General features: G+C 61.7%; 44 protein-coding genes (2 of these 44 cut by a window edge). 27 read left to right on the top strand and 17 right to left on the bottom strand.

Annotation, left to right across the window (positions count from 1 at the left end; genetic code table 11):
- The 6 genes from B0G80_RS09890 to B0G80_RS09865 all read left to right on the top strand — a co-directional run.
- Positions 1 to 2436 carry the end of a DUF3320 domain-containing protein gene (locus B0G80_RS09890; RefSeq protein WP_116119604.1) on the top strand. Its footprint begins 4191 nt before the window's first position, so the window shows 2436 of its 6627 coding nt (coding positions 4192-6627); its start codon lies off the left edge, out of view; it ends in the stop codon at positions 2434 to 2436.
- A gap of 111 nt (positions 2437 to 2547) precedes the next feature.
- Positions 2548 to 4299, top strand: coding sequence for a DUF4236 domain-containing protein (locus tag B0G80_RS09885; RefSeq protein WP_116117870.1), 1752 nt, complete (start codon positions 2548 to 2550; stop codon positions 4297 to 4299).
- Between the two features lie 170 nt (positions 4300 to 4469).
- Positions 4470 to 9323, top strand: coding sequence for an AAA domain-containing protein (locus B0G80_RS09880; protein WP_116117869.1), 4854 nt, complete (start codon positions 4470 to 4472; stop codon positions 9321 to 9323).
- Positions 9313 to 10872, top strand: coding sequence for a hypothetical protein (locus tag B0G80_RS09875; protein WP_258878869.1), 1560 nt, complete (start codon positions 9313 to 9315; stop codon positions 10870 to 10872). The genes B0G80_RS09880 and B0G80_RS09875 overlap by 11 nt, the downstream gene beginning before the upstream one ends.
- Complete coding sequence (locus tag B0G80_RS09870) at positions 10869 to 11885, top strand: CBASS cGAMP-activated phospholipase (RefSeq protein WP_116117868.1); 1017 nt, start codon at positions 10869 to 10871, stop codon at positions 11883 to 11885. Before B0G80_RS09875 ends, B0G80_RS09870 begins: the two co-directional genes overlap by 4 nt.
- Complete coding sequence (locus tag B0G80_RS09865; RefSeq protein ID WP_116117867.1) at positions 11885 to 13294, top strand: CBASS cGAMP synthase; 1410 nt, start codon at positions 11885 to 11887, stop codon at positions 13292 to 13294. The genes B0G80_RS09870 and B0G80_RS09865 overlap by 1 nt, the downstream gene beginning before the upstream one ends.
- Before the next feature lie 76 nt (positions 13295 to 13370).
- Here the strand turns inward: B0G80_RS09865 and B0G80_RS09860 are convergent, their stop codons facing one another.
- Positions 13371 to 14222: a DUF4238 domain-containing protein gene (locus B0G80_RS09860; protein ID WP_181919941.1), complete on the bottom strand. Its 852-nt coding sequence runs from the start codon at positions 14220 to 14222 to the stop codon at positions 13371 to 13373.
- A gap of 398 nt (positions 14223 to 14620) precedes the next feature.
- A complete protein-coding gene (locus B0G80_RS09855; protein WP_116117865.1) occupies positions 14621 to 15925 on the bottom strand; it encodes a hypothetical protein in 1305 nt (434 codons plus the stop codon).
- Between the two features lie 518 nt (positions 15926 to 16443).
- Here B0G80_RS09855 and B0G80_RS45210 point away from each other — a divergent pair.
- Together B0G80_RS45210 and B0G80_RS09850 are read left to right on the top strand one after the other, a co-directional pair.
- Complete coding sequence (locus B0G80_RS45210) at positions 16444 to 16800, top strand: hypothetical protein (protein WP_147309847.1); 357 nt, start codon at positions 16444 to 16446, stop codon at positions 16798 to 16800.
- A gap of 918 nt (positions 16801 to 17718) precedes the next feature.
- A complete protein-coding gene (locus tag B0G80_RS09850) occupies positions 17719 to 18222 on the top strand; it encodes a universal stress protein (protein WP_258878868.1) in 504 nt (167 codons plus the stop codon).
- A gap of 55 nt (positions 18223 to 18277) precedes the next feature.
- On the opposite strand, the gene B0G80_RS09845 is transcribed toward B0G80_RS09850, so the two are convergent.
- Together B0G80_RS09845 and B0G80_RS09840 are read right to left on the bottom strand one after the other, a co-directional pair.
- The gene (locus tag B0G80_RS09845; protein ID WP_116117864.1) at positions 18278 to 18661 is read right to left on the bottom strand and encodes a DUF427 domain-containing protein; all 384 of its coding nucleotides are present in this window, start codon (positions 18659 to 18661) and stop codon (positions 18278 to 18280) included.
- A 247-nt stretch (positions 18662 to 18908) separates the two neighbouring features.
- A complete protein-coding gene (locus B0G80_RS09840; RefSeq protein WP_106283687.1) occupies positions 18909 to 20486 on the bottom strand; it encodes an acid phosphatase in 1578 nt (525 codons plus the stop codon).
- A 248-nt stretch (positions 20487 to 20734) separates the two neighbouring features.
- Between B0G80_RS09840 and B0G80_RS09835 the strand changes: the two genes are divergently transcribed.
- The gene (locus tag B0G80_RS09835) at positions 20735 to 22117 is read left to right on the top strand and encodes a cytochrome-c peroxidase (protein WP_181919940.1); all 1383 of its coding nucleotides are present in this window, start codon (positions 20735 to 20737) and stop codon (positions 22115 to 22117) included.
- 48 nt (positions 22118 to 22165) lie between these two features.
- Here the strand turns inward: B0G80_RS09835 and B0G80_RS09830 are convergent, their stop codons facing one another.
- Complete coding sequence (locus tag B0G80_RS09830) at positions 22166 to 22405, bottom strand: hypothetical protein (RefSeq protein ID WP_116117863.1); 240 nt, start codon at positions 22403 to 22405, stop codon at positions 22166 to 22168.
- Positions 22406 to 22688: 283 nt separating this feature from the next.
- Between B0G80_RS09830 and B0G80_RS09825 the strand changes: the two genes are divergently transcribed.
- On the top strand, positions 22689 to 23078 hold the full coding sequence (locus B0G80_RS09825; RefSeq protein ID WP_116117862.1) for an RT0821/Lpp0805 family surface protein: 390 nt from the start codon (positions 22689 to 22691) through the stop codon (positions 23076 to 23078).
- Positions 23079 to 23184: 106 nt separating this feature from the next.
- Positions 23185 to 23634, top strand: a complete 450-nt coding sequence (locus B0G80_RS09820; RefSeq protein ID WP_116117861.1) for an NUDIX hydrolase — start codon at positions 23185 to 23187, stop codon at positions 23632 to 23634.
- A 26-nt stretch (positions 23635 to 23660) separates the two neighbouring features.
- Here the strand turns inward: B0G80_RS09820 and B0G80_RS09815 are convergent, their stop codons facing one another.
- The 3 genes from B0G80_RS09815 to B0G80_RS46380 form a co-directional block, all read right to left on the bottom strand.
- On the bottom strand, positions 23661 to 24635 hold the full coding sequence (locus B0G80_RS09815) for a transporter substrate-binding domain-containing protein (protein ID WP_116119600.1): 975 nt from the start codon (positions 24633 to 24635) through the stop codon (positions 23661 to 23663).
- Between the two features lie 139 nt (positions 24636 to 24774).
- Positions 24775 to 26484, bottom strand: a complete 1710-nt coding sequence (locus B0G80_RS09810; RefSeq protein ID WP_116117860.1) for a glutamine--tRNA ligase/YqeY domain fusion protein — start codon at positions 26482 to 26484, stop codon at positions 24775 to 24777.
- 189 nt (positions 26485 to 26673) lie between these two features.
- Positions 26674 to 27009 (bottom strand): hypothetical protein, encoded by a 336-nt coding sequence (locus B0G80_RS46380; RefSeq protein WP_116117859.1) that lies wholly within the window; start codon positions 27007 to 27009, stop codon positions 26674 to 26676.
- Between the two features lie 28 nt (positions 27010 to 27037).
- Between B0G80_RS46380 and ggt the strand changes: the two genes are divergently transcribed.
- Positions 27038 to 28765, top strand: coding sequence for a gamma-glutamyltransferase (gene ggt / locus B0G80_RS09800; RefSeq protein WP_116117858.1), 1728 nt, complete (start codon positions 27038 to 27040; stop codon positions 28763 to 28765).
- A gap of 88 nt (positions 28766 to 28853) precedes the next feature.
- A complete protein-coding gene (locus tag B0G80_RS09795; protein ID WP_116117857.1) occupies positions 28854 to 29414 on the top strand; it encodes an alpha/beta hydrolase in 561 nt (186 codons plus the stop codon).
- Between the two features lie 109 nt (positions 29415 to 29523).
- Here the strand turns inward: B0G80_RS09795 and B0G80_RS09790 are convergent, their stop codons facing one another.
- The gene (locus B0G80_RS09790; RefSeq protein WP_116117856.1) at positions 29524 to 30744 is read right to left on the bottom strand and encodes a CaiB/BaiF CoA-transferase family protein; all 1221 of its coding nucleotides are present in this window, start codon (positions 30742 to 30744) and stop codon (positions 29524 to 29526) included.
- A gap of 310 nt (positions 30745 to 31054) precedes the next feature.
- On the opposite strand from B0G80_RS09790, the gene alaS reads away from it, so the two are divergent.
- Entirely contained in the window at positions 31055 to 33679 is a 2625-nt protein-coding gene (alaS, locus tag B0G80_RS09785) for an alanine--tRNA ligase (RefSeq protein WP_116117855.1), read from the top strand.
- A 163-nt stretch (positions 33680 to 33842) separates the two neighbouring features.
- Here the strand turns inward: alaS and B0G80_RS09780 are convergent, their stop codons facing one another.
- Complete coding sequence (locus B0G80_RS09780; RefSeq protein WP_116117854.1) at positions 33843 to 34760, bottom strand: LysR family transcriptional regulator; 918 nt, start codon at positions 34758 to 34760, stop codon at positions 33843 to 33845.
- 114 nt (positions 34761 to 34874) lie between these two features.
- On the opposite strand from B0G80_RS09780, the gene B0G80_RS09775 reads away from it, so the two are divergent.
- The 9 genes from B0G80_RS09775 (at position 34875) to B0G80_RS09735 (ending at position 45145) form a co-directional block, all read left to right on the top strand.
- On the top strand, positions 34875 to 36209 hold the full coding sequence (locus tag B0G80_RS09775; RefSeq protein ID WP_116117853.1) for a YbfB/YjiJ family MFS transporter: 1335 nt from the start codon (positions 34875 to 34877) through the stop codon (positions 36207 to 36209).
- Positions 36210 to 36333: 124 nt separating this feature from the next.
- A complete protein-coding gene (locus tag B0G80_RS09770) occupies positions 36334 to 37365 on the top strand; it encodes a low specificity L-threonine aldolase (protein WP_116117852.1) in 1032 nt (343 codons plus the stop codon).
- Positions 37366 to 37422: 57 nt separating this feature from the next.
- Positions 37423 to 37953, top strand: a complete 531-nt coding sequence (locus tag B0G80_RS09765; protein WP_116117851.1) for an NUDIX domain-containing protein — start codon at positions 37423 to 37425, stop codon at positions 37951 to 37953.
- 177 nt (positions 37954 to 38130) lie between these two features.
- Entirely contained in the window at positions 38131 to 38580 is a 450-nt protein-coding gene (locus tag B0G80_RS09760) for a thioesterase family protein (protein ID WP_106283674.1), read from the top strand.
- Between the two features lie 4 nt (positions 38581 to 38584).
- Positions 38585 to 39523, top strand: coding sequence for a branched-chain amino acid ABC transporter permease (locus B0G80_RS09755; RefSeq protein WP_116117850.1), 939 nt, complete (start codon positions 38585 to 38587; stop codon positions 39521 to 39523).
- Positions 39516 to 40808, top strand: coding sequence for a branched-chain amino acid ABC transporter permease (locus tag B0G80_RS09750; protein WP_116117849.1), 1293 nt, complete (start codon positions 39516 to 39518; stop codon positions 40806 to 40808). Before B0G80_RS09755 ends, B0G80_RS09750 begins: the two co-directional genes overlap by 8 nt.
- Positions 40805 to 41557: an ABC transporter ATP-binding protein gene (locus tag B0G80_RS09745; protein WP_116117848.1), complete on the top strand. Its 753-nt coding sequence runs from the start codon at positions 40805 to 40807 to the stop codon at positions 41555 to 41557. Before B0G80_RS09750 ends, B0G80_RS09745 begins: the two co-directional genes overlap by 4 nt.
- Positions 41554 to 42267: an ABC transporter ATP-binding protein gene (locus tag B0G80_RS09740; RefSeq protein ID WP_116117847.1), complete on the top strand. Its 714-nt coding sequence runs from the start codon at positions 41554 to 41556 to the stop codon at positions 42265 to 42267. The genes B0G80_RS09745 and B0G80_RS09740 overlap by 4 nt, the downstream gene beginning before the upstream one ends.
- 391 nt (positions 42268 to 42658) lie before the next feature.
- Positions 42659 to 45145 (top strand): hypothetical protein, encoded by a 2487-nt coding sequence (locus tag B0G80_RS09735; RefSeq protein ID WP_258878867.1) that lies wholly within the window; start codon positions 42659 to 42661, stop codon positions 45143 to 45145.
- Here B0G80_RS09735 and iolB read toward each other — a convergent pair.
- The 7 genes from iolB to B0G80_RS09700 all read right to left on the bottom strand — a co-directional run bounded on the left by iolB (position 45058) and on the right by B0G80_RS09700 (position 54100).
- Complete coding sequence (gene iolB / locus B0G80_RS09730) at positions 45058 to 45858, bottom strand: 5-deoxy-glucuronate isomerase (RefSeq protein ID WP_106283668.1); 801 nt, start codon at positions 45856 to 45858, stop codon at positions 45058 to 45060. The two genes, B0G80_RS09735 and iolB, sit on opposite strands and share 88 nt — an antisense overlap.
- Positions 45855 to 46772, bottom strand: coding sequence for a myo-inosose-2 dehydratase (gene iolE, locus B0G80_RS09725; protein WP_116117846.1), 918 nt, complete (start codon positions 46770 to 46772; stop codon positions 45855 to 45857). The genes iolB and iolE overlap by 4 nt, the downstream gene beginning before the upstream one ends.
- 10 nt (positions 46773 to 46782) lie before the next feature.
- Entirely contained in the window at positions 46783 to 48756 is a 1974-nt protein-coding gene (gene iolD, locus B0G80_RS09720; protein ID WP_116117845.1) for a 3D-(3,5/4)-trihydroxycyclohexane-1,2-dione acylhydrolase (decyclizing), read from the bottom strand.
- The gene (iolC, locus tag B0G80_RS09715; protein WP_181919939.1) at positions 48753 to 50810 is read right to left on the bottom strand and encodes a bifunctional 5-dehydro-2-deoxygluconokinase/5-dehydro-2-deoxyphosphogluconate aldolase; all 2058 of its coding nucleotides are present in this window, start codon (positions 50808 to 50810) and stop codon (positions 48753 to 48755) included. Before iolC ends, iolD begins: the two co-directional genes overlap by 4 nt.
- A 64-nt stretch (positions 50811 to 50874) precedes the next feature.
- Positions 50875 to 51735 (bottom strand): ATP-binding cassette domain-containing protein, encoded by an 861-nt coding sequence (locus B0G80_RS09710; protein ID WP_258878866.1) that lies wholly within the window; start codon positions 51733 to 51735, stop codon positions 50875 to 50877.
- Between the two features lie 13 nt (positions 51736 to 51748).
- Complete coding sequence (locus B0G80_RS09705) at positions 51749 to 52906, bottom strand: ABC transporter permease (protein WP_106283664.1); 1158 nt, start codon at positions 52904 to 52906, stop codon at positions 51749 to 51751.
- A 147-nt stretch (positions 52907 to 53053) separates the two neighbouring features.
- Positions 53054 to 54100, bottom strand: a complete 1047-nt coding sequence (locus B0G80_RS09700; protein WP_116117844.1) for a sugar ABC transporter substrate-binding protein — start codon at positions 54098 to 54100, stop codon at positions 53054 to 53056.
- 274 nt (positions 54101 to 54374) lie between these two features.
- On the opposite strand from B0G80_RS09700, the gene B0G80_RS09695 reads away from it, so the two are divergent.
- The 4 genes from B0G80_RS09695 to B0G80_RS09680 form a co-directional block, all read left to right on the top strand.
- Entirely contained in the window at positions 54375 to 55256 is an 882-nt protein-coding gene (locus B0G80_RS09695) for a MurR/RpiR family transcriptional regulator (RefSeq protein ID WP_106283662.1), read from the top strand.
- Positions 55249 to 56265 (top strand): inositol 2-dehydrogenase, encoded by a 1017-nt coding sequence (gene iolG / locus B0G80_RS09690; protein ID WP_116117843.1) that lies wholly within the window; start codon positions 55249 to 55251, stop codon positions 56263 to 56265. Before B0G80_RS09695 ends, iolG begins: the two co-directional genes overlap by 8 nt.
- Positions 56265 to 57308, top strand: a complete 1044-nt coding sequence (locus B0G80_RS09685) for a Gfo/Idh/MocA family oxidoreductase (RefSeq protein ID WP_116117842.1) — start codon at positions 56265 to 56267, stop codon at positions 57306 to 57308. The genes iolG and B0G80_RS09685 overlap by 1 nt, the downstream gene beginning before the upstream one ends.
- Before the next feature lie 104 nt (positions 57309 to 57412).
- Positions 57413 to 57671: the 5' portion of a hypothetical protein gene (locus B0G80_RS09680; protein ID WP_258878865.1), read on the top strand. Its footprint extends 35 nt past the window's final position; 259 of the gene's 294 nt are visible here — the first part of the coding sequence; its start codon is at positions 57413 to 57415; its stop codon lies off the right edge, out of view.

Below are 57671 nucleotides of genomic sequence, written 5' to 3'. Positions count from 1 at the left end.
CGCAAGACCCGCGCGGCGGCTCTTGCGTTGGGGCTTGCTCCCGTCGTCGCTGGCGTTGAACAGGGCGCAATCCAGCTCGGACGCGTAAAAGAAGCGTTCGAGACCGACTACTGTCGCTGGTGGTTGAATGCAGTTGTCGATGTGGACGACGTGTTGCGCACCTTTGTTTCCGCAGAGCACGAGAAACGCATTCGGGATTTCCGGGAGCTTGACGAACGGTTCATCGGCTTGACACAAGCCTGGGTACGCGCGCAGCTTTCGGCCGGGCATCCGTCGCCAGACCGTGTCTCACGAGGCTCTGAATGGGGCCTGCTGAGATACGAAATGCAAAAGAAGACTCGCCATCTGCCCCTTCGCGAGTTGATGTCTCAAGCTTCGGGCGCGGTGATGCGCCTGACGCCGTGCCTTCTAATGAGCCCGCTGTCGATTGCACAATATCTGCCGGCTGAGACGGCGAACTTTGATGTCGTCATCTTCGACGAGGCATCACAGATTCCAGTGTGGGACGCCATTGGCGCAATGGCGCGTGCGAAACAGGTTATCATGGTTGGTGACCCGAAACAGTTGCCACCGACAAGTTTCTTCGACCGCGCAGAATCGGACATTGATGACACTGATGTCGAGACTGAGCTCGAGAGCATTCTTGAGGAGTGTATCGGCGCCAACCTGCCGACAATGAAGCTGTCGTGGCACTATCGTAGCCGCCATGAAAGTCTGATTGCGTTCTCGAATCATCGTTACTACGACGGGAGCCTGGTGACGTTCCCAAGTCCGGTCACGAACGACCGTGCCGTCAGCTTTAATCATGTCGCGAATGGCCAATACGAGCGCGGCGGGGCGCGAACAAATAAGCCAGAAGCGAAAGCGCTGGTATCCGACTTGGTCGGCAAAATGAAAGCGCCCGGCTTCCGTGACAGTGGCTTGACCATCGGCGTGGTGACGTTCAACTCTGAACAGCAATCTCTCATCGAAGACTTGCTCGACGAGGAACGTCGTAAAGACCCATCCATTGAGCACTTCTTCCTGGAAACGCAGCTTGAGCCCGTGTTTGTAAAGAATCTAGAGAGCGTGCAGGGTGACGAGCGGGACATCATGTATTTTTCAACCACCTATGGCCCGGGGGTTGACGGCACCATGCCGATGAATTTCGGCCCGATGAACCAGCAGGGCGGAGAGCGTCGTCTGAATGTTGCCATTACCCGTGCAAGGCAGGAGCTTCTAGTCTTCGGTAGCTTCCGTCCAGAGCAGATGGACTTGGCGAGAACTCAGGCGCTTGGAGTGCGAGACTTGAAGCACTTCCTGGAGTTTGCGGACCGCGGTGCACGCGCGCTCGGCGAGGCGGTTACAGGGAGCGTCGGAGACTTCGACAGCCCGTTTGAAAAAGCCGTATCGAACGCGCTTACCGAGAGAGGCTGGACCTTGCATCCGCAGGTCGGTGTGTCGGCTTTCCGCATTGACCTCGGTGTAGTCGACCCGGACGCACCTGGACGTTACCTTGCCGGTGTTGAATGTGATGGTGCGACCTATCATCGTTCTGCAACAGCCCGCGACCGCGACAAGCTGCGTGAGCAGGTCTTGCGTGGCCTCGGCTGGGACATCTTGCGCATCTGGTCGACCGATTGGTGGATTGACATGCAGGGCACGGTTGAGAAGATTCATCGTCAGCTCGAGGAGTTGCTCGCCGAACAGCGGGCAAAGCGAGCGCAGACCGAGCAGGACGCGACAGTCCTCGCGGAGCAGATTATCGCCGACGTAATGGCGATGCCGGATGAGCAGATGGACCAGTCGGCAGATACGTCAACCGACGCGTCGAGCGAGGTGAGAATGGTGACGGACGCTACCACGCTGCCCGTTACCTACGCTCGGAACGCCGCCGTTGCTCATTCTGGCGACCAAGTCGAGGGACGTTTTGCGGAGGTCGATTTGACGTTTGAGGGATACGCGGTCGATGCCAACTCGTTTTTCGACGTCGTCTATAACCCAACGCTTCTTCGGTTGATTGAGCACGTCGTACGTGTGGAAGGACCGGTTCGGGACGAAGTGCTGGCGCGTCGTATCGCGCGGGCGCATGGCTGGGTTCGGACAGGCGCAAAAATCCAGGACCGGGTCGTACGGCTGGCGTCGCAACACTTCCGCGGCGACCCAGAGGATGTGGGGACGTTTTTCCGAGCTAAAGCTGAATCGGCTGATGTGCAGATTCAATTCCGGCGGCCCGTCGATGGCACCGCACGGTCAGTCGATGAAATCTCTCTTGCCGAACTCCGAGCACTCGCATTCGACATGATGCAGGCAGGGCATGACGAAGAGTCTGGCGTACCTGCGATGGCCCGAGAAGTGGGTCTTCGCAAACTTAACGCAGGCAGCAGAACACGTCTGGAAATGGCTTGGTCGGATGCGACGAAGACCACTTCTCGGAACGTTGACGCCCAAGACTAAAACAGCACGACGGTCGGCAAGACAGGTGTCCGGCCGTCTGCACAACTGGCAGCAATTTTCCTTGCCGTACAGGCGACATTAGTTCGCTGGCCAAGGCATTTGGGGGGCAACATGGGTTGGGGCTTCAGGAAAAGCATAAAAATTGCACCCGGTATCCGCATCAATCTCAGCAAGAGCGGAATTAGCACGTCTCTTGGTGGAAAGGGCTTCACGTACAACACCCGTGGCCGCATCACCACAAGTATTCCGGGAACCGGAATCAGATATACGACAAGTTTGAAGGGCGGGAAATCGGGCCGTCGGGATAGTCACGGCACGTCTGCGAGCACCGGTACTGAATATATGAATACTGAGAACCTATCAAAGAGAGAGCAGGCAACGCAGGACTTCGTCTACAAGGTGCAGTCACGCACAACGAATGCCCTACGACAGTATTTTATCTCCCATGGTGTTTATGTCGAAGATGATGACATCAGCGAAGCGGTCAAGCTCGAAGCGTTTCAACCGTTTCTCAATACGCTGACGCATGAGCTGGCGCTCACAACGAAAGCTATCAAGTTAGCCGTAGACATCGGTACGGTCTCACTCGCAGAAAAAGAAAAGGCGATGCTGGCGGTCTACGAGATGGAGCACAAGTGTGCTGCGGCGCAAGGACCTCGCGGTGAGCTGCAGACAGCCGCGAGCGCTCTGATGGCCAGGGTGCGGGCTTGGCCGAGTGCTCCTGGATTTACTGGTCCTCTGTTTGCTGTGCTGTTGGGTTGTTTCCTCATGGCTGTGCTTAGCGTGCCCGTGGGGCTGGGTTTAACTGGATTCGCACTTGCCTACGGTGGATACAAGACCTTCAGTTTCATGCGTAAGAAGGCCGTTTCCTCCCAAGCCATCAAGGAGGCGAACGAGTGGTTTCAGTCCAAACTAACTGTCGAGGTCACGCCGCGACCAGCCATCCGTTCGAGTAATGACTATGTTGCCCTCAAGGCGGCGGCATCCGCAACAGTCACTGCGGCGGCGGTCATCTACACCATCATCGTCTATCCTCACCACCCCGCGTCGAATGGCAATGGCGAACAGGCGACGCTTCAATCCGACACAACCGCAGTCGGTTCGAATGGCGTTGTGCCGGCTGCCGCTACTGCCACGACACTGAATACAGTTCATCCGGTTCCGGACTTTAGTTGGCTTGTGGGTAAGTACCCGTCTGATGTCGTGAATGACAAACGATTCCGTTCTGCTTTCAATGGCGTCTCGCGAGCCGACTGGAAAAAAATCTCGGAGCGGCTTGCTGTGACGAACTCTTCCGCGATTCAGCCCCAAGACGGTTATCTGGTCGCGCAAGGATGCAAAGAACATGAGTGCAGTACGGAGCAAGCCGCGTTTGCTATCAATGAAACAACGGGCAAAGGCGTGGTGCTCGTCAAGCAAACCTCAAACCCTTCGGGTAACGCATCGATAAAGACCTACCAGTGGCCTGACTTGCCCGTCGGTGTGACACCACTATCGAGCTGGGCGCAGGAGAATGGGTCAAACGTCGTTGGGGGCGAATCGGCAGCGACTGACACTGCGCCGTCGACTCAGGCGGATTCCTTCCAACAGACCAGCTTTGATTGTTCAAAGGCTCATTCCGATGCAGAGCACATCATTTGCAGCGATGCCGAGCTGGCTCGGGACGATGTTCAATTGGCGGCAATCTATGCCAAGGCAAAGGCCGCAGTGGATGACCCGGCTGCGTTCAAGGCACGGACCCGGGCCCAGTGGAATTATCGCGAACAGCAATGCCATGACCGAGAATGTCTCGTCCGGTGGTACACGGACCAGAAGGTAGCGCTTACGGAAATTGCTGCTACCGGTAGGGTAGCTGAACAGTAACGCCTTTATCGATGGAAAGCGGAGATTGGAATGCCTAGCGTAGCCACTCCAGAATTGTTGGGGGCGGGATGGCGCGCCTGTCTGCGCGAGTCCGATTGGTGGCACACGACGCTCGCAAAAAACAAAGCTCTACTTGAAGAACAGCAAGAGATATTTCGGAGAGGTTATTTGTGAAGGTCACGTATCTAAGTCCTGTTGGTGTTCTGGAGGTTGAGCAGGGAGCTTTGCGCGAGATTGAGGGCCGTCTGCCTGGGAACTGGATTGGATTTGCCGCATTCCAGCTAGTTCAGCGTGGCTCGTATGCGCCCCTTGACCTTGACCTAGTCGTGCTGACTGACAACCGGATTCTGGTGGTCGAGCTGAAAAACTGGAGCGGCGATATCGAGTACTCGAACCAGCAATGGTTCCATAAGTCAGGTGCCCACAGGTCACCGGTCATCGTTACGAACGCGAAGGCCCGTGTTCTTCGAGAGGTTCTAAAAGATAAGTATCCGTCGATGAAGCTTCCATTCATCGAGGCAGTAATTGTGCTTTGCCATCCGCAGTGCAGGCTTGTTAGCTTTCCGAGCGATGAGCGCCAGTTCGTACTGACTTTGAACGAATTCTGCACTCGCGTTACAAAACGCACCGGCCCTGACGTTCGTTTTCCGGATACACCACCAAAATGGAGCTATCGGTCAGCAGACCCGCTAAAAGACGCAAGTGCGTATGAGCGCTTTTTCTCGCTGGACAATCCGCATGTCAAACAACGACGTGCCCGCTTGCACGGGTTTCAGCAGACGTCAACGGCTCCCGACTATTCTCATCCGAAAGGAATCTGGGCGGAGTTCAATGCGGAGCATATGGAAATACCCAGTTCCAAAGCGTTGTTCCGAAAGTGGGACTTCTCGAAGCTAAGCGGGGGAGCCACCACGGCCGCCGAGCGCGAGACTATCGGACTTCGGGAAAATCGTATCAACGAATCGCTCCGTAGTCAGGCCCCGGAACTTCACATCGACCTGCTTGAACCGGTAGGGTCGGCAGTTCCCGATAACGTCACCACAAACTTCATTGAGGCCTACAGACTCCCTGACAGGGTTGAGCGATTGTCCGAACTCCTCGCACGTCGGTCAGACCTCTCGGACGCCGACCGGCTTGCTATCGCCCAGGCCGCGCTGGCGCGGTTTGCGAAGTTGCACTCCCTTGGCATTGCGCACCGCGACATCACGCCGAAAACGCTATGGATAGTCGAACCAGCGCGGGTGATTCTGTCGTCATTCGCAGCAGCGAGGGTTCCCGGCAGGCTCTCTGTTGGCGAGCATCGAATTGAGCTTGAGACAGGTTCAATTGTCCTCCCAGAAGATGCGGAAAATGATGATGCGGCAAAGCTGCATTCTGCCTTTGGACGTGACGTTTTTCTACTTGGAGCCCTTCTTTTCGAACTACTTGAAGGCGTGGCGCTCGAGCGGGTTAACGAGGTTCCACTGTTCGATGTGAAGCAAGATTTGAAGTTTGAAGCGTTGCGGAATTGGTTCGCGAGATGTCTTGAGTGGGATGCAGATAGCCGTTTCGACGCAGCATCCGATGCGCTTGACGCTTTCAACGCGGCGGTTTCCCGTGATTGGGAGCCAACCGTGACGGAAGAAGATATTGCGGCTTTCGCGACCGAAGCAAGCCCGCTGACATTGCCGGTGAAGGAAACTAGGCCGTCGGCCCCGGGGAAAAGCGTGTATGTAAGTGAAATCGAGGGTGTCAAAGTACTTGTCAAGTGCTGGCCTGCTCTTCGATACGACGTGAAGCATCCAACTCGGAACCGTCGGCTACTGGACTTTCTTCAGCAGGCTCGGGCACTTCGGCAGGCAGGCTTCGACGCAGCGCCTGACGTCGTGGATTTCGGCGTCGGCCCATACGGCCTAGTGCTGGTCACGCGTTGGGTCGAAGGCGTTACCTTGACCGAATGGTTGCTCTCCTCGCCGTCTGCCGAAAGTCGGGCGAGGGTCGCTTTGTCGTTAATCAACGCCGTACGTCGTCTGCATGCGCAGGGTCTGAGTCACGGCGACCTGAAGGAGGACAACATCATAGTTGTGGCGTCGCCTGCCAATGACGACGTTTCAGCGATGTTACTCGACGTTCCCGACCTCAGCGCCGACGGCACAAGCTGCATTACGGTCGGCGTTCTCCCAGAATATCTGGAGATTGCGTCTCCGCAGCAGCGGGACCTGTTCATCGCCACGAAGCTTGTTTTGTTTCTGCTTCCGCCGGAGGAATACGTCAAGTCCCGGCGGGAGGCGAAGCGAGCTTCCGAACTGCGCGATACCACTCCGCCAATTGACCTCTTGGCCGAAACGATACAGGCGGAGTTGAGCCCGCCAACGCAGTCTTCTCCATCGTTCACGGTCACCTTGCGTAACCGGCAGAATCTGCAGGAAGTCGCACGCGAGCTCGAGAGCGACAACGGCGCATTTCCCGTTGGGGTGGTGGAGAACGTCGACGCTCGCCGCAGCCTCTCGTTTTTTATAACGGGACTGATGCAGCAGATTATCATCAAGTATGACCCAGAGAGTCAGTCGATACTAGATGTGTCTTCCAGACAGGTTGGACACGACGCGTATGTATCCAGTGCCAGGCGCGCAAGATTCAGGATGCACGCGAAAATAGCAATAGGGTGGGGTAGTACCGCTGACGCGTCGTCGCTGGTAAGTGCGCTGCACGACCGATACCTCGCGACGGTCGTCGATACAGAGACAACAGGCGAGCCCGAGCCGCGCGCGGCCCAACGGGCGACGTCGTCGGATGTGGGTGGCAAGACCTGGTCAACGTTTGAACTTTGGGATGCGTTGTCGGAAACAGACGAACTTAACGCAACCCGCATTACTCTCAAAGGAGGAGCGCAGAAGATTCCAGGGAGGCAGGACTGGCTGTTGCCGTTCGAACTCGATGAGGGCGTGCTCGACTTCGGAGATGATGAGCGCATTGAGCTGATTGAGCGCGGTATTGACCCCCAGCTCGGGACCGACCGATGGTACACGGTAGGCGTTGTTGCGCAGGACGTTGGCAAGGATGTCATGCGCGTAACACCGCGAACGAGCCGGTTTAGTCCGACCGAGGATAGGACCTTCTATCTTCGTGGAACCCTTGAGCGCCATGCGTCCGAGCGCCGGGTTGCGGCAATGAAGAGGGTACTCGGAAAAGGTGCATTGATTACTCGATTGCCTGACTATTTTGACCCATTGCTATCCGTTGAGCCGATTGAGTATCCGATTCCGGAGTTTTCGGACCTCGACAGGTATGAATTGAATCACCAGCAACTAGATGCCCTTTTGAACTCCCTCCGATTCGGGCCAATATCCTTACTCCAAGGTCCGCCTGGTACAGGTAAGACGAAGTTTATTTCGTCGTTCGTTCATTTGATTCTCAGCAAGGGTCTTGGAAAAAACATTCTCCTCGTGAGTCAATCGCATGAAGCGGTGAACAATGCGCTTGAGAAGGTCACTGGCCTATCGATGGATGATGTTGCCCTGTCTATAGTTCGGATTGGCCAGCCCTCAATGGTTTCAACGTCGCTCCAACGGGTCCACGAAGATTCTCGACGGCAGCTATACAGGGAGGCGTTTGACGCGGAAATGAAAGAGCGTGCCAAGGCGGTGGGCTACAGCATGGGCCTGCCACGTCCTTACGTCGACAGCGCGGTCGACATGCATTCCAGCCTTGGACTGATGCTGCATCGGATAAAGGCCCTTGAGGAGAGTTCCGAAAGCGCCAATGATGCAACCGCGCTGGCGAGCAGGAGTCACGCAGAGCGCTTGAGAGACGCCTTTTGCGAAATAGCTAGGGCCCGGTTCCAGCTCGAGGTTAACTCAAACGCTGACCTGCAGAAAACTCTGGTCGAGTATCTTGAGCACCTTAGTTCTGAATACGGCTCGCCTAGCCCGGACAAATGTCATCGGCTCGGGCAGATTGTGACGCTTTCCGCGGAGTTCTCTGACGTGCTTCGAAATCCGCGGTCTAACTTTACGGCGTTTCTAGCGAGAACCGCTGGTATCGTTGCGGGCACCTGCGTCGGTGTCGGCAAACACGCCCTCGGAATTATCGACCACGCGTATGACTGGGTCATTGTCGATGAGGCCGCACGAGCGTCTCCTATGGAACTTGTCGTGGCAATGCAGGCGGGACGCCGGGTACTTCTCGTCGGGGACCACCTGCAATTGCCTCCGATATATCCCATGCCTGTGCAGGAGAAAATGTCTCAGATATTGGGCGTATCGAAGCTCGAATTTCGGCGTATAAACAATTTCAAGCGTGCGTTCTCATCGCAATATGGCAAAAGAGTCGGCAAAACCCTGAGGTTGCAGTACCGGATGGCAGCCGCCATCAATCGAGTGGTTTCGAAATGCTTCTATGGCGGTGAGCTGGAAGTTGCTCGAGAGGAGCCCAGTGCTGTGTACGCCGCGCTCCCGGCGTACCTCCAGCGACAAGTCGTCTGGATTGACACAGTAGACCAGGGGCGGAGTGCCCATCATTTGGAGAATGGAAACGATGGCGCCCTCACAAATGAGGTGGAGGCAAACCTTGTCGTCGCTGTCGTACGAGACATCGCAAAGTCTAGGGAATTTCTGCAGGCGATTCGCGCTGAGCTGAAGCCGGCAGAATTGGCCATAGGAGTTATCGCCATGTACGCAGCCCAGCGAGACCTGATTCGAAAAAAGCTTGACCAAGCCGACTGGGCTGCTCCGATTCGAGACCTTTATACAGTCGGAACGGTAGATAGCTATCAAGGAAAAGAGAATCGCATCATCGTGATGTCGGTTGTCAGGAACGACACGTCTGATTCAGTTGGATTTCTTTCCGAGTCCGAGAGAATAAATGTGGGTCTGTCCCGCGCGCAGGACCGCCTCGTCGTTGTCAGCTCCACTGCGATGTGGAAGGCGCGCGAAGGGCTTCCTTTGCACCGTGTCTTGCGGGAGATTAGTGAAATGGAAGCTGCTGGCGAGGACGCGGCCATTGTGTTGTCCGGGCGATTGCATGAGGGAAGTCATGATGCGTGAGCGCTTTAACACGGTTGCGGTTGGCCTGCCTGCGCAGCAGTTCCATATCCGATGTCACGTGACGCTCGAACGTCAAGTGCCGGTGATGACGGAGTTTGCCGTCCGTCTCCTGCATGTCGCCGGGCGGGTTGAAGTGGATGCCTTCAGAGCGTACTTCGGTTTGAGCGGGCATGAGTTCAATGAATTCCTTAAGATATTGCGAGCCGAAGACCTCGTTGATGAAACCGAGGGCGCGTTGACGCTCACTCAGTACGCAATGAAGCGGTTCGTCAGTATGGAGGACGGTCTTCCGCGATTCACGCGAATAGCTGAGCGTCAAAGCAACCCGGTTTTTGAATTGGTAACATTCTCGCCCCTGCCGAGGGCGCTGTCAGGCGCATACTGGGACAACACGCTTGACATAGATGTTGGCGCCGCCGTAGCTGTCTCGGGGCGCACCATCGAAAAAGCGCAGGACGCGTTCCAAAACCACTTTCACGACATTGAACGGTTCGAGCAAAGTGACGAAGAGAAGCGAGCATATGACGTCTACAAGGTGGATAGCATAGCCGCCGCAAAGAGATTTAATGTTCCGTTACCGATTCACTTCGACGTAGACCTAGATGGGAATGTAGAGTATACGGTTGAAGGACTTGAGTATCTCGACGAACATCTTAGCTCTTCAATCACGCAACTTACTGCAAATCGTATCGGTAAGTTGACTTCACACGCAGACCATTTCGCGGACTTCGTGAAAGTTTTTGACGACAACGTTTTGGCGCGATATATGGAACCATCGCGAGACCGTGAAGGTGCTTCGTCTGGCGAGCTAAAAGGCACCCTTCGGTTGAAAAAGACGAATGCGTTCAGATTTGCCGACTACGTGAAAGAAGTGCACGGTATCGGTGATGGGCTGAGATATGACGATGGAAGCAGCCGAGCGGTTCTTGGTGCACTTTATCTTTCCAAAAACCAGAATCGACTGGTCGAAGCATTTGCTCGCTCGCTACGCGAGTTCAAATTGAAGGGCGATTCGAGCACTCTCTATCCGACACAGATTTATTGGGTACTTCCGGACAGCGAGCTGTGGGGACGTACTGACCTCGTCCGCAAGACCATAGAGTTATTGAATCAGACGGTCGCGAAAGAGTGGGGCGAACCTTTGGACGTCATCGCTATCGCCGCTGCGTCTCAAAACGAGGCTGTGGACAAGATTAAGCGGAAAGCACATCTACTAATTGACGCAGGCTTTTCGGAAGTCATCCTCGGTCCCTGCTTGCCCTTCTCGGAACGATTTGAAGTTTTGATACTGCCGAGCGTACACGCTGCTGCGATGTATCAGTGGCGTGTTCCAACGCAAGACGTGTTAAGTGTTCCCATCGGTTTTCTGACTTTCTCGCCCCCAAGGCTTAATAAGCTGCTTGTCTATTTGCAGAACGCATGTGACGCGAAGATTCATCGCGCCCGTCGAGGAAAGGATGAGGAGAGAGGGCGTTGGGTACTTCAGGTGCATGATGTTTCTCAGGGAGAATTTCAGCACTTGGAATCGTTCAAGGTTGGCAGCGTATGAGCGAAATGACAGAGTTGGCCTGGACCAGTGATACGCCGTTTCAGGCGTTGGCGCTTACCGGCGGCGGATATCGCGGGTTGTTCACTGCAAGGGCACTGCAGGTTATAGAGGAGCAATATGGAGCACCGATTGGTCGTTGCTTTGACCTGATTTGCGGCACTTCTATCGGGGGTATCGTTGCCTTAGCGGTCGCATTTGAAGTTCCGATGGAAAAGGTGGTCGCTGTTTTCGAAGAATTCGGCGAGCGTATTTTCCCCGCCCGAATGCCTCCTACCACGTTCGCCGGCAAACTGCTCGACCTTACGAAACACCTTAGAAAGCCTCGGTACGATGCTTCTCCGTTGCGCGATGCCATAACGAAGCTCATTCCCGTCGATGCTACTTTAGGAGACGCGTTGCACCCACTGGCAATCCCGGCAGTGAACGTGACCGAAGGCAGGCAGCAGGTATTCAAAACCCGCCATAAGGCGGAGTGGGTGCGGGACTGGAAGTTCAGCGCCGTCGATGTAGCTTTGGCGACTGCGGCTGCCCCGACGTTCTTCGAGCTGGCTGAAGTCGGCACAAACGTGTATGCCGACGGCGGTTTGTTTGCCAACGCCCCAGACCTTATTGCTCTGCACGAGGCTGAACACTTTTTCAGCGTCCCCAGAGAAGCGCTACGGCTTCTTAGCATAGGCACGACTACACAAACCTATTCTATAGCGAGCAGCGCTGGCCGACGGTTCGGGGTCATGGATTGGATGGAGGGACAGCGCCTGTTTTCGGTCATCATCTCCTGCCAGCAGCAGTTCGCCGAGCAGCTTGTCAAGCATCGTCTAGGCAAGTCCTATGTTCGAATCGACCATCCCGCAACTGATGAGCAGGCGCGCGACCTCGGGCTGGACGTAGCGACTGAGGCGGCGCGCAGAACTCTCATCGGCTTGGCAGATAAATGCGTTACCAACGTGCTGGGAACGCAGGTTCCGCCATTCCTCAAACATAAACCGCAACTCAAAATCGTCAGGCAGAGCTAATGGGAAAAGCTGCGCGACTCTTCAACGGAACCGCTGAACAGACACTCTACGGGAGGGTCACGCCCACCGCCGAACAGCGGGAGGTCCTTCAGACCCAGTGGAATGCGCTGGCAGACCATCTGAAAGAGCAATTGGCTGCCTGGGGATATCCAATTTCCACTTGGTTACAAGGCTCCTACAAGTACGGCACGCTTATCAAGCCAGTGCACAAGGGTGAAGAATATGACGTCGATGTCGGCGTTTATTTTGAGTGGAACCCTGGCGACGTGGACATCAGCCCTACGCCTGCTCAGCTTCGGCATTGGGTGCAACGTGAGTTGGTCGAATATCGGCAATCCAATCCAGATGTCGAACGTGTTGAAGAGCCTCCGAAGGAACGTTGTTCGCGGGTTACATACCAAAGGCAGTTTCATATTGATACACCGACCTATCACTTGAACAGAGGCACCGACGAACGTCGGCTCGCCTGCCTTTCGGGTAAATGGGAAAACAGCGACCCTAAGGCGTTGTACAAGTGGTTCAAAAATGCGATTGGCTCCGACAATCGCGAACAGTTGCGCCGGCTGGTGCGGTACCTGAAGGGTTGGGCAGCTGTCGCCTTCGAGGAAGCTCCTGCATCTCGCCCGTCCTCCATCCTCCTGACGGTCCTCACCACGGAAGCCTTTTCCGAGATGTGGGGCGCGCGGCTTTTGGGTATCGCCGATGACGATGCACTGGTCGCGGTAATCGAGTCAATGTATGTACGCATGCACAAAGACCGCCGGGTCCGGAACCCCGTCGATAGGGATGAGGACCTCAACCGCATCAGCGACGAAGCGTGGGACGCATTCCTGACGAGATTGACCGTGTTGCGCGACGCGGCACAGATGTCAAGCGATGCCGAAGACGAAGCAGGAGCGGCGCTTGCATGGGCCGGAGCCTTCTCGTTTCTGATGCCCTTGCCTGAAACAGATGAGCTCGAGGTGGTCGAGCATTTATCGGGACGCGCTTTGATGCAAATTCCGGAGATTCAGGTGCAGGTGTTCGATTCAGAACGCAAAAGTCTCCTTGCAACACACATGAACGAAGTACCAGCCGTGGGCCGGAATCAGGCGCTGACCTTCACCATCGTAAATCGCCAAGTCATCCCCGATTTCGCTGCAATCGAGTGGACTGTCCGCAATGATGGAACCGAGGCAGACTACCTCGGCGACCTCGGGCACGCGAGCGGCGGAATCGGTATGTTTTCAGTCGACGAGCGCACGGCGTACGTCGGGAAACACTACATGGACTGCATTATCCGTTGCAACGGGTCGGTGTTTTCAGCGAGGCGCATACCGGTGTTCATCAGTGCAGACGTGCGAGCTCTCGCGAAGCCAGTTCAACGTAACTGGACTCGGCTTCGAACCAGGCGGGGTCGCAGGCGCTAGAGAAATGCCTTTGTTGCTAGGCGAGCACTGTCCGTGCTGGCTTAGCAGGACGGCGATGGATAGGTACCCGGTCCCGCTAACCCACTTGTAATGGCACCTGCCACTGGCGCCTGTCGATGCCCGTCGCGTTCACGAGGCTTCTGACCAAAGCCATGTCGCGGCCAAACACGAAGTGCTGTGCTTGATTCGTGACCGCCAAGTTCACACGGCGGACCTCGTCTCGGTTCAGAGGTCTGCGGTCTACGCGGTCGCCGATTCTCGACATTGCCAACCCCAAAGACTGCGACAGCGGCAGCACCGTCACGACGTCAGGCGATAGGATGCCGGCGCCTGCGTAGGCATTTGGTTCTGGTTGATTCGCCCAGACCACGCAAACCGGGCTATCAGACGTGACGAATGAGACTCGCTCGGATTCTCTGTCCCAGATGGTCCAATTCAAGTGAAGGAAGACCTCGGCGAAGCGCGGAGCGTGGCGCAGCATCGCGCCAATCGCATCTTCGCGTCCGGCCGCAGGCCCCGGCGGTTCGGGCAGCGCATCAATCTGTTCTGGCCTCGCGCGTTGTGCCCAGTCCTCCTTGAAGGACCCCAACCAAGTGGCATACGCTGGGGTCCGTGTGAACTGGAATGCGACGTAGGTCGCTAGGGCGATTTTGTCGTCAGCCCGGAGCTCCGCATTGTTCTCAAGTCTCTGAATCGCATTGTTGGCAGCAGTCTCTACTTCACCCAGAGCCCGTTCAATGTCGAAGACGAGATTACCTTGGTCGTCTTCGTAAGCGTAGAAATCGCGGCGATGCGCTACCTGCGCGGGGCGTTGCTCTCGGTACTCATTTCGGACCCGGTCGTACACGGCAAGCGCACGCGCGTCGTCGGCGCAGAAACCCTCAAGATAGAAGCGCGGAACGAAATGGTGTCGCCTGGGCCTGTTCACTTTGCCTCCAGTGTGCCCGCGCCACGCGGCGGTCAGCGGCGAAGTGGGAGATACAAACTTCAGGTCGACGCTAATACTACAGCGGATTCGCAGTTAATTTTGATTTCTGCCCGACACGATTTTCGGAGATGCTGCTTGCGAGCGTGAGATGGCGTTGAGGGCAGAGTTAAAGCTCAGCGTCACCTACGTGACCCCGAGAACAGCAGCCTCGACGATGTGGGTTCGAAAACAAGCGACATGTCTTTAGCGTGTGCCCGCCTCTTGTCGGCGAAAGTGCCACGGATACCGCAGGCGTGAGAAAGAGAGTTCGAGGTGGGTTGCGGGCAGCTCAGGGGGAGCGTGAGTCCAGCCAGAGCAGCAGCCAAGCTGGCGAGCATGACTCTTCCGAAGAGGGGGCCTCAAGGCAGAAGCTTTTGCAGCTTGATATTCGACATTGTGTTATTGCTCACAACGATATATCCCTTTCCCTTGTGCATCGTAACCGAGTCCGCGTTGGGGTGCTGATAGTAGGAATGGTCCCCTGCTGAGAAAAAGGCCATCGATTTGGAGGAAACGGGACTCACGATATCGTGCGCGCTTGCCTTGTCGCCGTGATGCGGAACGACCACTGCATCGTAACGCACCTTAACGAGCGACGGCATACTCCCTCCTGTATCTGAAACCATACGTCGATAAGAATAATCACCGGGCAATAGTGCACGCTTTCCATTGGATTCGCACAATACAACCAAGCATTCGCCATTCTTGTCTGACCAGGCGGGGGCACTTCGAACTACTCGCAGGCGGGCACCAACATGAACATCGTTTAACAGGTCCTGGTTTCCGATGGGGATAAACTTGGCTGCGACTGCGGCGCTTTTGAACGGGAGGTATGAGTAATTGTCGGGCACGTAAATTTTGTCGACACGCGCGAGGAGCTCCTCGTCCCAGTCGAGGAGCCGCCAGTGGTCGGCATCGAAGTGTGACAGCGCCATCGATAGCGGGTTGAGCTTCTTGACCAAGGGCAACAAGTCATTTACAAACCCAGCCTGGTCGTAGGCTTTGCGGAGGACCGGTGTTCCTGCGCCTGCATCAAGGATAAAGCCCGACTGACCATTGTGAAAGACGGAGCACATGCCTTGGCCCACATGGAATCCGTCAAGAACGTAGGGCGAAGACGCTGGAGGGTGAGGATGAATTGCGCCCGGAGCAGTCCGTATCGGCGGAACTGACCTCCCAACAACGGGCATGATTCTAAATACATCCATGAACGTCGGGGCTGAGGCCATGAACAGCGGGTAGGCGTAGGCGTCACCGCTGTCAAGACCTCTGTTTGCGCGGTACGTGACTTCGAGCCATTCGGGGCTGGCGTCAGCGAAGCGAAGCTTTTCGTACCGTAGCTCTCGTACGACAAGCTGCTCCCAAAGGGACCATTCGATGTCAAGGAGATAGACGTCGAAGCTCGCATCGGCGAAGTTTGGATTCAGGCTTCGCTCAAACTGCCCTCTTGAGATTCCGAACAGGCGCGCACATTGCGTGTTTTCTCGGTAGTCGGACCGGGCATCAACTGCTTCCAGCTTGCAATACATCACGCCCTCAGGGATTTCGTATTGCTCGCGAACCCGGCGCGGTGTCTCCGCCTGCGGTCCGCGCTCGGCCATCGGCTCGACAGGTTCGGCTTCAGGCGCCGTGGCTTTGATTTGCTTGGATGGACGTACGTTCATAATCGGTCGATGTTGCAATCGCGGCTGTTTGCGCTCAGCCGTGCGTGAAGGCGAGATTCTGTCGGCGACGAACAATGCGACCTATGCTTTTTGCATGTGTCGCTGGCAGATGGTCGTCCGCGATATAGGCTGCTTTTACGAAAATAACTGCTTGGCCTTATCGTCTCAGGTTAACGGTCACAGTCTGCCAAACTTTATGAGATGGTCCCCTTGTCAAAAATTTGACTCTTGCCCGCGCGTGTCCTTTGCTGATTCCATTTCTCTGCGTAATTGGATAATCGACGTCACTAACGACGCGGAGGCGGTGGCACGAGACGCGGGAATTTCTGACGGCAGCTTTACACGCTGCGCCGAGCGATGGAGCGGGTCGCTTGCGCGCAAAAGCTGCTGGAAGTAGTTAAGGAGTCTCAACAGGAGGCCGGACGGTGAAGTTAGGGTTGAATAGACGTCTAAGGCGTACCTGGCCCATTGCTATTTTCAGGCGCAGACTGGGCCGCCTCGTCAGAAACCAACATACCTTGGCAGCTAATCAAGCGGCCCCCGCGTCTCGTGTTATACGCCTAGGAAGTTATGCCTTCCTCGGTCAATCACCATTTTCAAAATTTTGTCCCCGGCGCCCTGTTTTTGGTATTCGGATGCCTGTACAGGGCCAGCTACGGCAAATTACTGTGGTTTTGGCCGTCTCGGAACAAATCCCCGTGAAGTCTAAGGCAAAAACAGCCTCAGGAGCGATTTTAGAAGCCTGCGCAGTTGTAGTGGTTAAAACTCTATGCTGGTTTAGTACCATTGGAAATCATCACGCAGGAAAATTGACGATGAAAAAAACGGTCGGGCAGTACGTCTATACAATAACCATCACGCTTGATAATCGCTGAGGGGATAGACGCGTTGAACCGGCTCTCCGCAGGCTGGGGCGAGAGGCTGTGAGTTTTCAGAGTGAACTCTGCCAAATCGGGCCCTAACAGGGCCATTTGTATTGGCCTGCTTTCGCAATCTCTCCAAGAGCCACATGCGTAAACATGACACTTCCAAATACGCAACTAGCCCGACCGTAGCAGAGCACAAGCAAGGTCGAAAAGTATGCGGCGACTTTGACGGAAAAGTGTTTGCAGTCAGGAATTTGGACGCAACGGTAACGTTGGTATAGCAGGCGATTGACCCGCCCTACACGATTCGAACGTGTGACCTACGGCCTAGGAGGCTGTTGCGACCTAAAACCAGCTCACCGACGCCCGTCTTTTCTCTGTGGCGGGTTAGCGGACCCGCGGACTATCAACCCTTGGCCCACGAAACAGCGAAGCCAGCTTGCGATAAACGCGCAACTGGTTGCATATTAGATGGAACGGAGATTTGGCCGTCGAGGACGGCCAACGGCGCATTCACTCACTCATACGGTGCTTCGCAACCAATTTTTGCCCTATATAATGGTTCGAGTCCCTCCTGCCGTACCAATAAACTCAAGCTGTTCCCAGGGTAATTCGCGACCTGGCTAGCTGCCAGATTTCTTCGTGCAGGGCGTCGGCCCCCGATCTGAGCGTGACCCTTGAGTAAGGTGAGTCGAGATCGACCTTAAGCTGAAAGCTCTTCTCCTTCGGGGTCAACTGAGCGCGTAGAAACACGTGTCGCGCCTGGTTCTCGCATGCACCTTGACGAGGCAGAACCCATGCGAAAAGTAGAGAGCAAAAATCTCCCGCACGCCCCTTCAATGTCCGATCATGCGTCGAGTTCTGTCTCGCTCATCCGTCACTTATCAATTCAAAGTTCGAGGCTTTTCGGCTACTGTTAGATAGGCCATGCGAGCGGCCGAAGGCGACACGCGTCGCATCACATTTCTGACCTTATCTCCAGCCATGTTCAACATCCTCCTCGTTCCGCTGGACGGCTCGCCCCAGAGCGCCCACGTCATCGGCCTGGTCAGTCGCGTCGCGGCGCCAGGGACGGCTACCGTACACCTTCTGTGCGTTGTCGACCCTTCCTATCTGTTGCCGCCCGGTAGCCAAAACGATGTCGCGCCCGACGGCCAGACCTACCCGTCCGCGTACGCGCAGACATCTTTCGCACAATCCGTCCTGACTGCCGCAGCCGCACAGCTTGCCGACCGGAATCTCACGGTGGAACAGCACCTGTGCGCGGGAAATCATCCGGCCGACGTCGTCGTCGAACAAGCCCGACTGCTTAACGCGGAGGTCATTGTGATGGGACATCACCATTTGTCACGGCTGCGCCGCTGGGCGAACCCTTCGACCAGTGGAGAAGTCATCGAACGGTCGCCCTGTGCGGTACTGATCAAGGGCTAACTCATGACGCGCGACAGGCGCTAGCCCATTCGCCTGGCCGCGCCACGCGCGACTGTTACTGCGCCGGTTTCACATCGATCGAGTCGACGCGGTTCGGATAGAAGGCCAGATGTTGCGCGATCTCCTTCACGGCCGCATACGGCGACTCATAAGTCCACACCGCATTGACTGTCTTTTCACCGCCCGACGGAATGCTGTAGTACGCGCAATCGCCCTTGTACGGACAGTAGGTCGCGTGATCGGTGCGCTCCAGCAGCGTCATCTCGACGTCGTTGCGCGGAATGTAATACACCGGCGGATACGACGCTTCGCGCAGCACGAGCGCCTTGAGGGTATCCGCGATCACCTTGTCGGCGACGGTCACGACCACGCGCGCGTTGGACGGCTCGACCGTGATCGGATGGTCGGGACCGGGCACCTTGATGGTTCTTTCAGTCATGCTGTTGAACTCCTGAATGTGGACAGGCTTGCAACGTGTTGCGGAAGGTATCGAGCCGCGATCGACGAGGCGATCGCAGCCTGGTTCGAAGCATACGCCGCTCATGAAAACGCGTCGGACCCGGCGTTCACGGCACAGCCATAAAAAAGGGCAGCCGAAGCTGCCCCGTCAAAGTCTCACCCTCAGGCGGACTTTTGCTTAACGCTTAACCTTTTCCGTCCAATCTCGGACAAGTTGCGTCTCTCGCTCACTGCTTGATGTTCAATGCAGCCGTGAGGTCGCCCATCGGCTTGCCGCCGTTGCTGACCAGCGCCGCGTCGCGCGCCGCGATACCCGGCAGCGTCGGCAGCGAGAAGCGGTGCGTGATGAAGCGCAGGATCGACGTGGTGTCGTACTGCGTATGATCGACGTAACCCTTCTTCGCGTACGGCGAGATGATCAGCGCCGGAATACGCGTACCCGGACCCCAGCGGTCGGCCTTCGGCGGCGACACGTGATCCCAGAAGCCGCCGTTTTCGTCGTACGTCACGACTACCACCATGTTGTTCCACTGCGGGCTCTTCTGCAGATGCGAGATGACGTCCGCGATGTGCTGGTCGCCCGACGCCACGTCCGTGTAGCCCGGATGTTCGTTCAGGTTGCCCTGCGGCTTGTAGAACGACACTTGCGGCAGCGTGCCGCTGTCGATCGCCTTGATGAACTCGGAGCCGGCCAGGCCGCCGTCGAGCAAATGCTGCGAACGGTTTGCGGTGCCCGGCGCCAGGTCGGCGAAGTAGTTGAACGGCTGGTGATGCGGCTGGAAGTTCGGCGCCGTCAGATTCGCGCCGTAAATCACGTTCGACGTGCCGTTTTGCACCGCCGACACCGCAGCGCCCCACGCGCCGCCGTACCATGCCCACGACACCTTCGCGTTGTTCAGCAGATCGCCGATGTGCTGCTGCGACTGCGCCGGCAGCGTGGTGGCCTGGGTCGGATCGGCGAAATTCGTGTCGCCGCCGCTCGCCGGCTTGTTGCCGCTCGGCTGGTACGGCGGCTGCATCGTGTTGATCGCGTAGAAGTCAGGCGTGAGGTTGCCCGAATTCACGTATTTGGGCGGACCGCTCAGCGCCGAAGCCGGCGAGTTGGACGCGAGTTTCAGCGTGACACCGTCGCTTTCCACCGAGGAAATCGAGCCGGCCGCCACGCTCTTGTCCGCGTTCGGGTAAGTCGGCGTGCACGCGCAGATCAGCCACTGGTGGTTCAGGAACGAGCCGCCGAACGCGCCCATGAAGAAGTTGTCGGCGAGCGTGTACTGCTGGGCGATCTTCCACAGCGGCAGCTTGTCTGCGTTGAGCGTGTAGTGGCCCATCACGAGGCCGCCCGAATCCGCCCACGCGGCGAACTTGTCGTTCTTGCCGCCGTTGATCTGCATCTGGTTCTCGTAGAAGCGGTGGTACAGGTCGCGCGTCGTCGCCGTGATCGGCGTGTTGAAACCCTTCGGGTCGTCGATGGCGAACGGGCTGTTCGGCAGATTCGCCGTCATGGCCTGCGTCACCACCGGCGTCACGCCGGTTTGCGTCAAGCCGTTCCACACCTGCGGCAGCGTCGCGAGGACGGTGCCGTTGCGATCCACCTGCGTGGCGCTCGCCGCCGTCACGTTCTGCAGACCGTTGGCGCCCGGGAAGTTGCCGTACAGGTTGTCGAAGCTGCGGTTTTCCGCGTAGATCACCACAACATTCTTGATCGACGTGATGTCCGGTTCGTTGACTTTGTCACCGCCGCACGCATACAGGCTTAGCGCTGCTGCGATCGCGATAGGCGTCGCGCAGATCAGTTTCTTGTTCATTTGATGTGGTTTCTCTCTCTCGCGTTGGGGACGGGCCATCTGAACTCCTTACACGGATGACCGTGGGCGAAAGTTTGGCAAGGCAATTTGACAGAAAGATGTAACTATTTACGAATTGCTTCTGATTGCAAAATAACGTCGGCTGTATGTCATTTAAACGACATGCGGATGAAATACGCTCGCGGACTTCACCATCGCAAACTCACATCTTTCATATGCGGCCAGGTCTGACGGGGATTCGGAAAATAATGGCTCGGGTCGACGGACGGCATGACGCCGGGCTCGCAACGACGCGCCTGCGGCAAGCGACGGCGTTCGCCCTGGCGGCCATGACCTTGACGCTTGCCGCCTGCGATGCGGGTGCGCCGGGCACGGCAGCTGCGGCAAGCACCGATGCTGGCGTAGCGGCTTCGGCCACGCCGGTGGCGGCGTCGGCGGTGCAGGCGGCGGCTCATGAAGCGGGCCAGTCTCGCGCCCAGGTCTACGAATCCGTGCGGCAGATGACGGCGCTCGGCAAGCAGCTATTTTTCGACGCGTCGCTCTCCGGTTCGGGCAAGCTCGCTTGCGCGTCGTGTCACAGTCCGGACCATGGGTTCTCGCCGGCCAATGCGTTGTCGGTGCAACTGGGCGGCAGCGACATGCACCGCACCGGCATGCGCGCCGCGCCGACGCTGAAGTATCTACAGTCGGTGCCGGCGTTCGCCGAGCACTATCACGAGTCGGATGACGAAGGCGACGAAAGCGTGGATGCCGGACCCACCGGCGGCCTGACCTGGGATGGCCGCGTCGACCGGGGCGGCGACCAGGCGCGCATTCCGCTGCTGTCGTCGTTCGAAATGGGCAGCACGCCGGCCAAGGTCACCGCGGCCGTCAAGGCCGCGCCATACGCGGACGCGTTCCGCGCGGCATTCGGCGCACGCATTTTCGATAGCGACGACGCCACCTTCAAAGCGGTGCTGCAAGCGCTCGAAACCTTCGAGCAGACGCCGGAAACCTTCTATCCGTACACCAGCAAGTACGACGCGTATCTGGCGGGCAAAGCGCAGTTGACGCAAGCCGAACTGCGTGGCCTGCAACTCTTCAACGACGAGAAAAAAGGCAATTGCGCGAGCTGCCACATCAGCCAGCGCACCCTGGACGGCGCGCCGCCGCAGTTCAGCGACTTTGGTCTGATCGCGATCGGCGTGCCGCGCAATCGCGCGCTGTCCGTGAATCGCGATCCGCGTTTCTACGACCTCGGCGCTTGCGGCCCGGAGCGCACCGATCTGAAGGGACGTGCCGAGTTTTGCGGCATCTTCCGCACGCCGACGCTGCGCAATGTGGCGTTGAAGAAGAGCTTTTTCCACAACGGCATCTACCATTCGCTCGATCAGGTGGTGCGTTTCTATGCAGAGCGCGACACGAACCCGGAGAAGTTCTATCCGGTGACGAAAGGCAAAGTGCGGAAATTCGACGATCTGCCTCAGCAGTACTGGGCCAATCTGAATACCGATCCACCGTTCGACCGCAAGCCGGGTGACAAGCCGGCGCTCGACGAGGCTGAAATCAAGGACGTGGTCGCGTTCCTGAATACGCTGACAGACGGATATAAGGCGGGGAGCGGGGCGGCCGATTCAGTGGCCGCGAAGTGAGGCGGGTGACGCGATGACGGCTGGCGTAGCCGGTCGCTAGAGTCGAGATTAATTGCCGGCGTTCGCCAGCATGTAATAGCAGCCGGCGAGCAGCAGCGCGAAGGACAGCAACAGGCAGGCGACGCCGACGCGCGTCAGCAGATTGGGCCAGCGGGCGTGAGGCAGCGCGTCCATCCGCACGGCGCGCCGCGCGAGTCCGGGATCGCGGCTCATCGCAACTGGCGCGAGCGCGGCGCACAGCAGCGCAAGCGCGATAGCAATGGTTTTGAGGACGGAGAGGGTGTGCATGGTGAGGCCTCTTCAGATTCTGATTGGCGCGGAGGCGCAACCGAACAATCTTAAGAAAGCGTCCTGGTGGCAGGAATGGGAGCTGTCCTAAAATTAGGGGCGCTCACTGGGCCGGCGGCGCACGCTCCCCGGAAATGAGTCACGTCCCTGTGCGAGGCTGGCGCTCGTTTTATCCGCTTCGGCAGGCGGTCCCTTCGAGGGGGACATGCTATGCTTTTGGGGTCCAGATCACGAGACGCCATGCGCGCTCGAGACCGCCGAACACTTCCGAGGAGAACCCTTCATGTCGATGCGAACCCGCGTCCTGTCTCAACTGACCGCCGGCAGCCTGTTGCTGGGTGCTGCGGTCGGCGCGCAAGCGGCAAATCTTGGCTTTCTGAACGACACGCCGATCAGCTACATGAAGCAACGCGACATCGACTCCGTCAAAAAGGCGGTCTTCGCCGCATTGAACGACAAGCAGGACGGCGAAACCGCGAACTGGGTCAACGAAGGCACGGGCAATAGCGTGAAGATCGACGCCGCGATCACGATGGCCAGCACGGCCAAAGAGGGCGATCGCACCTGCCGCGACCTCGGCGTCGTGTTGAGCGCCAAGGGACAATCGATGAACCTGCGCCCGCAGTTCTGCAAGCAGGGCAGCGGCACCTGGCAATTGCAGAAAAAGCACTGAGCGTGCAGGCCTTGATGGCGGCGCGCGCCGCCTGGCAGCCGACGCGGCCCGAGGCCATGCGCGTGCGTGTCGAAGGATCCGCGCGTTTGTCTGAGATGGTGTGGCGATGAGCACACGGATTATTTCGTGCGGCATCGTTTTGCTCGATCCGGACGGCCGCGTGCTGCTTGCGCACGCCACCGAAACGTCGCACTGGGACATTCCGAAAGGACACGGCGAAGAAGGCGAGGCGCCGCATGTCACGGCGCTGCGCGAGATGGTCGAGGAGACCGGTATCGCCATAGCGCCCGAGCGTCTGAAAGACCTCGGCCTGTTCGTCTATCGGCGCGACAAGGATCTGCATCTGTTCGGCGCGCGTGCCACCGTCGACGAACTCGATCTGAGCGTGTGCACCTGCACGTCGCTCTTTCCGCGCCGCTCGGACGGCACGCTGATTCCCGAAATGGATGCCTACCGCTGGGCCGCGCCCGACGAAGTGGACAAGTATGCGAGCCGCAGTCTCACGCGGCTCTTTCAGACCACACTGTCGCTCGCGGAACTGCATCGGTCGCTATAGCGGCGAGGCCATGACCGCGTGACGCTTCAGTCGAGCGCGCGGTCGTTCGGATGCGCGAACAAGGCGCGATTCTGCTCCGATAGCGGAAAATTCAGATTGATGCCGCGCGGCGGAATGGGTTGCGTGAACCACTGTTTGTACAGACGCTCCGCTTCGCCGGACGTCTGGCCGCGCGCGATCACGCCGTTGATGAGGGCGCGGAACGGTTCGTCGCCCTTGCGGAACATGCACGCGTAGACTTCGTAGCCCAGCGGCGTGCCGGTCACCACGAAGTCGTCGGGACGCGGATCGGTCGACTTGAATCCGTACACGATCGGCTCGTCCATCACGAAGGCCACGGCGCGGCCGTCCTTGAGCGCGTTGAAGGCCTCGGAATGGTCGCGCGCACTGGTGATGCGCATGTTCAGGAGCTTGTCGGTGTTCAGGCGGCGCAGCAGGCGTTCATCCGAGGTGCCCGCGGTCGTCACGACCGCTTTGCCGGCCAGATCCTGAAAATCCGTGATGCCGGCGTTCTTGCGCGCGATCATGCGCACCGCGTACTGGAAAAAACTGTTCGAGAACGCGGCCACGTTTTCGCGTTCCACCGTGTGGGTGGTCGAGCCGCATTCCAGATCGATCTGGTTGTTCAGCAACATCGGCGTGCGGTTCGACGAGGTCACCGTGATCTCGTGCACCTTCAGTTGCGGCATGCCGAGCGTCTTCTTGATCTCTTCGACGATCTGCAGCGCGATGGTCTGCGAGTAGCCGACCGTGCCCTTGCCGTCGAAGTAAGAGAAAGGAATCGAAGCTTCACGCACGCCAAGCACGACCACGCCGTCGTCGTGGATTTTTCTCAGCGTGCCGGTGAGTTCATCCGCCTCAGCGGCGCAACTGAGCGACGCTGCTGCGAAGGTGATCAGCGCCACGAGCGCGCAACCCGCGCCATGGGCGAAACGCGCGGCGTATGCCGTGTGCCCCGTCGTGTGCCGGGTACGGGCCCCGCGACGGCCTGCAACTTTCATCGGACCTCCCGGACTGGCGTGTGCGGATGCCGCGCCGCCGCCGTCGATGGAAACATGGTGCAACAAAACGGCGTGCATCTTTCGATCAAGACGCACGCCGTAACCAACCTCAGATGCGCGGTAAAGGGTGCGTTCCAGCTTACGCCGGCTTGCCCCAACTGTCGCGCAGACTGACGATGCGATTGAATACGGGCTTACCCGGCTTCGAATCGACGCGGTCGGCGACGAAATAGCCGTGGCGCTCGAATTGATAGCGCTGTTCCGGCAGCGCTTCGCGCGCGCCCGGCTCAAGGTAGGCGTTGACCACGCGCTTTGAATCCGGATTCAGCGCTTCGAGGAAATCGCGGCCGCCGGCGTCCGGTTGCGGCTCCTTGAAGAGGCGGTCGTAGATGCGCACTTCGGCCGGGCACGCGGCTGCCGCGCTGACCCAGTGGATGTTGCCCTTGACCTTGTAGTTGTTCGCGCCTTCGGTGCCCGACTTGCTGTCCGGGAAGTAGTTGCAATGGACCGCGACGATGTTGCCGTTCTCGTCTTTATCCGCACCGACGCATTCGATCACGTAGCCGTAACGCAGACGCACCTTGTTGCCCGGGAACAGGCGGAAGTAGCCCTTCGGCGGCGTTTCGTTGTAGTCGTCGCGTTCGATCCACAGTTCGCGCGAAATCGGAAACTCGCGCACGCCCATTTCCGGATGATGTGGATGAACCGGCGCATTGCACGGCTCGGTGACGCCTTCGGGGAAGTTGTCGATGATCAGCTTGACCGGATCGAGCACGGCGGCGGTACGCGGCGCCTTCTCGTCCAGATCGTCGCGCAGCGCGCCTTCGAACACGCTCATGTCGATCCACGAATCGACCTTGGTCACGCCGATGCGCTCGCAGAACAACTGGATCGCTTCCGGCGTGAAGCCGCGCCGGCGCACGCCGACGATGGTCGGCATACGCGGATCGTCCCAGCCGTCCACATGGCCTTCGGTCACGAGTTGCAGCAGCTTGCGCTTGCTGGTGATCGCGTAGGTCAGATTGAGTCGCGAGAATTCGATTTGCTGCGGCAGCGGGCGCGTGAAAATGCCGGCCTCGGCGAGCTCGTTCAGAATCCAGTCGTACAGCGGACGATGGTCTTCGAACTCCAGCGTGCACAGCGAATGCGTGATGTTTTCCAGCGCGTCCGAGATGCAGTGCGTGTAGTCGTACATCGGGTACACGCACCACTTGTCGCCGGTACGGTAGTGATGAGCGAAACGAATCCGGTAGATCACCGGATCGCGCATGTTGAAGTTCGGCGACGCCATGTCGATCTTCGCGCGCAGCACGTGCTCGCCTTCCTGGAACTCGCCGGCCTTCATGCGGCGGAACAGGTCGAGGTTCTCCTCCACCGAACGCTCGCGGAAGCGCGACGGCGTGCCGACTTCGGTAGCCGAGCCGCGGTTCGCGCGCATTTCTTCGGCCGACTGGCTGTCCACGTACGCCTTGCCGCGCTCGATCAGCAGTTCGGCGAATTCGTACAGCTTGTCGTAGTAGTCGCTCGCGTAGTAGAGCTCGGACTTGCCGTCTTTCTCCCACTCGAAGCCGAGCCAGCGCACGGCGTCGATGATCGAGTCGACGTATTCGACGCTTTCCTTTTCCGGGTTGGTGTCGTCGAAGCGCAGATGGCACACGCCGCCGTAGCTGCGCGCCACGCCGAAATTCAGGCAGATGCTCTTGGCGTGACCAATATGCAGATAGCCGTTCGGCTCGGGCGGGAAGCGTGTTTCGACGCGCTGGCCCCACTTGCCGGTGCGGTTGTCGTCGTCAATGATGTTGCGGATGAAATTGGATGCCGCTGGCGCGTCGTTGCGTTCGGTATTCATGCGAGAAGGTGAGAGTCTGTCGGGGGCGCGCAATGCGTCCTCTTATACGACAATTCTACCTGACGAGCCCCGTTGCGACAGGCGAGTGCGGCGCGCAGCCAACGTTTGAGCCATTTTGACGGTGATTGAGGGGGCAGGCCGGCGCTGTAACAGGAGGTAAAACGTTTTGTTCACGCGAGCGCCGCCGACTTAGGATGCGAGCGGCGCGGGTTCGCCCACGCTGGCTGTGCGGGTTGTCCGCGTCAGTGTGCTGGCGTCGCGATGGGCCGTATGCGCCCGCTTTCGCGTCGTCGCATCGGGCAGCCAGTCAGGCCGCATTTCGTGCGGCTTGAGTCCTCGGGCGGGCGAGCAGCGCGCATCGAGAGGTGCATTAGCCGCCTCGCCGCGCCTCAAAGCCCGCCCCCGATTTTTCCCGGGGCAGTGCAGCTTGCCCACCACGCGCAGCGCGCGCGCTCGTCGCAGCGATCCTCGCAGGCCGCACTGCCCCTTGTCGCCTTGCATGAATTCCTGCCGTTCGTGCACCATGGCGCCCTCAGTTGCCGGAGTTTCTCGGATGTCTGTCCCGACGCACGGCGCGCCTCGCGCGCCTTTCACTTTTCTTTCCCTGACCCGGATCCTGACCGTGTCGGCCGTGCTCGCCTCCTTCGCGGGCGGCACGGTCGCGCTGGCGAAAACGCCGCCGCCCAAGGCCGTGTTCGACGCATCGGCGGTGGCCGTGCCGGACCGCTACAGCGCGGATACGGCGCAGCAGATCTTTGCCGCCGGTGGCAACGCGGTGGATGCCGCTGTCGCCGTCGCCTTCACCCTGGCCGTGACCGCGCCGGATGCGGGCAACCTCGGCGGCGGCGGGTTCATGACGGTGTTCATGGACGGCAAGCCGTATTTCCTCGACTATCGCGAGAGCGCGCCGCGACAGGCGACCCGCGACATGTATCTCGACGACAAGGGCAATCTGCTGCCGGGCATGAGCGCCGTCGGCCATCGCGCGGTGGCCGTGCCGGGCACCGTCGAGGGCATGTGGGAAGCGCACCAGCGTTTCGGTAAACTGAAGTGGAAGCAGGTGCTCGCGCCCGCGATCCGCTACGCCACCGATGGTTTCCAGGTCGAACCGTGGTTGCAGCAACGCCACGACGCAGCCGCGAGTAATTTCGCCGGCAAGACCAATTTCGATGCCTACTTCTCCAGTCTCAAGGCGGGCGTGACATATCGCCAGCCTGAACTGGCGCAGACGTTGTCGCGCATTGCAAGCGACGGCGGGCGCGAATTCTACGAAGGCCGCACCGGCGACCTGATCGCCCAGCAGATGTACGGCCACGGTCTGGTCACGAAACAGGATCTGCTTCAGTACAAGGCCGTGTGGCGTCAGCCGCTTACCGCCGACTGGAACGGCTATCAGGTCGTCACCGCGCCGCCGCCGAGTTCGGGCGGCGTGGGTCTGATCCAGATGCTGAAGATGAAAGCCGACCTGAAGCCGGCGTTCGACGGCCTCGAACTGAATTCCGTGCCGTACATCCATCTGATCGCGCAGATCGAGGACCGCGTGTTCGCCGATCGCCAGCAATATCTGGGCGATCCGGATGCGTACAAAGTGCCGAGCGCCAAACTGATCGACGACGCCTACCTTGCCCAGCGCGCCGACGAAGTCAAACCCGACGAAGTGCCGGGCGCGACGCCGGTCAAGCCGGGACTCGGCGACGCTGTTCCGGAGAAGGCGCAAACCACACATTTCTCAGTGGTCGACAAGTGGGGCAACGCCGTGTCGAACACTTACACGCTGAACGGGGACTTCGGTTCCGGCGTGGTGGTGGACGGCGCCGGCTTTCTGCTGAACGACGCCATGGACGACTTCGTGACCAAACCCGCTGGCGCGAACAGTGCCGAACTGAACACGGTGGCGCCGGGACGCCGTCCGCTGTCGTCTATGACGCCGACCATTCTGCTGAAGGACAACAAGGTGTCGCTCGTGATCGGCACGCCCGGCGGCTCGCGCATTCTGACGTCGATTTTCCAGGTGATGACCGACCTGTACGACTTCAACATGTCGCCCACCGACGCGCTCGCCGCCATGCGTTTTCACCACCAGTTGCTGCCGCCGAAGACGATCTATTTCGAGCCGTATCGTCCCATCACGGGTGAGTTGGCCGAGCAGTTGCAGGCCAAGGGCTACACGCTCGAAGGACAGTCGTTCAACGGCGACGTGCAGATGATCCGCATCGAGGGCACGACGCCCGTGCCGGCGGCGGATCCGCGCGGCGTGGGCGTGGGGCGCGTAATGCATTGACGCGGCGATGCGGGCTTGCGCCGGCGCGAGCAAAAACCACAGGCCAAAAACAATAAACTGCGACTAACAACCGACACGGGGAACGCGGATGAGCGTACGAAAACAACCCACCACGCTGGTGCTGCCGGGCTACCAGAATTCCGGCGCCGGCCACTGGCAGACGCGTTGGGAAGAACTGAATCCGGCCTTCGCGCGGGTGCGGATGCCGGACTGGGATCATCCTGAACGCGACGCCTGGTGCCGCACGCTAGACGCCGCCGTGGCCGCCGCCGATGCGCCCGTGGTCTTCGCCGCGCACAGCCTCGGCTGCCTGACGACGGCTTTCTGGGCAGCGCAATATGCGAGCGCCGCGCAGCTTGCGAAGGTGGCGGGCGCGTTGCTGGTCGCGCCGCCCGATCCGGCCGAGGCGCATTTTCCGCGGGACGCGCGCGGTTTCGCGCCTGTGCCGCTCGAGCGGTTGCCGTTTCCGACCATTGTTGTCGCCAGCAGCGACGATCCCTACGGCGGCGTGCCGTTTTCACAGACCTGTGCGAACGCGTGGGGCAGCCGCTGGATCGACCTCGGCTCGCGCGGCCATATCAACGCGGACAGCGGGCTCGGCGATTGGGACGAAGGGCGTAAGTGGCTGGAGTCGTTCGGGCCGCGCTAGCCGCCCGCGCCGTCGATTTGGGAGTCCGTTTCCGCGCTGGGTTCATCGCGACGTTGCGCTCCGCGGCGCACCTCGCATCTTCGGAGCTTGCGGCGGCCCGACTGCGGACTCAAATCACGGACTGGCTCCGCAACGCCGCAATCCTCGCTTCGTCATAGCCCAGCACGTCGCGCAAGATGCTCTCCGTGTGCTCCCCGAGCATGGGCGGATGCGTAAGCGCTTCAGGCGGCGTACCGGTCATATTGATCGGATTGCGCACCAGCTTGACCGTTCCGCCCGACGGATGCGGCAGGTCCACCTGGAGCCCACGCGCCAGCACCTGCTCGTTCTCGAACACTTCGCCGAGATCGTTGATCGGCCCGCACGGCACACCCGCCGCCTCGAGCGCGGCGATCCATTGCTGCTTGCCCTGCAGGCGGACCATCTCCGCGAGAATCGGCACGAGGATGTCGCGGTTGCGCACCCGCGCCGGGTTGGCGGCAAAGCGCCCGTCGTCCGCCAGTTCCGGGCGGCCGCCCGCTTCGACGAACTTGCGGAACTGACCGTCGTTGCCGACCGCGACGATGATCCACCCGTCGCTCGTCTGGAAGGTCTGATACGGCACGATGTTCGGATGCGCATTGCCCCAGCGCACCGGAGGCTGGCCGCTCGCCAGGTAGTTCGAGTTCATGTTCGCGAGCATCGCGACCTGCACGTCGAGCAGCGCCATGTCGATGTACTGGCCTTCGCCCGTCCGGTCGCGGTGGGTGAGGGCGGTGAGCACGGCGATAGTCGAATACATGCCGGTCATGAGGTCGGCAATCGCGACGCCGGCCTTCTGCGGACCGCCGCCCGGCTGGCCGTCGCGCTCGCCGGTAATGCTCATGAAGCCGCCGATGCCTTGCACGATGAAGTCGTACCCGGCGCGCTGCGCATACGGCCCGGTCTGCCCAAAGCCGGTCACCGAGCAATAGACGATGTCGGGCTTCACTTCTTTGAGCGATGCGTAGTCGAGGCCATACTTCTGTAGCTGACCTACCTTGTAGTTCTCCAGCACCACGTCGCTCTGCGCGGCCAGTTCCCGAATGATCCGCTGGCCTTCGGGCGAGGCGATGTCCACGGTGACCGAGCGCTTGTTGCGGTTCGCCGCAAGGTAGTACGCGGCCTCGCGCGTGTCTTCGCCTTCGGGCGTCTTGAGGTACGGCGGCCCCCAGTGGCGGGTGTCGTCGCCGACTTCGGGGCGTTCGATCTTGATCACGTCGGCGCCGAAATCGGCGAGCGTCTGCGCGCACCAGGGGCCGGCGAGTACGCGTGTGAGATCCAGCACGCGGATATGACTGAGAGCGCCCATATTGTTCGATGTCTCCTTCTTCGTAGCCAAGGCGGCGCGCGAGGCGCTGCGGGATGGAGGCAATCTTAAGCGATTCCCGCGCGCTGGCGCAGTCGGCCGAACGGTATAGGACGAATGACGGGCCTCGCAAAGTGCCGCCATGTCCCACGGCGCCCGCTCGATCCTGGCCGAACGGCCAGCCATGCAGCCCGCGCCGCCGCGCACGGGCGCCGATCCCGTATAATCAGTCGTTTAAGAAACAAACAGTTGGCGCATCCCACGATGCCGCCGGTAACAGCCAGGGAACTGGCAAACCCGTCCCCCGCACGCCATGAAAGCCGCCGAAATCCGCGAGAAATTCCTCAAGTTCTTCGAATCGAAGGGCCATACGATCGTTCGCTCGTCGAGCCTTGTGCCCGGCAACGACCCGACGCTGCTCTTCACCAATTCGGGAATGGTGCAGTTCAAAGATGTGTTCCTGGGCGCGGAATCGCGCCCGTACTCGCGCGCCACGACCGCGCAGCGCAGCGTGCGCGCCGGCGGCAAGCATAACGATCTGGAAAACGTCGGCTACACCGCGCGTCACCACACGTTCTTCGAAATGCTGGGCAACTTCTCGTTCGGCGACTACTTCAAGCGCGACGCGATCCACTACGCGTGGGAGTTGTTGACGGGCGTGTATCAGCTGCCGAAAGACAAGCTCTGGGTCACCGTCTATCACGAAGACGACGAAGCGCACGACATCTGGGCGAAAGAGGTGGGCGTGCCGGTCGAGCGCATCATCCGCATCGGCGACAACAAGGGCGCGCGCTACGCATCGGACAACTTCTGGCAGATGGCCGACGTGGGTCCGTGCGGCCCGTGCTCGGAAATCTTTTACGACCACGGCCCGGAAGTCTGGGGCGGCCCGCCCGGATCGCCCGAGGAAGACGGTGACCGCTACATCGAGATCTGGAATCTCGTGTTCATGCAGTTCAGCCGTGACGCGCAAGGCAACATGACGCCGCTGCCCAAGCAGTGCGTCGACACCGGCATGGGTCTGGAGCGTATCGCCGCCGTGCTGCAGCACGTGCACAGCAACTACGAGATCGACCTGTTCCAGGCGCTGATCAAGGCCGCGGGCCGCGAAACCGGCGTGAGCGATCTGACCAACAACTCGCTGAAGGTGATCGCCGACCACATCCGCGCGTGCTCCTTCCTGATCGTCGACGGTGTGATTCCGGGCAACGAAGGCCGCGGCTATGTGCTGCGCCGCATCGTGCGCCGTGCGATCCGCCACGGCTACAAGCTTGGCAAGAAGGGTTCGTTCTTCCATCGCATGGTGGGCGATCTCGTCGCGCAAATGGGCGGCGCATACCCGGAACTGAAGGAAGCCGAACAACGCGTGACCGACGTGCTGCGTCAGGAAGAAGAGCGCTTCTTCGAGACCATCGAGCACGGCATGTCGATTCTCGAGAGCGCGCTGGCCGACCTCGAAGCCAAGGGCGGCAAGACGCTCGACGGCGAACTCGCATTCAAGCTGCACGACACGTACGGCTTCCCGCTGGACCTGACGGCGGACGTGTGCCGCGAGCGCGAAGTGACGGTCGACGAAGCCGCCTTCGACGAAGCCATGGCGCGTCAGCGCGAGCAGGCTCGCGCGGCGGGCAAGTTCAAGATGGCGCAAGGCCTCGAATACTCGGGCGCGAAGACCACGTTCCACGGCTACGAAGAAATCGTCTTCGACGACGCGAAGGTTATCGCGTTGTATGTAGATGGCGCCTCCGTGCAGGAAGTGCGTGACGGCCAGCAGGCTGTCGTCGTGCTGGACCACACGCCGTTCTACGCGGAGTCGGGCGGCCAGGTCGGCGACCAGGGCGTGCTCGCCAACGCGAGCGTCCGCTTCGCGGTGAGCGATACGCTAAAGGTGCAGGCCGACGTGGTCGGTCATCACGGCACGCTCGAACAGGGCACGCTGAAGGTGGGCGACGTCGTCAAGGCGGAAATCGACGCGGTGCGCCGCGCTCGCACGCAACGTAACCACTCGGCCACTCACCTGATGCACAAGGCGCTGCGTGAAGTGCTCGGTTCGCACGTGCAGCAGAAGGGCTCGCTCGTCGACGCGGACAAGACCCGTTTCGACTTCGCGCACAACGCGCCGATGACCGACGAGCAGATCCGCCGCGTAGAAGAAATCGTCAACGCCGAAGTGCTGGCGAATGCGCCGGGCATCGTGCGCGTCATGCCGTTCGACGAAGCGGTGAAGGGCGGCGCGATGGCGCTGTTCGGCGAAAAGTACGGCGACGAAGTCCGCGTGCTCGACCTGGGCTTTTCGCGTGAGTTGTGCGGCGGTACGCACGTGCATCGCACCGGCGACATCGGCCTCTTCAAGATCGTCATGGAAGGCGGCGTGGCGGCGGGCGTCCGCCGCGTGGAAGCGATCACGGGCGACAACGCCGTGCGCTTCGTGCAGGACCTCGACGCGCGTATCAACGCGGCCGCGGCTGTGCTGAAGGCGCAACCGTCGGAACTGACGCAGCGGATCACCCAGGTCCAGGACCAGGTGAAGTCGCTGGAGAAGGAACTGAGCGCGCTGAAGTCGAAGATGGCGTCGAGCCAGGGCGACGAGCTGGCCGGTCAGGCGATCGAAGTCGACGGTGTGCATGTGCTGGCGGCTACGCTCGAAGGCGCGGACGTCAAGACGCTGCGCGAAACAGTCGACAAGCTGAAGGACAAGCTGAAGAGCGCGGCGATCGTGCTGGCATCGGTCGAAGGCGGCAAGGTGAGCCTGATCGCCGGCGTCACGGCGGATGCGAGCAAGAAGGTCAAGGCAGGCGATCTGGTCAACTTCGTGGCGCAGCAGGTCGGCGGCAAGGGCGGCGGCCGTCCGGACATGGCTCAGGCTGGCGGCACCGAGCCGGCGAATCTGCCGGCGGCGCTGGCCGGCGTGAAGGGTTGGGTCGAAGGCCAGCTTTGATTCTGATGTGATTGGGCCACGCGCGGCGCTGGAAGATCAAGCGTCTCGCGTGGCCCGAGTTTTTTTCGGAGTCTGGCGCGCCGGGTTCCGAATGGGCGCAGCCCCGAGCGTTGATTTTGCTCGCAGTGTTCGTTTCGACGGTTGCCGGCCCTGCAGCCAAAGATCAGACCGCGCCTTCCGCCGCGGTCGCGATCCCAGTTGAATTCACCGCATCCTGCCGCATCACCAGCGCCTGCTTCAGCGCGTTCAGCGCGGACGAAAAGTGTCCGCGCCGCCACACCAGCAGCGTCTCGATCACGCCGATATCGGGCAGTTCATGCACCGCGATATTGCTGGCGTCGGTCTGTAAATTCAGCACCGACCGCGGCGCGACCGCCACCCCCGCGCCTGCGGCCACGCAGGCCACGATCGCGTGATAGGAGCCCAGCTCCAACACGCGCGCCGGCCTCACGCCGTGCTCCAGATACCACTTCTCGATATAAGACCGGTAAGCACAGCCGCGCTCGAACGCGATCAGCGTGGACAACGCAATGTCCCGAACGTCGCGAATCGGCCGATGCCCGCGCGGCGTCAGCATCACCAGCTCTTCCCGAAACACCGGCACCGACTCGAATAAATCGCCGAGCGTGGCCGGATCCAACGGCGTCGCCACCAACGCCGCATCCACTTCGAATTCGCGCACCCGCTCGATCAGCTTGCCGGTCGTGCCGGTCTCGAGTTCCAGCGCGACGGCGGGCCACTGCTGGTGATAACGCGCGAGCAGGGCGGGAAGACGCGTTGCCGCGACACTTTCCATCGTGCCCAAACGCAGCCGTCCGCTTGGACGATCCTCGCGCACCGCGTGACGCGCTTCATCCGCGAGCGCGAGCAGGCGCTCGGCATACGGCAGCAGCGTCTCGCCGGCGGGCGTCAGCACGAGACGGCGGCCGTCGCGGATGAACAGGTCGGTGCCCAATTGCTCCTCAAGCTGCTTGATACGCGTGGTAACGTTCGATTGCACACGATTGAGCTTGGCGGCAGCGCGCGTCACGCCGTTTTCCCGCACGACGGCGCGAAAAATGGTCAAAGCGGCGAGGTCCATGATTCTCTCTAGGCGATGGGTGATATCCGAATTATTCATTTTTCGTGATTGAAAGGTCAAGCTAGTATGGATATCCGCCATCCGACCCGTTGACTGCATTCATTGCCGCCGCCCATGAACGACCTCGCCTCCACCCCGCACGGCAGCTTCGCCGAACGCCACGCCGCCCGCCGCGCGGCGCTTGCCTGCATGGTCACGCTGGCCGTCGCGCTCGGCATCGGGCGATTCGCATTCACGCCGCTCTTTCCGCTGATGCTTCACGGCAGCGGATCCGGTCAGCCGCAGCTCGATATTCAGCATGGCGGCTGGCTGGCGTCGTTCAATTACGCAGGGTATTTCGTCGGCGCGGTCACGTGCGCGGCGCTGCGGATCGAGCCGGCGCGGATGGTGCGCATGGGGCTCGCCGCGACGGTGCTGCTGACGTTGGTGATGGGCGTGACTAGCCAGTTCTGGATCTGGGCGGCGGTGCGGTTTATCGCGGGCGCGGTCAGTGCCTGGACGTTCGTCTTCGCGTCCCAGTGGGGCCTGCGGCGGCTCGCCGAAATCGGGGCGCACGCGTGGGGCGGGGTGATCTATACGGGACCGGGCGTGGGCATTGTCGGCACCGGCTTGCTGGTCAGCGTGGCAGGCGGGTACGGGGCCGCCACCGGATGGATCGGGTTCGGGCTGATCGCGGCGATTCTGTCGGTCGTGGTTTGGCCGGTGTTCGGCACTGCGTCCGGCGGCGGAGAAAAGGCTCGAAGCGCTCGCATGGTCGGTTCCGGTAGTGGCGATCAGGCGCGTGCCGGCAAGATGAGCCAGCGTGTCGCCGGCCAGGCCGGCGCGACTGAACGCGCCGCAGTCCAGGGTGCAACCACCCACGCAACCCACCACGCCGACGCCCTCTGGCTCGTCCTCCTCTACGGCATCCCAGGGTTCGGCTACATCATCACCGCGACGTTCCTGCCCGTCATCGCACGTCACGCATTGCCCGGCTCGTCGTGGCCCGACCTGTTCTGGCCAATGTTCGGCGCGGCGCTGATCGTCGGCGCATTGCTGGCGGCGCGTTTGCCCGTTCATTGGGACAACCGCACGCTGCTGGCCGGCTGCTATGTGCTGCAGGCGTGCGGCATCGCCCTCGGCATTGTCCGGCCGACGGCGGCCGGCTTCTCGTTCGGCAGCATCCTGATCGGCCTGCCGTTCACCGCGATCACGCTTTTCGCGATGCGCGAGGCGCGGCGTCTGCGTGGCGACGATGCTGCCGGCCTGATGGGCTACGCGACGGCGGCCTACGGCGTCGGCCAGATCGTCGGCCCACTGGTTGCCGCGCCGATCGCCGAGCAGACCGGATCGTTTTCACCGGCCTTGTGGCTGGCGGCGGGGGCGTTGTTGGTGGGCGCGACCGGGCTAATCGTCGTCGCGCGCATGCCGCGCGGCCGGGGCCGCATGCCCGATTGCGGCTGCCACTGAGCGCACGTCGATAAAGGCGTTGCTGCCCACGCTGCAGCTAGCGGACAACAAATAACCGCAGCGCGCACTAAAATGACCGCTTTCCGTCATTCCAGCGCGCCCATCGCCGGACGCGCCGCCCGCCATGCAACATTTCGCGTCCGACAACTACGCCGGCATTTGTCCCGAAGCGCTCGACGCGCTGATCGCCGCCAACAACAGCGGCCACGAACCAGCCTACGGCGACGATTCCTGGACCAACCAGGTGTGCGACCGCCTGCGCGAGCTGTTCCAGACCGACTGCGAAGTGTTCTTCGTGTTCAACGGCACGGCCGCCAATTCACTGGCGCTCGCCTCGCTGTGCCAGTCGTATCACTCGGTGATCTGCCACGAACTCGCGCACATCGAAACCGACGAGTGCGGCGGCCCTGAGTTCTTCTCGGGCGGCTCGAAGCTGCTGACCGCGCCGGGCATCGGTGGCAAGCTCACGCCGGATGCGATCGAAGCCGTCGTCACGCGCCGCGCCGACATCCATTACCCGAAGCCGAAAGTCGTCACGCTCACCCAATCGACGGAAGTCGGCACGGTCTACAGCGTCGAGGAAGTGCGGGCGATCGCGGCGATCGCCAAACGGCGTCATCTGAAGGTGCATATGGACGGCGCGCGTTTCGCCAACGCGGTCGCGGCGCTGGACGTGCATCCGTCGGAGATCACGTGGCGCGCCGGCGTCGACGTGCTGTGCTTCGGCGGCACCAAGAACGGCTTGCCGGTGGGTGAAGCGGTGGTGTTCTTCGACCGCGCGTTGGCCGACGATTTCGCGTACCGCCTGAAGCAAGCCGGCCAGCTGGCCTCGAAGATGCGCTTCATTTCCGCGCCGTGGCTCGGCTTGCTCGACAACGACGTGTGGCTGCGCAACGCGCGTCACGCGAACGCGATGGCGCAACTGCTGCAAACGCGGTTGCGGGAAATTCCGGGCGTGAGCATCATGTTCCCCGGAGAATCGAACGCGGTCTTTGCGCAATTGCCCGCGCAAGCCGCCAAGGCCATGCGCGCGCGTGGCTGGAAGTTCTACGAATTCATCGGCGCGGGCGGGTGCCGGCTGATGTGCGCGTGGGATACGCAGCCAGAAACGGTCGAGCGGTTCGCCGCCGAGGTGCGGGAGTTGTGCGCGGCGTGAAAACCAGAAGCTAACGACAAACACGATCACACAAGACAACAAGACGTCCTCCTCGCCATGACCGATTACCGATTTTGCCCACGCTGCGCCACGCCTTTGACCGAGCGCGCCGACGCCGCACACGAAGGCGGCCGCATCCGTCAGAGCTGTCCTGATATGGCGTGCGGCTACGTCCATTGGAACAACCCGCTGCCGGTGGTGGCGGCGATCGTCGAATACGAAGGCAAGATTCTGCTGGCGCGCAATGCCGCCTGGCCGGAGGGCATGTTCGCGCTGATCACGGGCTTCCTCGAAAACGGCGAGACGCCGGAAGAGGGCATTGCCCGCGAAGTGTTCGAGGAAACCTCGCTGCACGCGGAGACGGCCGAGCTGATCGGCGTGTACGAATTCATGCGCAAGAACGAACTGATCATCGCGTATCACGTGAAGGCGTACGGCACGATTGCGTTGTCGCCGGAATTACTGGAGTACCGGCTGGTCGAGCCGGCCAAATTGCGGCCGTGGCGCGCGGGCACCGGCCAGGCGCTCGGCGAATGGATGCGGCGGCGCGGCCTGCCGTTCGAGTTCGTCGAAAGACCGGGGCAGTGAGCCGGTTGACTGGTTCGCCGATGAGCCGTGCTGGGCGAGTAGGGCAGCACGGCTCATATCTCCTGTCTGATCACGCGCCGTGAGCGAAGGTGCTCGCAGCGCATGGTGACCGAATCGCATTGACGAAACAAGCAGTCGCAGAACGTTTACGATAACGCCCGAGACGACCACGCCAGCATGAACAAACCCGCATCCGCCCCGCGCGGCGCCTACCCGCACTTCCTGACGATTCCGACCCGCTGGATGGATAACGACGTCTACGGTCATGTGAACAACGTCGTCTACTACAGCTACTTCGACACCGTGGTGAACGAGTATCTGATCCGCGCCGGCGTGCTCGATTTCGAGCAGGGCGAGACGATCGGCCTTGTAGTGGAGACGCAATGCAACTACTTCGCGCCGCTGGCGTTCCCCGACCGGATCGACGCGGGCCTGCGCGTGATACGGCTCGGCACGTCGAGCGTGCGCTATCAGGTCGGTCTCTTCAAGGAAGGCGAGGATCAACCCGCCGCGCAAGGACACTTCGTGCATGTGTATGTGAATCGTGTCACACGGCGCCCGGTGAATCTGCCCGCGCAATTGCGCGCGGCGCTCGAACCGCTGAGCGTCGCGGAACAGCCGGATTAGGCGCGTGCAGTCGTTCATCATCAATCTGCTCAACGGCGTCAGTTACGGCCTGCTGCTGTTCATGCTGTCGGCGGGCCTGACGCTGATTTTCAGCATGCTCGGCGTGCTGAATTTCGCGCATGCAAGTTTCTACATGCTCGGCGCGTATGTTGGATTTTCGGTGGCGGCGCGCGCGGGCTTCTGGAGCGCGCTGGTCGTCGCGCCGCTCGTCGTCGGGCTGATCGGCGCGGCTCTCGAGCGTTGGCTATTGCGGCGCGTGCGCGTGCAGGGCCATTTAGCCGAGTTGCTGCTGACGTTCGGCGCCGCGTATCTGCTCGGCGAACTGGTCAAGCTCGGCTGGGGCTTGAGTCCGCTGTCCGCGACCGTGCCCGCCGTGCTCGACGGGCCGCTTTTCACCGTCTACGGCGCGGCGTTCGCCCGCTACCGCGCGTTCATGATGGCGGTGTCGCTCGCCATGCTCGCCGTACTGTTCGCGGTGTTGCGCGTGTCGAAGGCGGGCCTGATCGTGCGCGCCGCGCTCACGCACGCGAGCGCCGTCGAAGCGCTCGGCCACAACGTGCCGCGCGTATTCACCGGCGTGTTCGCGGCCGGCACGGCGCTCGCCGCGCTGGCCGGCGTGATCGGCGCGCCGCTCTTCGTGGTCGAGCCGGGGATGGCGGAGTCGCTCGGCTCGATCGTGTTCGTGGTGGTCGTGATCGGCGGGCTGGGTTCGCTGACGGGTGCGCTGGCAGCGTCGCTGCTGGTCGGTTGCGTGCAGACGCTGGCTGTGGCGAGCAATGTGTCGCTTGGCGACGTCCTGTCGATTTTCGACGCAACGCTCCCCGCCGAATGGGACGCGCTGACGCTCGCGCAACTCGCGCCGCTGATTCCGTATCTGCTGCTGGTGGCGATGCTGGCGCTGCGTCCGCGCGGCCTGTTCGGACGGCGCGACGATCATGCGTGAGACCAACGAATCATCGGCGCTGTCCGCGAGCGCGCCGCGTGCGCTGTGGCGCTTGCTCGCGCCGTGGCTTGCGCTGCTTCTGTTGCTCGCCGTGCCGCCCTTCGTCTGGCCGCAAAGCTGGCTGCTCGCCTATCTCGCGCAGACCGCAACGATGATTGTGTTCGCGCTTTCATACAACCTGCTGCTCGGCGAGACGGGGCTGCTGTCGTTCGGTCATGCCGCTTACTCGGGATTGGGCGCGCTGGTGGCCGCGCAGGTGTTCAACCGGATCGGTGTGCCGCTCGCGCTGCTGCCGCTGGTCGGTGGAATTGGCGGCGCGCTGTGCGGCGTGCTGTTCGGCTTTATTTCGACGCGGCGCGCCGGCACGGCCTTCGCGATGATTACGCTCGGTCTCGGCGAACTCGTCGCGGCCGCGGCGTGGACGCTGCCTGACTGGTTCGGCGGCGAGGCGGGCGTGGCGATCGATCGCGCGAGCGGCGTGCCGCTGGGAAGCTGGAGCTTCGGCCCGGCGCGCGAGGCGTATGCGCTGATTGCCGTGTGGTGCCTGCTCGCGTGCGCGGCGATGTTCGCGCTTTCGCGCACGCCTTTCATGCGCCTCGCCAATGCCGTGCGCGACAACCCCGTGCGGGCCGCGGCAATCGGCTGCTACCCGCGTCGCATTCGCCATGGCGTCGTGGTGATGTCAGCGTTTTTCGCGGGTATCGCGGGGACGCTGGCGCTGATCAATGTGGAACTGGTGTCGACGGAAAGCGTCGGCATGATGCGCTCGGGCGCGGTGTTGATCGCCACGGTGATCGGCGGCACGGCGGCGTTTTTCGGGCCGGTCGCGGGCGCGGTCGTTCTGACGTTTTTCAGCGTCGCGGTGGCGAGCGTCACGCGAGCGTGGCTGTTCTATCTGGGGCTGTTCTTCATCGTGGTCGTGGCGATGTCGCCCGACGGATTGGCTGGCTTCGCGCAGCGTTTCATGGCGCGAGTGGCCGCGCACGGCTGGCGCCGCTGCGCCGCTACGTACTGGTGGGGCACGGCTGCCGCATTGTTGTGGACCGTGGCCGCCGTGCTCGCCGTGCAATGGGCCTACGCGGCGCAATTCGGCGCGAGCGACGGCGCGGCGTTCGATGTGCCGGGCGTGCCGTCGTGGATCATCGCGTCACCACTTTACTTCGGCACCACGGTCTTTGTGCTGGCCACGCTGGGCGCACTGACCGCGCATTACGCGAGGCGCGCTCAAGCGTTGCTCATGAGCCCGCGCTCAAGCGCCACGCCCACCGCCGGAGCCTCGCGATGATCCCCGCGCTCGCGCTCTACGGCATCGAAAAACGCTTCGGCTCGACGCGGATTCTGCGCGGCGTCGATCTCGCGATCCAACCCGGCGAGCGCCACGCGCTGATCGGTCCGAACGGCGCGGGCAAGTCGACGCTCTTCAATCTGATCGCCGGCGGCGCGCGGCCGAACGCGGGGCGCATCGATCTGTTCGGCGCCGAGATCACCCGGCTCGCGCCGGCCGCGATCACGCGTCGCGGGCTGGCACGCAGCTTCCAGAGCACCAGCGTGTTCACGCGGCTCAGCGTGTTCGACAACCTGCGCTGCGCGGCGCTGCTGGCTGAGCGCGACCGCACGCGCTGGTGGCAGCGTTTCAGCGGCTCGCCAACGGTCGACGCGCGCGCCGCACACGTGCTCGACGCGGTGGGCCTGAGCGAGCGCCGCCACGTTCAGGCCGGCACGCTCAGCTACGCCGAGCAGCGCGCGCTCGATCTCGGCATCGCGCTCGCGGGCGGCGCGCATACCTTGCTGCTCGACGAACCGACTGCCGGCATGAATCGCGCGGAAGCGGCGCGCACGGTCGAACTGATTCGCGAGACCACGGCGGGCCGCACGCTGCTGATGGTCGAGCACGACATGGATGCGGTCTTCGCGATCGCCGATCGCATTTCGGTGCTCGTGCAAGGACGCATCATCGCGAGCGGCACGCCGGCGGCGATCCGCGCCGACGAGACCGTGCGCGCCGCCTATCTCGGCGAAGGGTTCGGCACATGAGCGCCTTGCTCGAGGTTCGCTCGCTGAACGCATGGTATGGCGCGAGCCAGGCGCTGCACGGCGTCACGCTCAGTATCGAAGCGGGCGAAGTGCTGGCGCTGGTCGGCCGTAACGGCTCGGGCCGCTCGACGCTTGCACGCGCGATCATGGGCCTCGTGCGCAGCGAAGGCGAGCTGCGTTTCGCGGGCCGCCCGCTCAGTGGCCTGCGCACCTTCGAGATCGCGCGTCTTGGTCTCGGCTACGTACCGGAACATCGTGACGTTTTCCCGACGCTGAGCGTGCACGAGAATCTCCAACTCGGCGTCGCGCCACGGGATCGCGGCCGCGCGCCGCGCTTCACCTTCGACGACGCCTACGCGCTTTTCCCCGTGCTGCTCGAACGAAAGCGCGCGCGCGCGGGCGCGCTCTCGGGCGGCGAGCAGCAGATGCTGACGCTGGCCCGCGCGCTGCTCGGCGACCCGGATCTGCTCGTCATCGACGAACCCGGCGAGGGTCTCGCGAGCCTCGTGATGGAGCAGGTCGCGCAATGCTTGCGGACCTTGCGTGATCGCGGCGTGGCGATGCTGCTGATCGAGCAGCGTCTCGTGATCGCGCAGGACATCGCCAGCCGCGTCGCGGTGATGGGGCACGGCGAAATCGTGTTCGACGGCGCGCTCGCGTCGTTCTTGCAGCGGGGGGACGTGATGCGGGAATGGCTCGGCGTCGGTTGAGCGACTCACGTCTACTGGTGGCGCTTTATTGCGGCGCCGCACTGTGATGAGTGACCGTTGCGCTGTCCTTGCCGAATGCCTCTCACGTCGAACGAGTCGTTCGATCCGCGCAGAGCGCTCCGATAGCGCCAATCGTGCCGTTTGAATCCCATCTGTCCACACGCCGATCACGCCACGTGCACGCGGTTCTCCGCTCGGCCGCCGCAGCGATTCAAACGCTTGATCGTTTGGTGAGCGTCCTCCAGAAATCTTGTCGGCAGCGCGCCGACAAATAAAGACAATTGGGTAAAAGACGTGCGACGGGGCTTGCCGTTTAAAGCCGCTGTATGCGCGACGAACCATGTCGTGCCCGGCGCGCGAGAGGCGCATCGCGGCTTCAGGAGGAGACATCATGAGACAGAGACGCACATTGCATGTGGCGTCGGCGAACGATCCGCAGAAGTCCACGTACTCGCTGCAAGATTTGAAGTCGAAGCACGCGTGGTGGTATACGCCGATCTGCGTGAGCACGGCGTTGTTGACGGCCGCGCTGCTGATGTCCGCCTGCGCCGACGCCAGCTCGACAACCGGCGACGCGGCGTCGGCGCCATCCAATTCCGCGAACACGCCAGCCGGCGCGTCAAGCAACGAAGCGAGCACCACCGGCCGCAGCGCGAGGGCCGCCACAGCGCCGGACGCCGCGCTCGCCGCTCAACCTGCCGCGTCGACGCGTCCCTCACTCGAACTCGCCAAGGCCAGACAACTGGCCGCGGAGCAAAGCGTCGCCGCGCGCGTGCCCTCGGCGAGCGGGATGAGCGAGAAACGCAGCCGCCCGCTGACGCTGCGCGACTCCGGCATCGACGGCTCGCTGATGTTCGCGCGCGACGTCGACTTTCGCGTGACCGGCGATATCGGCTTCATGATTCACGACATGGCGGCGACGCTGAGCCCGGCGCGGCCCGGCCAGCCGATCGTATTCGACGATCCGACCAGCGTGACGATCAACGTCCACCGCGGCCATGTGACGCTCGACACGGCCAAGCTCACGGCAATCTTCAACCGTTACCTGTTCCAGTATCAGGGCTCGCCGCTGCGCAATATGCGCGTCGTGCCGCAGGACGGCGGCAATCTGCGCATCACCGGTGAAATGCATCGTGAGACGTGGGTGCCGATCGTGCTGAGCGGATCGCTGTCCATGCGCGATGCCGACGAACTCGTCTTTCACGCCGATCACGTCGAAGTGGCCGGTGTCGGCGCCGACAAGCTGATGCAGGCCGCGCACGTGAAGATGGCCGACCTGCTGAAAGTGGACACGCCGATCGCGCGTCTGGACGGCGACGACGTCGTGATGCAGGTGGCCAGACTGACGCCGCCGCCCGCGTTGCGTATGACGATCACGCAGATTGAAACGAGTGCTGCAGGCGTACGCTTCACGCTCGACGACCGTACCGTGCCGGGCATCGTCTGGCCCGCGACGATGCCCGCACGCGGCATGCTGGTGCAGGGCGGCGACGTCAAATTCATGCGCTCGATGCCGATGAACATCGACATGGCGCTCACGCCGGTCGACGGTGCAGGGCCCTTCGTGCTGGACCTGTACCACTATCGCGAGCAGATGGCGGCCGGCTATTTCACCTTCGACGAAGCGGGCGCGCTGGACGTGCATCTGCCGTCATATACGACGCTAGCCGGCGCGGACAAAGACACGCCTCTGCAAACAGGCAGCGCGAGTGCGCGCTTTAACGACAGCTTCATTCGCGCGCAGCAGGCCGCGCTCGCACAGGCGCGGCTCGTGTGGCGACACGCGCCGCAGACGGTGCGGACCGCATCGGTGGCGCGTGCGATTCCGGTCGGCACGCGCGCTGCATTCGCGGGGCAGAGCATGGCGACGCCGGATTCGGCTTTGAGCGACGAGCGTCGTTCGTCGGGACCCGCACCGCTGATTCACGTCGAGAATGTCGACTTCTACGTGGCGGGGCGCATCGGTTTTCACGTCCGCACGCTGGACGCGCAGATGGTGCCGAAAAAGGCGGGACAACCGGTCGATCTGGACGATCCCGATCAGTACGATATCCGTATCATCGGCGGCGAGGTCGTGGAGCCGTGGCCCGCGATGGCGGCGCTTTTCAACGACTATCTGCTCGACTACGAGCCGCGCTCGCTCAATGATTTGCAGTTGAAGCCGGTGGACGGCAAGCTCGAAGTGAGCGGCGGCATCAAGTTATGGAATCACTTTCCCGGTGTCTGGCTGCCGACCACGATGAGCGGCACGATTGTCGCCAGAGATGAGCGGCATCTCGTGTATGAGCCGACGTCGGTGAAGGTGCTCGGCGTGCCGCAGGCCGGCTTGCTGCGCGCGTTGGATATTCCGCTGGCGTCGCTCACGCCGTTCACGCGCAAGGGCGTCGCGCTGAAGGGCAACGAGCTGGAGTTCGATCAGTACACCGTGTTTCCGCCGCCGGTTTTGCAAGGGCGTCTCGCCGGCGCGACGGTTACCGACGAAGGTCTCGTGCTGAAGTTCAAGCGCGACGGCAACGTCGTCGCCGCGAGGCCGCCTGCGGGCGCGGGTAAGAGCTTCGTCTGGATCGAATCCGGCGACGTGAAGATGTTCAACTCGCTGGTGACGAATACGCGCACCTTCATCAAGGACAGTTCGAACCCTGGCGTGATGAAGTTCGATCTGTACGGTTATCGCAAGGACGTATCGAAGGGAACGGTGAAGATGGGCGAAGACGGCGGCCTGGACGTCGATCTGGCCGTTAGAAAATCACCCGCGCGGTGCTTCTTGAAAGCGCCGCGCGGGCTGCTACATCAAGCGTCCTTATTAATGATCCATTCGTGCGCCGGGTCGTTGCGGAAATGCCAGACTCGCTGTCCGCCCGCCATCACGTTCAGATAGTACGAGTCGTACCCATACGGCACGATCACCGGATGATAGCCACGCGGCACCATCACGACGTCGTGATTCTCGACGGCCATGGACTCGTCGATATCGCGCATGTCGGTGTACACGCGTTGAAACGCAAACCCTTGCGGCGGATCGAGCCGGTGATAGTAAGTCTCTTCGAGCGAACTCTCGTGCGGGACATTGTCGGTGTCGTGCTTGTGCGGCGGGTAGCTCGAAGCGTGTCCGCCGGGCGTCCTGACTTCCACCACCAGCAGCGACTCCGCGGGCTCGGTCTGCGGAAGAATGTCGCACACGTATCGCGTATTCAGCCCTTTGCCGCGTGTCGAGCGTTTCATCGAACCCGGCTCGATCAGCCGCGCCGGTAGTTCGCCTTTGGCCGGCGCGCTCGCCACGCCGATCTCGGCATCGCGGCAAGCGCGTACCGTGACCCGCACATTCGGCGGCAGATAGACCGCATACGGCGCGGCGTCTTCGAAGACGCTGTCGCGCGAACCCAGCGAACTCCATTTGGTGTCCGCGGTTTCGATATCCACTGCGCCCGTGAGCACCACGATGCACACTTCACGCGACGGTTCGAACACGTGCACAACTTCGTTTTCACCCAGCCGGTAAGCGGCAAAACCGACATAACGCCAGCACGCCGACTCCGGTGTCACTCGCGCGATCGTCTGGCCTTCGCGCTGCGCCTTCACCAATAAACTCATGCTGCCTCCTGCTGTGTGCCGTCGAGCGGCGCATCGACCAGCGCGCGCAATGTCTTGTAGCCTTTCTGCGCGTAGTCGAACGATGGCGCCACGACCGGATCCTGTTCGGCTTCCACCACCAGCCAGCCGCAATAACCGTGCCGCTTCAGGCGCTCGATGATCGCGGGGAAATTCACCGCGCCGTCGCCCGGCACCGTGAAGGCGCCGGCGATGACCGCGTCCAGAAAACTCCAGTTGCGATTGCGCGCGAGCTTCATGACGGCGGGGCGCACGTCCTTGCAGTGTACGTGGCAAACGCGCCCGATATGTTTGTCGAGCACGGCGAGCGGATCGCCGCCGGCAAACGTGATATGTCCCGCGTCGAACAGCAGGCCGACAGCGTCGCTGGTGCGTGCCATCAGTTGATCGACGTCGGCCGGCGTTTCGACATAAGCGCCCATGTGGTGATGGTAGGCGAGCCGCACGCCGCGGCTCAGTGTATAACGCGCGAATTCGTCGACACGTGCCGCATATTCGGCCCATTGCTTCTCGCTGAAAAAACGCGGGCGTTGGTACAGTGGTTGCGCTGCGCCCTGAATCGAATCGGCGACCTCGCCGTACACCATCGCCGTTGCGCCGTTTTGCGCGAGCAATTCCAGATGCGGGCCGACTTCCGCGATTTCTTCCTCGACGCTGCGTCGCGCGAGGCGTCCGGAATACCAGCCGGAAACCAGCGCGAGATCGTACTGCGCAAGCAGCGTCTTCAACGCCTGAGGCTCGCGCGGAAACTTGTTGCCGAGTTCGAAGCCTTGATAGCCGATCTGGCGGCCTTCCGTCAGCGCCACTTCGAGCGGCGTTTCGCCGCCGAGCGAAGGCAGATCGTCGTTCATCCACGAAAGGGGATTGATGCCGATACGTACGTCGAAAGCAGTCATGCGGGCGTCCTCATTCGTTGTCGGCGGAGCCGGTGTTCTGCGCGGAGCCGGCCGGTTCGGCGCGGGCCGCGAGTTGCGTTTCGTATTTCGCGCGCGCGTCGCGCACGGCGGGGCGCGGCGAGACCTCCGGCACGGCCACTTCCCACCACCAGCCGCCGTCGTCGGTGGTGCGAGCGGGATCGGTATCGATGCTGATGACGTAAGTGCGATCCGCCGCGCGGGCGCGTTCCAAAGCAGCTTCGAGTTCAGCGACATTCGCCGCATGTTCGGCTTGCGCGCCGAGCGCACGCGCATGCGCGGCGAAATCGATCTGCGGCGCGCCGAGCGGACCTTGCATGCAGTTCTCGAGCAGGTTGTTGAACGGCGCACCGCCGCACGCCTGCTGCAAGCGGTTGATGCAGCCATAGCCGCGATTGTCGAGCACTACGACGATCAGCTTCGCGCCGATCATCACCGAGGTGGCGATCTCGCTGTTCATCATCAGATAGCTGCCGTCGCCGACCATCACGATCACTTCACGCGCGGGACGCGCGAGCTTCACGCCCAGTCCGCCGGCAATCTCATAGCCCATGCACGAGTAGCCGTACTCGACGTGATAGGCGCCCGGTTTGCCGGCGCGCCACAGCTTGTGCAATTCGGCGGGCAGGGTGCCGGCCGCGCAGACGACGATATCGTTCGCGGGTGAACTGGCGCTCGAACGCTGCACGGCGCCGATCACATCGCCCTCGTAAGGCAGCACGGCATCGCGCTGCGGTGCATGCGTGAGCGTGCCCACCGTATCGCGCCAGCTTGCCGCGAGTTTGTGCGCGCGCGTGGTCCACGCGCGGTCCGCGTGCCAGCCTTGCAGCGGTTCGGCGAGCGCTTCGAGCGCGAGGCGCGCGTCGGCTTCGATCACTTGCGCGCGATGCTTGAGACCGTCGAACGCATTGGCGTTGATGGCGATCACGTCGGCTTGCGTGAACAAGGTGTTCGAGCCGGTGGTGAAGTCCTGCAAGCGCGTGCCGATGGCCAGCACGCAATCGGCGTCGTGCGCGAGCGCGTTCGCGGCGGGCGAGCCCGTCACGCCCAGCGCGCCGGCGTTCAGCGGATCGTTCCACGCGAGCGAGCCTTTGCCGGCCTGGGTTTCCGCCACTGCAATGCCGTGCGTGGTCGCGAAGCGGTGCAGCGCGTCGCTTGCGCGGCCATAGAGCACGCCGCCGCCCGCGACGATCAGCGGCCGCTTGGCATGACGCAGACGCGCGATAGCGGCTTCGATTTCATCGACGCGCGGTGCGGGCGAATAAAACGTGACGACGCGCGGCTTGAAGAAGTCGACCGGGAAATCCCATGCCTGCGCCTGCACGTCTTGCGGCAACGCGAGCGTGACAGGCCCGCACAAGGCGGCGTCGGTCAGCACGCGCAGCGCGCGCGGCAACGCACTCAGCAATTGCGCGGGATGCACGATGCGGTCGAAGTAGCGCGACACGGGCTTGAGCGCGTCATTGGCGGAGACGCCGCCGTCGTGGAAGTCTTCGACCTGCTGCAACACCGGATCGGGCGCGCGCGAGATGAAGATGTCGCCGGGCAACAGCAGCACCGGCAAACGGTTCACATGGGCGAGCGCCGCCGCGGTCACGAGGTTGGTGGCGCCCGGTCCGATCGACGTCGTGACGGCCATCATGCGGCGGCGGAAATGCGCCTTCGCATAGGCGATCGCGCTGTGCGCCATCGCCTGTTCGTTGTGGGCGCGCAGGGTCGGCAGTTCGTCGCGGTGCTGATAGAGCGCCTCGCCGATCCCCGCCACGTTGCCATGGCCAAAGATCGCGAACACGCCGCCGAACAGCGGCTCGGTGCCTTCGCCGTCTTCAGTCGCGACGCGTTGCGCGGCGAGATAGCGGACCAAAGCCTGCGCGGTCGTCAGGCGCACCGTGCCACCCGGGCGCGTGCCAGCGTGGCTGGCGTCGTTGGCGGACGCCGCGTCGTGATGCAATACGCGCTGATTCATGCGGCTTGCTCCTGTTGGACAGGGTTCGGCGCGCTGGGCCGCGCGGCGCATGCGCCACGCGTTGCACGCCACGAAGCAATCAGTGTTTCGAAGGTGCGGCGTACACGCGCGATCAATTCGTCGTCGCCGATTTCTCCGGCGAGCCACGCATGACTCGGCTCGTGGAAGATCGTGCGTCCGACCGTGAAGCCACGGCACGTCGCCGATTGCGCCGCCGCGCGGAAGCCTTCGTCCAACTGCTCGACGGCCGCCGACAAACCGAGCAGCACCACGCCCCGGCAGTACGGATCGCGCTCGGCGATCAACGCGTCGACGTTGCGCCACTGCGCGGCGTCCATCGGTTCGAGCTTCCACCACTCGGGATAGATGCCGATGTTGTACAGGCGCTTTAACGCGCGATACACGGTGTCGGGCGCTTGCGGCAGTTGCGCGTGTTTCGGCGGAATTACTTCGAGCAGCAATTCATGGCCGCTTGCTTGCGTTGCGTCATAGAGCGCGCGCAGTTGCGCTTCCTGTTCGAGACGCTGCTCGATGGGCTCGTCCGGATGGAACTGCACGAGGCACTTGACGATATGTTCCTGCGGCCACGGGATCAGCGTGGTGCCGATCGAACGGCCATGATCGAACACGAGCGGCACCGAGCCTGGCAATTCCACCGGCCGGCCGATCCACCAGCCGCGGCCGGTGGCCGCGTTCAGCGCGTCCTGACCATAACGGTCGTCGATCAGCACGCCAATGCGGTTCTGCAACCCCAGCGCGCTTTCGGTTTGCGCGACGGCTTCGACGAACAGGCCCTTCAGACGCGCGATGCGCGCTTCGTCGGCGCCCGTTTGCTGCGCGAGTTCGAAGAACTGGTTGCGATGGTCGAAGGCGAAACCAAGCACTTCGTCCCATTGTTTGCGGGCCGGCGAGACGCGATGCAGCCGTGCGAGCGTTGCGTCGCGATCCGGGCGGCGCATGCGCTGCGGATCGGCTTTCGCTTCGCGCAGGAAGTAGTCGAGTTCGGCGGGCGTTGGCATGGCCGGCGCGCAGCCGTGACGCGAGACGACCAGCGCGCCGCTCGCGTTTGCAATGCGCGCGCACGCTTCCAGCGGTTGATCGCGCAGCCACCCGGAGAGAAAACCCGAGGCGAACGCATCGCCTGCGCCGAGCACGTTGAGCACTTCGACTTCCACGCCGCCGTGAATCGGCAGATCGTCGAGCGAGGCGGGCACCGCGCCGTCGATGATCTGGCAGCCCATTGGTCCGCGTTTCAGCACCAGCGTGGCCGGCGTGACGGCGCGCACCATCGCGAGTGCGTCGACCAGCTCGGTCTTGCCGCCGGCAATGCGGAATTCCTCTTCGGTGCCGATCACCAGATCGAACAGGGGCAGAATGCGCTGCAAATGCGCGGTGACGCCCTCGCTCGCGACGAAGCGGGTTTCGCCGTCTGCTTTGCCGGTAAGGCCCCACAGCACCGGGCGATAGTCGATATCGAGCACGGTGCGCACCTGGTTGCGGCGCGCATAGTCCAGCGCGCGGCGGCTCGTGCGGTTCACCTGCTCGGTGGAGAAGTGCGTGCCGGTAATCAACAGCGCTTTCGACGACGCAATGTAGGCTTCGTCGAAATCCGCTTCGTCGACGGCCATGTCCGCGCAGTTCTCGCGATAGAAGATCAGCGGAAAAGTATCGCGGTCTTTGAGGCCGAGCAGCACGAGGGCGGTCAGACGCTCCTGATCGATGCGCACGTGACTGACGTCGCAGCCCTCTTTGGTGAGCGTCTCGGTGAGAAAACGGCCCATGTGATCGTTGCCGACGCGCGCCAGCATCGACGACGCGAGGCCGAGCCGCGCGCAGCCGAAGGCGATATTCGCCGACGAGCCGCCGAGATACTTCGCGAAGCTCGACACGTCTTCGAGTCGCGCGCCGACTTGCTGCGCGTAGAGATCGACGGCGAGGCGGCCGAGGCAGACAATATCGCGGCTGCGGCCCGGCGCGAAGCGGCTGCCGGTGGCCGGCGCCGGCGCCGGCGCCGAAGCGGACGTGATGCCGCTGGATGTGCTGGAATGATCCATGAAGTTTCCTGAATAGCTGGGCGCGACCGCCGGCGCGACTGCGCCGAACCGCCGCGCGAATGAATCAGATCGTCGCGCCTTCGAGTTCGCCAATCATCTTCTGCATCTCCGCGCCGCCGGCCATCATGTCGAGCACCTCGTCCTTGCTGATGGTTTCCTTGGTGAACGTGCCGAGCGATTTGCCGCGATTGAGCACCGTGAACGAATCGCCGATCGGATACGCGTGGTGCACGTTGTGCGTGATGAAGATCACCGAAATGCCTTTGGCGCGCGCTTTGTGAATCAGCTTCAGCACGTTGAAGCTCTGCTTCACGCCGAGCGCGGCGGTCGGTTCGTCGAGAATCAGCACGCGCGCGCCGAAGTGAATCGCCCGCGCGATCGCGAGACACTGTTTCTCGCCGCCGGACATGGTGCCGATCGGCTGATGCGCGTCGCGCACGTTGATGCCCATTTCGGCGAGCTTCTCGCGCGCGGTGGTGGCGCTGGTTTCGAGGTCCATCACGCTCAGGAAGCCGAACAGTTTCTTTTGCGGTTCACGTCCCATGAAAAAGTTGCGCGCCACGGAGAGCAGCGGCACCAGCGCGAGATCCTGATACACGGTGGCGATGCCGAGATCGAGCGCATCTTTCGGCGACTCGAACAGCACGGGTTTGCCGTCCACCAGATACTGTCCGGAAGAGGGCTGATGCACGCCGGCGAGGGTCTTGATCAGCGTCGACTTGCCCGCGCCGTTATCGCCGAGCAGGCAGTGCACTTCACCGCGTTTCAGGCGCAAGGTCACGCCGCTCAATGCGATCACCTTGCCGAAGTATTTGTTGACGTGTTCCAATGCGAGGATCACGTCTTCGTGCGGCGCGGATGCGGATGCGGTCGCGTTTGCGTTCGATTCAGGCAAGGCGTTTGCCGCGGTATTCATATCGGACATGTTCGTCTCCTCTTTACGCCTGCGAAACGCGGCGGCGCACATAGTGATTGAACAGCACGGCGATCAAAAGCATCACGCCGAGGAACACGCGGAACCAGTCGGAACTGACGTTGGTGTAGGTAATGCCGATCTGCACCACGCCGAAGATCAACGCACCGAAACACGCGCCGACCACCGAACCATAACCACCCGTCAGCAACGTGCCGCCGATCACCGCGGCGATGATCGCTTCGAATTCCTTCTGCAGACCGCGGTCGGCCGCGGCTGAGCCGATGTCGCACACTTGCAGTACAGCGAACAGGCACGAGCAGAACGCGGTCAGCACGAACAGCGAAATCTTCACGCGACGCACCGGCACGCCGACATTCTTGGCCGCGTTGGCGTCGCCGCCCACCGCGAGAATCCAGTTGCCCGCGCGCGTTTTTGCCAGCACGAACGCGCACACCGCCGCGAGGCCGAGCCACCACAGAATTACCTTCGGGATGCCCGGCACGAGCGCGTGGCCGTTATCGAGCATGGTGCCGATGCCGTGGCGCGCAAGCATCGTGAACAGTCCGTTCAGCGCGACGCCATGAAACAGCGTATTCGCGAACCAGTCGTTCTGCGCGAGGTCGCCGACACCGGAGACGATCGTGCGGTCCGCGAACATGATCGAGAGCGCGAGCGTGAGACCACGCAGGATGAACAGAAACGCGAGCGTGACGATGAACGACGGCAGGCGCGTGCGCATCACCAGATAGCCGTTCAGTGCGCCGAGCAACATGGAGCCGGCGAACGCGAAGAGAATCGCCAGTGAAATCGGCCAGTGGAAATACACCGAGGGAATCGCGACCATCATGCCGGCGAAACCGATCATCGAGCCAATGGACAGATCGAACTCGCCGGCGATCATCAACAGACAGGCGCCTACGGCGAGAATGCCGAGATACGCGGAGACCTGCGACCAGTTCATCACGCCGTCGAGGTTGAACATGCCGGAACCGCCGGCCGTCAGCGCGAAAACGAGAAACACCAGTACCGCGCCGGAAATCGCGGCGAATTCGGGGCGATTCAGCACGTGGCCGAATCGGGATTCCTTGCGCAGCCGTTCATCCGAATCGGGCAGCGAGGGCGCGGCCTCGCCGGTATTCGTCTTGACGTGCGGTGGGAAGTGTTTGCCGGCTACACCCATGATGTCTCCTTGGAGCCCGGCCGTGTGCAACTCGCACGCGAGGATGCGTGGCGAGAACGACAGCCGGTGAATTGCGCGGTGGCGGCGGGCGGCCCGCTCCGAATCGAAGCGGTGCCCGCCGTGCGCGTGACTAGCTAGAGAAAAGAATCAGCGATACTGCCCTGCGTACTTGATGACCTTGTCGAGGTTTTCCTTGGTGATGAAACCCGGGCCCGAGCGAATGTTCTTCGGTCCGTACGACGGTGCGAGGCCATAGGTTGCAAGCCGTTCCTTGAACTTCGGATTGGCTTCGAGAATCTGGCGGATCTTCGCGGGATCGGTGGTGTGCTCTTTCTTCACGATTGCCAGCACGGCCACGGGGATGTAGCCCTGCAGGTACGGCTGCTGGTCGATCGCGAACTGGATCGTGCCGTTCTGGATCGCCTTGGCGATGTCGTCGGAGAAGTCGAACGTGCAGAAATAGATCTTGCCCGCCAGACCCATTTGCGTGACCGCTTTCAGCGTGGCCGAAGCCGGGGTCGGTCCGAGCGTCAGGATCGCGCCGGTGTTCGGATGGTTGCGCAGATACGCGCTGACCTTCGACTGGATTTCGGTCGGATCCTGACCGGAGTCGATCGTGGATGCCTTGTAGTCGACGCCGAGCGCTTCGGCGAAACCACGGCAACGGTCGAACGACACCGTGTTGGTGGCAATGTGGTTCACGCACAGGAACGACTTCACGCCCGCGGCCTTGGCCTTCTCGCCGGCCGCTCTGCCCGCGACATATTCAGGTTGGCCCACATGCATGATCGCGCCGAGTTGCGCGCTCTGTTCCTCGGTGCCGGAATTGATCGTGACGAGCGGAATCTTCTTCGCGGTCACTTTGTTGATCGAGCTTTTCAGCACGTCGAAGTCGGCGATGGTGACGATCACGCCGTCGTAGTTGCGCGCCGCCGCCTGTTCGATCAGACGCGACATGTCGGCGATGTCGCCGTTCGGCGGATTGCGGTAGTCGGTCTCGACGTTGAAGTCCTCGTCGGCCTGTTTGATGGCGTTCTTGATGGTGTTCCACCACGAATCCGAATCCGGCGCGTGGCTGATCAGCACGAAGTGCGCGTCAGCCGCGCGGGCGGCCGAGGCCGCGCCGAATCCCGTCGCCAACGTCAATGCCGTCACCAGAATCCTGAGCGTAGCCTTGCCCTTGCAAAGTCTCATTGTCTCCACCTTTCTCGGTATGTCGTTTTTGAAGGGAGCGTCTGGCGGCGGCTTTCCATCTGGTACAAACCCGGGGTAGCCACCAAAGCACCATCGCTCACGACCAAGATTAGGCGATCTTCCAAGGTGTTGCAATGAAAATTTCATTGAAAATAAAAATAGAAAATACGTTCCATTTGATTGGCCTGCTGCCTATAATCGGCAGCGTCAGGAGGCCGTGGGGCGGGCGTTTGAAGCCGCTGCGGCACTGCAATAAAGCACCCGAGAGAGAGCCATGGCGGAAGAGAGCACCGAGGAATTGCCCAGCGTCGAAGAATTGATGCAGCGCATCGCGGAAAACTACGACGCATTGCCGCGTCAGTTGAAGAACGTCGCGACGTATATCGAGCAGCATCGCTCCAGCGTGATGGTGGACCGCACCAGCGACATTGCCGCGAGTTGCGGCGTGCATCCGTCCGCGGTGGTGCGTTTTGCGCAGCGCTTCGGCTTTTCCGGCTTCTCCGATCTGCAGGCGGTTTTTCGGCAGGCTTACACGGGGCAGGGCAGTTCGTCGCCGAGTTATCAGCAACGCATTCGCAAGCTGATCGACGAGAAGCCGGGTGCGCTGTCCGGCGGTTCGGTGGCGCGCGAATTCATCGCGGCCTCGCGCGGCGGTCTGGAAGAACTGGAGGCGGGGCTCGACGACAAGGAGTTCGACGCCGCGGTGAAGATGCTGCAGCAAGCCGACAACATTTACGTGATCGGCGTGCGGCGCTCGTTCCCGGTGGCGAGCTATATCGTCTACGCGCTGCAGCACACGCCCAAGCGCGTGCATCTCGTGTCCGGTTTCGGCGGCATGTACCGCGAACAGATTCGTAGTGTGAAAAAGGGCGATGTGGTGATCGCGATCAGCTTCGCGCCCTACGGCAAAGAGACGCAGTATTGCTTGCGGGTCGCGCATCATCACCAGGCCAAAACGCTGGTTATTACGGATAGCCAACTATCTCCGCTCGCGCGTTATGCCAGCACGCAACTGTATGTGAAAGAGGGCAGTGCGTTCGCGTTCCGCTCGCTGACCAGCACGATCTGTTTGTGCCAGGCGTTGTTTATCGCGCTTGCGTACAAGCTCGAATTGAATGTTGAAGAATCCAAAGACACTGGAGGATACGATGACTGATGGGGCAAAGACGATCGACGTGGCGGTATTCGGCGCGGGGCGCATCGGCAAGATTCATGCGGCGAATCTCGCGCGGCAGCCGGGCGTGCGACTCAAATACGTGGTCGACGTGAATCGTGAAGCCGCCGCCGCACTCGCCGCTGAGCACGGCGCGCAGGTCGCCGATATCGACGGCGCGATGGGCGACGCGTCGATCGGCGCGACGGTGATCTGTTCGAGCACCGATACGCATGCCGATCTGATCATGCAATCCGCCGCGCAGAACAAGCATGTGTTCTGCGAGAAGCCGGTCGATCTGACGCTGGAGCGTGCGCGTGCCTGCGCGGTCGCGGTGGAGCGCGCGGGCGTGGTGTGCATGATCGGTTTTCAGCGCCGCTTCGATCCGACCTTCTCGGCGTTGAAAGCGCGACTCGATGCCGGCGAGATCGGCACGCCGGAGATGCTGGTCGTGACGAGTCGCGATCCGGGCGCGCCGCCGGTCGAGTACATCAAGCATTCCGGCGGCATTTTCAAGGACATGCTGATTCACGACTTCGACATCTTCCGCTGGATTCTCGACGACGAAGCCGACACGCTGCACGCCACAGGCAGTTGTTTAAGCGACCCGTCGATCGCGGAGGCGGGCGATATCGATTCGACCGCGGTCACGATCCGCACGAAGCGCGGCCGCCTGTGCCAGATCAACACCGCCCGGCGCGCCGCGTACGGTTATGACCAGCGTTTCGAAGTACTGGGCAGCCACGGCATGTTGCAAGCGGGCAATGTGCGTCCCACGGAAGTCACGGCTTATTCGAAAACCGAGGTGTCGAGCGACGTGCCCGAAGCGTTTTTCCTCGAACGCTACCGCGCGGCTTACGCGCATGAGATCGCGCATTTCTTCGATGCGGTGACACATGGCAAGCCGGTTCGCACGACCGTCGCCGACGGTTTGAAAGCGCTCGAACTTGCCGACGCCGCGACCCGTTCGTGGCGCGAGGGGCGCGCGGTCAAGCTCGGTGAGGCGTCGTGATGACGGCCGCGGCGGCGCGGGTTCGTGTGGGCGTAGTCGGCCTCGGGCGTCTTGGCAAGCGGCACGCGGAGAATCTGGCGTATCGCGTGCCGGGCGCGTCGCTCGTGGCCGCCTGCAGTCCGGTGGAAGAAGAGCGGGCCTGGGCGCGTGAAGCGTTGCCCGCGCCGCGTCTGTACGAGGATTATGCGGAACTGCTGGCTGACCGTGAGGTGGATGCGGTGTGGCTCGTCACGCCGTCTTCGTTGCACGCGCAACAGATTGTCGACGCCTTGAAGGCCGGCAAGCATGTGTTCTGCGAGAAGCCGTTGTCGCTGGATGTCGCCGAGTGCGAAAGGGTGCTGGCGGAGGCCGCGCGCTATCCGCACTTGCAGGCCACCATCGGGTTCATGCGGCGCTTCGACCCGAGCTATAAGGACGCGCTCGACAAGATCGAAGCGGGCAAGATCGGCCGGCCGTTTCTGATGCGCTCGCAGACCGCGGATCAGAACGACAGCGATGGTTTTTTCGTGCGTTTTGCGGCGACCTCTGGCGGGATCTTCCTGGATTGCACGGTGCACGATATCGATGTGGCGCGGTGGCTGCTCGGCAAACCGCGCGCGAAACGCGTGTTTGCCGCGGGGGCGGCGGTGATGCATGAAGGCTTGCGTGAGTTCGGCGATGTGGATAACGGTGTTGCGATCTGCGAGTTCGAGGGCGGGAAGCTGGCGATGTTTTATGCGTCGCGGACGCAGGCGCATGGTAATGATACGCATAGCGAGGTGATCGGCACGGCTGGAGCGCTGGCTATCGGGCGTAATCCGCGGGCGAATCGCGTTGAGATTTACGACGCCACCGGGATTCGGAATGAGTGCACGCCGAGTTTTTTCGAGCGGTTCGAGGATGCGTTTTTGTTTGAGGCGCGGGCGTTTGTTACGGCTGTGCGGGATGGGGTGGGGTCTTCTGCTGCGCAGGCTGGGGCTTCACTCGCTGATGCGTTGGAGGCTACGCGGATTGGGGTGGCGTTGCGGGAGTCTTTGTTGAGCGGGGAGGCTGTTAGGTTGTAGGTTTTTTTTGTCTTTTTGCTTTTTTTTTGCCTTTACGCGGTGGGTTGTTTTTTTTGGGGTGTCCGGCTTTTCTTGCTGTCACCAAGGTATGGTTGGCTTGCGGTGTGGGCCTTTCCTTGAATTCTTTGTGGTTTATTGGTGTTGCCCCTGTGCGGGAAACACTAATAGACCTTCTACACGCAGACCGGCAGCAAAACGATGCCGCATTCGACGCCGCCGTCATTCGCGTTGACCAGTTGCACGCACTGGCTGGTCTGTTGAGTCTTGAAGAAGTCGCCGAGCAGTTCACTGGACTCGACACAGTTGGGCAGGTGTCGATTTTCGGTCTGTTCGAGAGTGCCTTGTCCGACGTTCGTATGGCCC

It is taken from the genome of Paraburkholderia sp. BL6669N2 (genome assembly GCF_003387275.1).
GTDB lineage: Bacteria > Pseudomonadota > Gammaproteobacteria > Burkholderiales > Burkholderiaceae > Paraburkholderia.
The sequence above is the reverse complement of the archived record's forward strand: the minus strand, read 5'-3'. Positions and strand labels throughout refer to the sequence as shown.

What these genes read in the sequence shown, in the direction of transcription:
- B0G80_RS09885 (WP_116117870.1), top strand. Translation starts at nt 2,548, where the DNA reads ATGGGTTGGGGCTTCAGGAAAAGCATAAAAATTGCACCCGGTATCCGC.
- B0G80_RS09875 (WP_258878869.1), top strand. Translation starts at nt 9,313, where the DNA reads ATGATGCGTGAGCGCTTTAACACGGTTGCGGTTGGCCTGCCTGCGCAG.
- B0G80_RS09870 (WP_116117868.1), top strand. Translation starts at nt 10,869, where the DNA reads ATGAGCGAAATGACAGAGTTGGCCTGGACCAGTGATACGCCGTTTCAG.
- B0G80_RS09865 (WP_116117867.1), top strand. Translation starts at nt 11,885, where the DNA reads ATGGGAAAAGCTGCGCGACTCTTCAACGGAACCGCTGAACAGACACTC.
- B0G80_RS09855 (WP_116117865.1), bottom strand. Translation starts at nt 15,925, where the DNA reads ATGAACGTACGTCCATCCAAGCAAATCAAAGCCACGGCGCCTGAAGCC.
- B0G80_RS09850 (WP_258878868.1), top strand. Translation starts at nt 17,719, where the DNA reads ATGCGAGCGGCCGAAGGCGACACGCGTCGCATCACATTTCTGACCTTA.
- B0G80_RS09845 (WP_116117864.1), bottom strand. Translation starts at nt 18,661, where the DNA reads ATGACTGAAAGAACCATCAAGGTGCCCGGTCCCGACCATCCGATCACG.
- B0G80_RS09840 (WP_106283687.1), bottom strand. Translation starts at nt 20,486, where the DNA reads ATGAACAAGAAACTGATCTGCGCGACGCCTATCGCGATCGCAGCAGCG.
- B0G80_RS09835 (WP_181919940.1), top strand. Translation starts at nt 20,735, where the DNA reads ATGGCTCGGGTCGACGGACGGCATGACGCCGGGCTCGCAACGACGCGC.
- B0G80_RS09830 (WP_116117863.1), bottom strand. Translation starts at nt 22,405, where the DNA reads ATGCACACCCTCTCCGTCCTCAAAACCATTGCTATCGCGCTTGCGCTG.
- B0G80_RS09825 (WP_116117862.1), top strand. Translation starts at nt 22,689, where the DNA reads ATGTCGATGCGAACCCGCGTCCTGTCTCAACTGACCGCCGGCAGCCTG.
- B0G80_RS09820 (WP_116117861.1), top strand. Translation starts at nt 23,185, where the DNA reads ATGAGCACACGGATTATTTCGTGCGGCATCGTTTTGCTCGATCCGGAC.
- B0G80_RS09815 (WP_116119600.1), bottom strand. Translation starts at nt 24,635, where the DNA reads ATGAAAGTTGCAGGCCGTCGCGGGGCCCGTACCCGGCACACGACGGGG.
- B0G80_RS09810 (WP_116117860.1), bottom strand. Translation starts at nt 26,484, where the DNA reads ATGAATACCGAACGCAACGACGCGCCAGCGGCATCCAATTTCATCCGC.
- B0G80_RS46380 (WP_116117859.1), bottom strand. Translation starts at nt 27,009, where the DNA reads ATGGTGCACGAACGGCAGGAATTCATGCAAGGCGACAAGGGGCAGTGC.
- ggt (WP_116117858.1), top strand. Translation starts at nt 27,038, where the DNA reads ATGTCTGTCCCGACGCACGGCGCGCCTCGCGCGCCTTTCACTTTTCTT.
- B0G80_RS09795 (WP_116117857.1), top strand. Translation starts at nt 28,854, where the DNA reads ATGAGCGTACGAAAACAACCCACCACGCTGGTGCTGCCGGGCTACCAG.
- B0G80_RS09790 (WP_116117856.1), bottom strand. Translation starts at nt 30,744, where the DNA reads ATGGGCGCTCTCAGTCATATCCGCGTGCTGGATCTCACACGCGTACTC.
- alaS (WP_116117855.1), top strand. Translation starts at nt 31,055, where the DNA reads ATGAAAGCCGCCGAAATCCGCGAGAAATTCCTCAAGTTCTTCGAATCG.
- B0G80_RS09780 (WP_116117854.1), bottom strand. Translation starts at nt 34,760, where the DNA reads ATGGACCTCGCCGCTTTGACCATTTTTCGCGCCGTCGTGCGGGAAAAC.
- B0G80_RS09775 (WP_116117853.1), top strand. Translation starts at nt 34,875, where the DNA reads ATGAACGACCTCGCCTCCACCCCGCACGGCAGCTTCGCCGAACGCCAC.
- B0G80_RS09770 (WP_116117852.1), top strand. Translation starts at nt 36,334, where the DNA reads ATGCAACATTTCGCGTCCGACAACTACGCCGGCATTTGTCCCGAAGCG.
- B0G80_RS09765 (WP_116117851.1), top strand. Translation starts at nt 37,423, where the DNA reads ATGACCGATTACCGATTTTGCCCACGCTGCGCCACGCCTTTGACCGAG.
- B0G80_RS09760 (WP_106283674.1), top strand. Translation starts at nt 38,131, where the DNA reads ATGAACAAACCCGCATCCGCCCCGCGCGGCGCCTACCCGCACTTCCTG.
- B0G80_RS09750 (WP_116117849.1), top strand. Translation starts at nt 39,516, where the DNA reads ATGCGTGAGACCAACGAATCATCGGCGCTGTCCGCGAGCGCGCCGCGT.
- B0G80_RS09745 (WP_116117848.1), top strand. Translation starts at nt 40,805, where the DNA reads ATGATCCCCGCGCTCGCGCTCTACGGCATCGAAAAACGCTTCGGCTCG.
- B0G80_RS09740 (WP_116117847.1), top strand. Translation starts at nt 41,554, where the DNA reads ATGAGCGCCTTGCTCGAGGTTCGCTCGCTGAACGCATGGTATGGCGCG.
- B0G80_RS09735 (WP_258878867.1), top strand. Translation starts at nt 42,659, where the DNA reads ATGAGACAGAGACGCACATTGCATGTGGCGTCGGCGAACGATCCGCAG.
- iolB (WP_106283668.1), bottom strand. Translation starts at nt 45,858, where the DNA reads ATGAGTTTATTGGTGAAGGCGCAGCGCGAAGGCCAGACGATCGCGCGA.
- iolE (WP_116117846.1), bottom strand. Translation starts at nt 46,772, where the DNA reads ATGACTGCTTTCGACGTACGTATCGGCATCAATCCCCTTTCGTGGATG.
- iolD (WP_116117845.1), bottom strand. Translation starts at nt 48,756, where the DNA reads ATGAATCAGCGCGTATTGCATCACGACGCGGCGTCCGCCAACGACGCC.
- iolC (WP_181919939.1), bottom strand. Translation starts at nt 50,810, where the DNA reads ATGGATCATTCCAGCACATCCAGCGGCATCACGTCCGCTTCGGCGCCG.
- B0G80_RS09710 (WP_258878866.1), bottom strand. Translation starts at nt 51,735, where the DNA reads ATGTCCGATATGAATACCGCGGCAAACGCCTTGCCTGAATCGAACGCA.
- B0G80_RS09705 (WP_106283664.1), bottom strand. Translation starts at nt 52,906, where the DNA reads ATGGGTGTAGCCGGCAAACACTTCCCACCGCACGTCAAGACGAATACC.
- B0G80_RS09700 (WP_116117844.1), bottom strand. Translation starts at nt 54,100, where the DNA reads ATGAGACTTTGCAAGGGCAAGGCTACGCTCAGGATTCTGGTGACGGCA.
- B0G80_RS09695 (WP_106283662.1), top strand. Translation starts at nt 54,375, where the DNA reads ATGGCGGAAGAGAGCACCGAGGAATTGCCCAGCGTCGAAGAATTGATG.
- iolG (WP_116117843.1), top strand. Translation starts at nt 55,249, where the DNA reads ATGACTGATGGGGCAAAGACGATCGACGTGGCGGTATTCGGCGCGGGG.
- B0G80_RS09685 (WP_116117842.1), top strand. Translation starts at nt 56,265, where the DNA reads ATGACGGCCGCGGCGGCGCGGGTTCGTGTGGGCGTAGTCGGCCTCGGG.